The following is a 56,503-nucleotide window of genomic DNA, read 5'->3' as shown; positions in this document are numbered from 1 at the left end:
GGACCACCCTGCCGTCCGGGAAGAAGCACGGGTGCGGGGTGCGCCGCCATGGTGCTTGACCTGCTCCTCATCGGCCTGGCAGTCACGCTGTTCCCGCTGCCCATCATGGCCTTCGTCCTGGTGGTGTCCGCATCCCACGGGGTGCGCAGGGGCCTGGCGTTCATCCTCGCCTGGCTGGCGTGCCTCGTGGCCGTGATGGCCATCGTGCTCCTCGTCACCGACGGGCAGCCACCCCCGCCCCGCTCTCCGCCGTCCGTCGCGGCACTCGTGGCCACGCTGGTCATCGGTGTCGCCCTGGTGGTGTACAGCGGGCACAGGCGGCGCCGGAGCCGCCGTACGGCCACAGCTCCGGAGTCCTCCGCACAGGAGGGGGCCGCGGCTACCGGGCCATCCGAAACATCCCGGATGGACGACGTCACCGGATGGTCCGCGGCAGCCCTCGCCGTGCTGCTCCAGCCCTGGGGTATGGTCAGCGCCGCTGCCGCCACCGTCATCCAGGCCGACCTCTCCCACGGCGAGTCCTTTCTGGCCCTCACGGCCTTCTGCCTCCTGGCCACCTCCACCCTGCTGGCCATGGAGCTGTACATGGTGTTCGCCCCCGAGAAGGCCCAACTCGCCCTGCTGAGCCTGCGCGCATGGCTGGAACGCCACAAGGACCCGGCGATCGTGTTCATCTGCCTCCTCCTGGGACTGTGGCTCGTCGGCAGAAGCCTCTACCAACTCACCGGCTGATACCCCAGCACCGTGCGCTGTCGCCATGGTGTAAAGGTGCGGAGCCTTGCGGCGGATGCTGCAATGAGAAATTCAGGCTCGTTGCATTTCAGCGAACCGCACACGAAAACGCACCCTGGTGCGGCTCCGGACGGGTGAAGCCGGCACGGCATCACGGCCGCGTCCGGCCGCCGGTCTCCGCCGGCAGTCCGAGCGCACACACGGCGCGCTCCTCGTCGGGGAGCAGCCCAAGCATGTCGAGCAGCACCTCGCACTCCGCGGGGCTCTCGGCATGAGTGGCCACCGCGCGGCGAGCCGCTGCACGGTCGGCCGGAGCAGACGTGGACGCGGACAGCGCAGCCGGATCGTCGCACGCGAACGGATCTTTCATGAGGTGATGCGACCACGCCCATGACGTGACGGCATTCTGCCTTGCTCCACTCGCCACGGCGGCAAACGGTAAGGCGGAATCCAGCCGGGCGGCTTTGCGGCTCTGACGGACCTCTTCAGCCCCCCTCAACCCCGGCCGGTGAGTCAGACCGTGGTGGCTCCTGCGGTGATCAGGGCCGCGACCGCCGGTAGGCCAGCCTCGGCCAGAGCCCGGCGCTGGCGGTCGGCCGACGTGCCTTGCTGAAGGAGCCGATGAACGAGCGAGCTCACTTCGCGGTAGTCACCGCTCTCTTCGAGGGCGGGTCCGATGTGACGCAGGAGCGCGCACAGCACGTCCCCGCTGCTCCGCAGCCGGCCTTCCGGGCCCACCAGCGTGCTGCTCAGCCCGTGCCGGGCCGCATGCCAGGTCGCCGCTTGCAGGAGCTCCGGTCGGCATGGCGCCGGGGCGACGCCTGCCTTCTCCTCAGCGATCGCGGTGGCGGCGAGCCCGCGGACGACACCGGCGAGCATCACCGCGTCGTCCGCCTCCAGCTGCACGTCACAGCAGCGCAGCTCAATGGTCGGGTACCGCTCCGAGAGCCGGGCCTGCCAGTACAGTTGACCCCGATCGGGGATCACTCCCGATTCCAGCAGTCCATCGACCCGCGCCTCGTAGTCCGCGACCCCCGCGAAATGCGGTGGCGGGCCGCTCACCGGCCAGCGGCCGAAGATGATCGTGCGCCAGCTGGCGAAGCCGGTGTCCCGTCCGTCCCACAGGGGCCCGTTCGCGGACATCGCCAGCAGGGTCGGAAGCCAGACGCGCAGCCGGTTCAGGACAGCCACTCCGGTCTCCCGGTCGGGAATCCCGACATGGACGTGCATCCCGCAGATCAGCTGCTCATCGACCAGCAAGCGGGCCTCTTCCCGCATCTTCAGATACCTCGCCGTGCTGGTGACGGGTACGGGTGAGACGTCCCTGACCGGCGCGGTGGCAGAGATCGCGATGCGGCAGCCGTTCGCCTGGGCGGCAGAGGCGACCGCGTGACGCAGCCGTAGGAGATGACCCCCTACTTCTTCCAGGGCCGTGCACACGGGGGTGGCGACTTCGATCTGCGCCTGGAGCAGTTCGTCCTGGACCTCTCGCTCGTCAGCGATCGGTGTCAGGCGGGCCGTGGCACGCACCTCGTGCACGAGCGGAGTGGGAAGGAGCGTTTCTGGGTCGACCAGCAAGTACTCTTCCTCGACCCCAACAGTGATCATGCTGGGTGGCTACCCCGAACCCACCGTGATCACCCAGGTGAAGGACCATTTCGGCGCAATGGCCGCGCGCCACTGTGCTCAGGGGCAGCTTGAATCCGGGTCGTCGTGAACGAGCGCGCAGATCATCTGCTCGCCGCGCCGGTGGTCTGGATAGGTGGCGAGCAGTTCGGCCTTGAAGTCGTTCCACTGGCGGGTGATCTCGGCGGTGGCTCCGGAAACGGCGCGGCTGAAGTTGTCGCCGGTTTTCGAGCGGCGGGATACGGCGGTGTCCTTGTTCAGGCCGCGGTCGTGAGGGATACGGCCGGCGCAGTCGTCGGCCTTGACGCCGGTGGAATCGAAGTCGGAGTAGCAGCCGGTCGTGAGGTCCATGGGTATGCGGGTGCGTGCGTCCCGGGTCCAGTCGGTGTCCTTCATGGTGCTGTAGCGGCGGATGTCGAGGAAGGGGGCGACATCGGTACGTGCCAGTCCGGGAGGGTCGGAGAGGCCGACCGGACCGGGGGCGGTCCGGTCGGACCAGTTCGAGTGCGAGTAGAAGTCCTGGATCTGGTGCCAGCCGCGGCCGAGTTGTTCCAGAACGTCGCACTTGGCACGGTCGGGAGTCTCTTTCCACGTGCAGTGGGAGGACAGGTCGCTTTGGTCGGCCCGGACCTTGCCGTCTACGTCGACGAGGCCGTCGGCCGCCCGGATCGCGTTCCGGAAGCGGGCGACGGAGGTACGGATGCAGGCGAGGAGCTCGGTGGTGGCCTCGTCCCGGCTGCGGGGATAGTGCTGGGCGTAGCGGGGGGCGAGGTAGTCGGCGTTGTCGCAGTGCAGCGGGCCGATGAGGAAGTATCCGCCGTGGTCATTGGCATTGATCGCCCCGTCGCGGGCATCAGCCATCTCATGCAGCGTGGCCGGCTCCCAGGGCAGGGCCGCCCGTGTGATGTCCTCGTGGTTGCCACCGGTGAATGCAAGCGCAGGGCCAGAGGGCACGGCGGCCAGGGTGATCACAAAGACAGCCACAGCGGTCGTTCGCGCCAGGCTGGGCAGCGGGCGGTATGACACGCGGCGCTCCGGTCGTACGAGTGGTGGGGGAGCCGAGGCTTCTCGGCGCCCCGGCAGTAGCTGCGCTTCCGCGGAGAGGGACGTCTATCGGCAAGCCTAACCAAGGAACGGTGCAGACGCCGGAGAAGCCGCCGTGGGGGGCGGGACACTCGGTTCTGCGCGCGGCTGGGCGGGTCGGCTATTCGAGGGCGGACAGGGCGCCGGCGACGGCGAATCCGAGGACGGTCAGCAGGCCGGTCGCCTTGCCGCCGCGCTCGTACGCTTCGGGCATCATCGAATTGGCGAGCATCGTCGGCACCGACCCGGCGGCGAAGCCCTCCGCGTAGCGTCCGTCTGCCTGGGGCAGCAGCTGCAGAATGCCGTATCCGGCCGCGGCGCTCGCTGCGGCCACCGCTACCAAGGCCCACCAGGCCCGGTAGGCCTGACGAGGTGATTGCCCCGCAGCGAGCATGCCCGAGGTCGCACCGAGGCTTTCGGGCATGTTGGAGATGAAGACGGCGGCCAGGAAGGCGATGCTGACGTGCCCGCCGGCTGCGACGCCCATGCCCAGGACAATCGATTCCGGAATTCCGTCGAGCAGCGCACCGATGACGATCGATCGGTCCGCCGAACCCTTGGAGGATGCCGAAGCAGCCCGGTCGACGAAGAAGAACACCAGAGCTCCGCCGGCCAGCGCGAGTTCTGGTTCCGTCGGGCTGCACGAACTGGGACACACGCTGTGGGCTTCCGGTACTACGCCTTGGCCGGGTACAGCGCAGAGATCTCGGACGCACCGGACTGGTCGAGGGGGCCGAACGCGACCAAGCAGCACATCCCCTCCACCCAGTCGCGCACCTCCGGCGCGGCCTTGAAGGCGTCCAGCTGCTCACGCATCGATCGTCGGCCCAGGCCCTCCGGGTCCGAACTCACCGTTTCCAGGAACGGCTCCGGGAACAGGGTCATGCCCGGGGCGCAGAACTGGTCGAACGCCTCCAGTGCCCGCTCGACATCGTCGTCGGACAAGTCCACGACGCGGCCGTCGGAGACGACCGCCTGCCGCAGCCCCTCCAGCACCGGGAATGTCTCGGTCTCGACCGCGTACCGGTCGACCTCGGACCACACGTGCGGCTGCAGAGGGTGGACCCACGTACCGCCGAACTCCATCGGATGCCCGTCGTGGTCCTTGGTGTAGGTCCGGCCGCCCAGCCGCATGGGGCTGATCGGCGCGAACCGGCCGTTCACCGGGTCGTGCTCGGTGCGGATGAAGGCGTCGTGTGCTGGAGCAGTGCTTCAGTCCGGGGCAAGGTCCTGACGGTGGCCAGGAAGGTCGGCAATTGGTCAGCACGACTCCTGAGAGACCTTGGGGAAGCTGACCGAACATGCGAATGGTTGTAATCTGCGGAGACCGCCCTTGACCTGCGATGAGCAGGCAGGGAGCAGACCAATCGGGAGATTCTCCATGTTTCGGACAATGTTCAAGTCCAAGATCCACCGCGCCACCGTCACCCAGGCCGACCTGCACTACGTGGGCTCCGTGACCATAGATGCGGACCTCCTCGACGCGGCTGATCTGCTGCCCGGGGAGCTCGTGCACATCGTGGACATCACCAACGGGGCGCGGTTGGAGACGTACGTCATCGAGGGGGAGCGCGGTTCCGGAGTCATCGGGATCAACGGCGCCGCCGCGCATCTCGTGCACCCGGGGGACCTCGTCATCCTGATCAGCTACGCGCAGGTCGAGGACGCCGAGGCCAGGACGCTGAAGCCCCGTGTCGTACACGTCGACGCGGACAACCGGATCATCGAGCTGGGCGCGGACCCGTCCGCCCCGGTGCCGGGAACGGACCAGGAGCGCAGCCCCCACGCGGTGGCTGTCTGAGGGGAGTACGGGGCCATGTCGCAGACCGGGACGATCGAGTTCAAGGACGAGCGGGAAGCCGGGCGGCTGCTCGCCGTCGAGGGCGGGCAGGTCGTCGGGCTGATCGCGTACTTCGTGCTCGCGGAGGCGCCGAGCGCACTGGTGGCGGTGCACACCATCGTCGAGCCCGGTCACGAGGGCCGGGGCATCGCCGGGGACCTGGTGCACGCCTTCTACGGCATCGCCGCCTCCCAGGGCGTGCCGGTGGTGCCGCTGTGCCCGTACGCGGCGAGCTGGGCCGCCCGGCACCCCGATCAGGCCCCCGAGGCCCCGGCGGAGGTCGTCGCCGCGGCCAAGACCCAGCTGGACGCGAGCCCCGACCTCTGGTGACGGGCCCAGTCCCGGCGCACCTCCCACCCGTGCACGCCCCGGTCCCGGCCACCCTGCGGGCGCGGGGCCGCACGGGCGAGTTGCCCGCTGCCCGCGCCGTTTTCCGCAGGCGTAGGCGGCCCGATGGGGGGAAGGTGGCCCATATGGTGCGATACGCAGACGAAGACCAGACGCAGCCGCCGGTGCCGGAGCCGTCGCCCGTGCCGCAGCCGCCGAGTCCGACGCCGCCGTTCCCGGACCCCGAGCCCATTCCGCGGCCCGTGCCGCCCGTCCCCGGGCCGGTGCCCGAGCCCGATCCGGTGCCGCCGCCGCCGGGGCCCGCGCCGATCCCGCAGCCCGGACCCCTCAGCTGAGCGGCTGCACCGGCCCGTGCGTACCTCCGGAGCGGACACCGCTCCGGAGGGGGCGGAACGAGGCCTCGCGGCCCCGGAGAATCCCCGTCGGCACTGACTGAGGCCGCCGGGGGCCACTCCACGCCGCGCGGGGCGGCCTCTTGGCGCGCCCGCGACGTCGCGAAGGCCGCAGTGACGAGGATCGCGCCCGCCGGTCCTCCTGCGCCCCGTATCCGTGCGTCCGCCCCCGGCGTCCGCCCCCGTCCCGTCGGACCCCGTAGGCCGCCCGCAGCTCGTCAGGGCCTGACACCGCCACCGCGATCCCGGCCACCGGCACGGGCACGCCCCGGCCGAGTGGGAGCCGCGCCCTGCCGCATGCCCCGGTGTGCGGGTCGCCGGTGGCCGCGCCCGCACCGGTGCCGCGAGAGTTCCTGCACACCGATGTGCACCGACGCCCTGTCAACTTCCGGCGGCATGCGCCCCGTTGCGCCTCTTGTCATGCACCCAACGCGACGTTAGGTTGTGCGCTTCCTGATGTCTTCGATGGGGGCTCCCATGGGTGTACGGGGTCGGCACCGCCGGTACCAGCCGAGCAGCATCAACCGCGCATCACTCGCCGTCACCGCCGGTGGCGCCGGGATCGCGCTCCCCCTGATCGGCACCGGCGCCGCCCAGGCCGCCTCCCTGGACACCTGGGACAAGGTGGCCGGGTGCGAGTCCACCCACAACTGGCACATCAACACCGGCAACGGCTACTACGGCGGGCTCCAGTTCAGCCAGAGCACGTGGCGCGCCTTCGGCGGCACCGCCTACGCCCCCCGCGCCGACCTGGCGACCAAGGACCAGCAGATCGCGGTCGCCGAGAAGGTGCTCAAGGGGCAGGGCCCGCAGGCCTGGCCGGTGTGCGGGAAGCAGGCGGGGCTCAGCCGCAGCGCGCCGGCGCCCGCCGCGACCCCGCAGGTCCCCACCCAGCAGGCCAAGGCCCCCGCCACCGCACCGCAGGCCGCCGCACCCCGACCGACCGGCACGCCGGTGCTGCCGAACCCGTACGTCGTCGCCCCCGGCGACTCCCTCTCGGCCATCGCCACCAGCCGGCACGTCGAGGGCGGCTGGCAAGCGCTGTACGAGACGAACCGGGCGACCGTGGGCAGCGACCCGAACCTGATCTTCCCCGGCCAGCGGCTCACCCTGCGCGTCACCACCGCCCCGGCCCCGCCGCCGCCCGCCCAGAACCCCGAGAAGCCCCCGCGCACCGCCGAGCCCGTCAAACCCGTTCAGCCCGCGGCGGAGAAGCCCGCCGAGAAGCCCGCCGCAAAGCCTGCGGAAAAACCCGCCGAGAAGCCGGCCGCACAGCCCGCCTCGGGCGGGTTCGTCGCTCCCGTCGACGCAGCCCTCGGCACCCGCTACCGCGTCTCGGGGTCCTCCTGGTCCAGCGGCTACCACACGGGCGTCGACTTCCCCGTGGCGACCGGGACCTCAGTGAAGGCCGTCGGCCCGGGCGAAGTCGTCTCCGCCGGATGGGCCGGAGCGTACGGATACCAGGTCGTCATCCGGCACCACGACGGCCGGTACTCGCAGTACGCCCACCTCTCGGCGCTCGGGGTCAAGGCCGGAGCGCAGGTCTCGGGCGGCCAGCGGATCGGCCGCTCGGGCTCGACCGGGAACACCACGGGACCGCATCTGCACTTCGAGATGCGGACGGGACCCGGTTACGGCTCCGACATCGACCCGCTGAAGTACCTCCGCGGCCACGGAGTCAGCATCTGACCCCCGCACGTGCGACGGCACGGCCGTGAGCAGGACCAGGCCGGCCGCCGCCAGCGCGGCGCTCGCCAGGGCCGAGGCCGTGCCCACGGCCCCGTACCGGAAGCCCTCGCCGAAGAGCGTGATGCCGACCGCCGCCGCCACCACCGGGTTGACCACCGTCACGGTGGCCAGCGGCGCGGTCAGCCCCGCGCCCCGATAGGCGGCCTGCGAGAGCAGCAGCCCGGCCGAAGCCAGCACCGCGATCGCCGCCAGGGCGGGCCACAGGGAGCCCGCGGACCCGGCGGCGCCGAGCGCACCGGTGACGCCCTCGGCGACCGACTTGGTGAACACCGAGGCCATGCCGAACGCCGTACCGGCCGCCGCGGCCAGCAGCACGCTGCGCAGCACCGCCCGGTGCATCCGGTGCGCCGCCAGGGACAGGACGGCCACGCCGGCCCCCGTCGCCAGCAGCAGCAGTACCTGCTCGCCGCCGGCCAGCGGCTGGCCCCCGTCCCGGTTCCCGCCGGTCAGGGCCAGCAGGCCCGCCAGGCCCACCGTGGCCATGAGGGCGCCCCGCCAGGCCGCCGCACCCGCCCGCCGGCGGACGAAGACGGCGGCCATCGGCAGCGCGAAGACGATGGTGAGCGCACCCAGCGGCTGGACCAGGCTCAGCGGCCCGTAGGCGAGCGCCACCACGTGCAGCAGGGCGCCGAGGCCGTTCAGTGCGACCGCGACCCACCAGCCGGGTCGGCGCAGCGCCGCGTACGTGCGGTCCGGGGTGCCGGCCGCGACCCGCTCCTGGACGATCGCGCCGCCCGCGTACGCCACAGCGGAGACCAGGCACAGCAGGACCGACAGCACAAGGGCACTCATAGATTCCACAATGCCTTGCCCGAGCGGCCTATTCCTCCCCCTCAAGGAGGTATCCGATCATCCTCAAGGCATACTCCGAACGGAGTAGAGGATCACTCCGCGTCCTCCCTGCGGACTGTTTCCGGTGACCCCGCGGTAGCCCTGCGTGAGAGACGGCGGAACGGGTTTGGTCCCGGGCGCGTCGGATCCGTACAGTTGCCGTTTTGGGGACATCCGCAGCAGGCGGACGCGGACGAGTGATCAAGGAACGGCAGCGGCCATGACGGTGACCGAAGACAGCCAGGACTACGGGCAGGCCCACGGGCCGGGCATCGACCCCGAGCGCCTGGCCCTCTGCCTGAGCGTGCTCGGCGAGCTGGACGAGCTCGACGTCGACCACCCCGACGCCATCACCGTACGCCGTGCCACCGCGGGCCTCTACCGCACGGTCAAGCAGCGCCGCCGCCAGGAGCGCCGCGCCGCCAAGACCGCCAACGACAAGGCCGTCACCGAGGCGACCGCGACCGGCTCCGCCGAGCGCATCGACGACGAGACCGAGGGCATCCTGCCCTCCTCGGTCACGGAGGCCGGCCGGATCGCCGGGATACTCCAGCGCCCGCGTTCCTGCTACGTCTGCAAGACGCGGTACGTCGAGGTCGACTACTTCTACCACCAGCTCTGCCCGAACTGCGCCGCCGAGAACCGAGGCAAGCGCGAGGCCCGTGCCGACCTCTCCGGCAAGCGCGCGCTGCTCACCGGCGGCCGGGCCAAGATCGGCATGTACATCGCGCTGCGGCTGCTGCGCGACGGTGCGCACACCACCGTCACCACCCGCTTCCCCAAGGACGCCATCCGCCGCTTCAAGGCGATGGACGACTCGGCGGACTGGCTGCACCGCCTGGAGGTCGTCGGCATCGACCTGCGCGACCCGGCCCAGGCCGTGGCGCTCGCCGACCAGGTGGCCGCGGCCGGGCCGCTGGACATCCTGATCAACAACGCGACGCAGACCGTGCGCCGCCTGCCCTCCGCGTACGCGGCGCTGGTCGAAGGGGAGGGCGCCCCGCTCCCCGCCGGTGAGCTCCCCGCCCACCACGTCATCGGCGCCTTCAATTCCGGCGCGGTCGACGGTCTGGCGGCGCTGCCCGTCGGCGTGAGCGGCCTCGAAGCGCAGAAGGTCGCCGACCTCGCCCTGGTCGCGGGCAACGCCAGCATCGCCCGGCACCTCGACGGCACCGCCATCGACGCCGGCGGCCTGCTCCCGGACGTCGTCGAAACCAACACCTGGGTGCAGACCATCGACCAGATCTCCCCGGTGGAGCTGCTCGAAACCCAGCTGTGCAACTACACGTCGCCGTTCATCCTGATCAGCAAGCTCCGGCCGGCCATGGCCGAGGCCGCCCGCCGGGCGTCCAGTGGGCGTGCGTACGTCGTCAACGTCTCCGCGATGGAAGGCGTGTTCAGCCGCGGCTACAAGGGCGCGGGGCACCCGAACACCAATGCCGCCAAGGCCGCGATGAACATGGTGACGCGGACCAGCGGCCGGGAGATGTTCGAGACCGACCGCATCCTCATGACCTCGGTCGACACCGGCTGGATCACCGACGAGCGCCCGCACTTCGACAAGCTGCGCCTGGCCGAGGAGGGCTTCCACGCCCCGCTCGACCTGGTCGACGGCGCGGCCCGGGTCTACGACCCCGTCGTGCGCGGCGAGGCAGGCGAGGACCTCTACGGCGTGTTCCTCAAGGACTACGCCCCCGCCAACTGGTAAACCCCGCAAACCCCGAGCCTGCGCGCCCCGGCCTCCGTACAGGAGCCGGGGCGCGGCCCGTTCACCGTGCGCGCGGGTGCGCCTCCGCCGCGACCGGCTCCGGCGCAGGGTCGGCGCCGCTTCCCCCTCCGGACCGGCCGCGAAGGCACCTGGGCGTCACTGCCGCTCCCTCCGTCGCCCTGCTCGTGCCGGACTCCTGCCGCATTCGTGCCGTGGAGCAGACCATCTGCTGTGGAGCCTCGGCCCACGACTTGCTGAACGGAGGAAGAAATCGAGTGGTCGGGGTGGATTTTGCCGTTCCATCGAGCGGGGGTGCGCTCATATGTGTACTCTGAGGGGCAGCAAGAAGGCCCCAACCGGGCCACGCTCCACCACGGCGCCACCGCGTCCGGAAACCCTTTATCCCTTGTGCCCGGCACGCGGTTCGCCCGCCGGGTTGCGCAACACAAAGGAGTGCGCGGTGACAGACACGACGACGAAGCCCGACGAGACCCTGACGGAGCGTCCGGGGCGGCGCAACAGCCCCCGCACCGACAAGCTCGGCAACCTCGAAGTCTGGGCCCGGTCCGCCCCCATCCGGCTGGCGGGTTACGAGGACGACCTGGCGGAATCGCACATCCTGCCCGGCATCGACTGAGCGTTCCCGGCATCGACTCGGCGTCCCGGCGCCCCCGAGCCGACACGGCGACGGGGGCGCTGCGCTGTACGGGGGAGCCCCCGCACGGCTCGGACCGCGGCGGCACGCCGCCGAGTTCCCGCATCGCGTACGCCGTCAGCGTCATCGCTCAGGGCGATCACCACTTCCCCGGCCCCCCAGGTCCGGGCACGCTGATCCGCATGAAACTACTGATGCTCGGCGGTACCGAATTCGTCGGACGCGCGATCACCGATGACGCCCTGGACCGCGGCTGGGAGGTCACGGTCTTCCACCGCGGGCACCACGCGGCCCCGCCCGGAACCTCCGCCGTGCACGGAGACCGCACGGTGCCCGGCAGCCTGGCTGCCCTGGCCGAGGGGAAGTGGGACCTCGTCGTCGACACCTGGTCCGGCGCCCCGACCGCGGTCCGCGACAGCGCCCGCCTGCTGAGCGGCCGGGCCGGGCGGTACGCCTACATCTCCAGCCGGTCGGTCTACGCCTACCCGGCCCCCGCCGGCATGGGCGAGGACGGGCCGCTGGTCGAGGGCTCGCCCGACGCCGAGTCCCTCGCCTACGCCGAGGACAAGCGCGGCGGTGAACTCGCCGCCCTGGACGCCTTCGGAGACCGCGCCCTGCTCGTGCGCGCCGGGCTGATCCTGGGCCCGTACGAGAACGTCGGCCGACTGCCCTGGTGGCTGAACCGGGCCGCCCGCGGCGGCCCCATGGTCGCCCCCGGGCCGCGGGACCTGCCGCTCCAGTACATCGACGTACGCGACCTCGCCCGCTGGACCCTGGACGCCGCCGTGGCCGGGCACGGCGGCCCGTACAACCTGGTCTCCCCGGTCGGACACGCCACGATGGGCAGCTTCCTGGAGGCCTGCGTCGCGGCCACCGGCGGCGCGGCCGAGCTGCGCTGGACCGACCCGGCCCTGATCGCCGAGGCCGGCATCGAGCCCTGGACCGAACTGCCGGTGTGGCTGCCCGAGGGGGAACTCCACGACTACATGTTCCGCGGCGACGTGGCCAAGGCCCTGGCCGCCGGCCTCACGTGCCGCCCGGTGGAGGAGACCGTGGCCGACACCTGGGCCTGGCTCCGCTCGCTCGGCGGCGTCGCCCCGCAACGCCCCGACCGGCCGCGCAAGGGCATCACGGAGGAGCAGGAGGCGGCGCTACTCGGGCTCTGACCACTCGGGCTCCGACCGGGCCGCGTGCGCGAGACGGGTCGGCGCCAGGTACTCGCGCAGCAGCCTGCGGTGCCACCACGCCCCCGTCTCGCGCAACTCCCGCCAGGTGGTGAACCGGTAGCGGTAGAGCCGGGCCCGGACGTAGACGGGCGGGGCGTCCGGGAAGGGGTTGTGCCGGATCAGACGCAGCGTGTCCCGGTCCCCGGTCAGCAGCCTCTCCACGAACGGCCCGAACCAGTCCCGGGCGTACGCGGGGGAGAGCGCGGCGAACCACATCAGCCAGTCCAGCCGGAGGTGGTACGGGGCGAACTGGCGCGGCAACCTGCGCACATCGCCCGGTTTCCCCTTGAACCCGTACTCCCGCCACTCCCCGTCCTCGCGCGGCAGCGGGTCCGCGGTGCCCTCGACGACCACCTCGTCGCGGATCCGGCCCACCGTGCCGAAGGCGCCGTAGGTGTTGACCAGGTGGAGGGAGTCGAAGGAGCGGTTCATGACCTGGCGCCGCGAGATCATGTTCCGCACCGGATGCCGGCTGAGCCACAGCACCAGCACCGTCACGGCGCACACCAGGACCATGAACCAGACGGGCGCGCCGCGCGAGGCCGCGGCGGGGGGCGGCCCCGCGAGCCCGGTGAAGTCGATCGCCGACAGGACGGGCGTGATCGTCACCCAGTTCAGCCAGGCGAAATTGCCGGACAGCACCAGCCACAGCTGCGTGGCCACGATGACCCCGGCCGCGTACGAGGCGACCGGTTGCGGGGTGAACAGCAGCACCGGCACCACCAGTTGTGTCACGTGGTTGGCGGCGCACTCCACCCGGTGCAGCGGCCTCGGCAGATGGTGGAAGAACCAGCTCAGCGGCCCCGGCATCGGCTGCGTCTCGTGGTGGTAGTACAGGCAGGTCAGCTTGCGCCAGCAGGCGTCTCCGCGCATCTTGATCAGCCCGGCGCCGAACTCCACCCGGAAGACCACCCAGCGCAGCAGCCACAGCACCAGAACCGGCGGCCCGACCCGCCCATTGCCCAGGAAGACGGCGAGGAAGCCGATCTCCAGCAGCAGCGACTCCCAACCGAAGGAGTACCAGGTCTGCCCCACGTTCACGATCGACAGGTACAGCAGCCACAACAGCGCCCACAGGCCCATCGCCGCAGCCAGGGGCATTTCGTCCCCCGCGCCCGCCGCCAGGGCCGCCGCCCCGGACGCCCCCGTCCAGGCGCAGCAGGCGAAGAGCCGGTCCGAGTAGCGCAGTTGAAAGAGGCTCGGAGCCGCCTTGAACGGCACGTACCGTACGTAGCGCGGCACCGGCAGCATGCCGTGCGCCCCGATCAGCGCCCGGAACTGGAGGGCCGCCGCGAGGAAGGCGAAGAGGTAGACGCCTGCCAGGGCCCGCTGGAAGACCAGCCGGCCCAGCCAGTAACCGGGCGCCGTGAACCAGTCCATCGCCTCCAGTATCCGGCCGATCAGGCCGCCGCGGCCAGCCTGCGCAGGGTGCGGCTCAGCAGGCGGGCGTAACCCCGCTGGAGGACGGGCATCAGCGGGCCCGCCAGGCGGGTGTACCAGGCGACCGGGCGGCTGAACGCGGTCACCTCGAACCACACCGTGTCGTCGGCGTCGCGGATGACCATGAAGGACTCCTCGCCGCTCTCCGGGTGCCCGGTCAGCGTCCCGTACGCGAAACCGGTGCGCCCGGGCTCGTACGCGGTCCGGACCACCTGGCAGGGGGCGCTGATCCGCAGCGGGCCGAAGCCGATGCCGACCACCACCCGGGTGCCCGGCCGCACGGCGCCGTGATCGGCGCGGACGAGCATCCCCGAGGCGCGGTGGGCGCGGAAGGTGGTGACGGCGGCCCCGGCGGCCTCGAAGACGGCGCGGCCCGAGCCGATCCGGGTCCGGTGGTGCAGGTGGTTGTATCCGGCGGGCAGCGGCCGGTGCTCCGTCGCGTTCCGCTCCGCGTAGTTGAAAGCCGGGTGGGCGTACCGGGGATCGACGGCGGCCCGGCCGGTGCTGATGAGTCGGGTCACGGGGTGCTCTCCTCCATGTGTCGCGGGCTGTGCTGCGCCCCGGTCAGCCGGCGCCAGGCCAGCACCGAGCACAGGGCGAAGCCGAGCGCGTTGCCGAGACCGTGGGTCGCGGCCATCCAGGTCAAGGTGGGGTGTACGAGCCCGGTGGCCTCGCCGAGCGCCCACCACAGGGCGAGCAGCATGGTGGCCACCAGGACCACGGCCGAGGTCCCGAGCAGCGCCCGCGCCGTCCGGTCGCGGCCGGTGGGCCGGATCTCCCGCCAGGTCAGCAGCGCCACGGCCCACATGCCGGCGGTCAGCACCACCGCGCCCGCCAGTTCGGCCCAGTCGTCGACGAAGTAGCCGAGGAGCACCAGCAGCGTTCCGCCGGGGACGCTGTACGCCGCCCCGCGCGCCAGGGCACCGGCCCCGGGCTCCGTCGTGCGGCATACGAGTCCCGCGACGAGGGCGGCCGTGAAACCGGCGAAGTGGAAGTGGGGCACGGTCAGGGCCAGGATGTCGAGGTCGAAGCCGAACAGCCGGCAGCCGGCGCGTTCGGCGACCAGGGCGATCCCGGCGACCGAGGGCGAGACGAGCGCGGTGAGCACCGCGACCTCGGACGGTGCGAGCCGGCGGGTACCCCCGGACGGAGTCCCGGAGAGGGCCCGCAGCAGCCGCTGCGCCGCCCGGGCTGCGAGGACCAGCGTGGCCGCCGCGTAGAGCGCGGCGAGCGCAGTGGCGCCGGCGCCGCGCGGCAGCCAGAGGCACAGGGCCCCGGGGGCTGCCAGGAGGGGCCAGATCCGGGCGGTCCCGAGCAGCCCGACCGGGTCGATCAGGCGCAGACCCAGGGGCACGACGCAGAGCATGCCCAGGGTGACGATGAGGTTCACCAACACCGCCACCGCGGACTCCCCTCCTCAAGCGGGCCAACGCTTTGAACGCGTTCAACCGTCGATGGCGACCCTACGGGGTCCCTTGAACATGTTCAAGACCGAGGGTGGGTTCTGGCGGCGCTCCGGTTGCGGCCCTCTCCCGGATGCGGCAGACAAGAGGGAACACCCTGGGCGAAAAGGGAGATATCCGTGCACGCACCGACACCCCGTCAGGCGCCGCGTCGTCACACGCCGGTCCGCGCCGCCCTCTTCGCTCTCGTCGGCCTGTGCGCCGCGGCATGCGGCGGCGCCGAGGAGCAGCAGGGCGGCACGGCCGGGCCCGAGAGCCAGGACGTCCAGCTCCAGCCCGTGGCGGCCGCCGGCCTCGACCCCTTCACCCCCTCCTCCGCCCCCGGCGAGTCCGCCCCGCTCCAGGCGCCGCTGCCCAACCGGACCGGCAAGGGCATCCGCACCGTGAGCGCGGCCACCCCCGGTCTGTACGGCGGCACCGAGCGGTACGGCAGCTGCGATGTGGAACAGCAGGTCAGTGCCCTGACGAAGGACGACAAGAAGACCCGCGCCTTCGCCGAGGCGGCAGCCGTCGATTCGGCGAAGGTCCCCGACTTCCTGCGCGGCCTCACCCCCGTGGTGCTGCGCGCCGACACCCGGGTCACCAGCCACGGCTTCCGGGACGGCCGAGCCCACCCCTTCCAGTCCGTGCTCCAGGCGGGGACCGCCGTGCTCGTCGACGCCCACGGCATGCCCCGGGTCCGGTGCGCCGGCGGGAATCCGCTGCTCGCGCCGCGGGCCCCCAAGGGCACACCGGTACTCAAGGGCGAGCAGTGGGCCGCCTACCAGCCCTCACAGGTCATCGTGATCGAACCGACCCCCGCCGAACTGCGCAGCCTGATCATCGTCAACATCGCCGACAACAGCTGGCTGGAGCGCACCACCGGCGACGACGGCGCCCAGGACCGCCTCCCGCAGCCGGTTCCCCCGTACGACCCGTCCGACGGAATCCCGGACGTCCCCCTCACCCCGCCGAACGCCCCGCCGAACGCCCCGCCGAACGGCATGCCGAGCGGGCCGCCTTCGGACGGCTCCCGCGTACCGGCGCCGCCGCAGCAGCCGGCGCAGCCCCCGGCGCCGGCGCAGTCCGCCCCCTCGGCAGTGCCGCCGGGAGGCCCGTCCGAGGCGGCGCCGCAGGCCGACCCGGGTGTCCCGCCCGCGCCCGACGGCGCGGCCCCGCAGCCGGACTCCCCCCGGGACCGGTTGTCCCCTCCGGACCCGCTGTCCCCTCGGGATCAGCTGTCCCCCCGGGATCCGCTGTCCCCTGCGGATCCGCTGTCCCCGCAGGACCCGCTGTCGTCCCCCCAGGACCCGCTGTCCCCCCAGGACCCGAACGTGCCGGACGACCCGTTCGGCCCGCGCGACCAGGACGAGCTCGCTCCCCTCCCGGACCAGCAGCAGCCCCCGGACCCCGGTTCCGACCTGGAGAGCGCCTGACCGGCCCGTGTGTCATGGTGGACCGGTGCCGACCACCGTATCGCTGCCGGACGACTGGCCCGCACACCCGGACCGGTCGCTCTCGCTCAACCGCATGGGAAGTTTCGACTGGGACCTGGTCACCGGTCTCATGCACATGGACGCGGCGGCCCTGGACGTGTTCGACACGGCCCCCGAGGACTACGACGGCCGGCCCGAATCCCTCTCCCCGCGCGTCCCGCCGTCCGAGGCGACCCGGCTGGACGCGCTCGTCGCCGGCGCCCTCAAGAGCGGCGTGGACAGCTACGGCGCGTACTTCCGCATCCGCTGCCGCGACGGCAGCCTGCGCTGGACGCACACCCAGGGCCGCGTCATGCGCGAGCGGGACGGCCGCCCGTTCCGGATCATCGGAATCGTCAGGGACGCCACCGAGGAGCTCAGCCACTCGGCGGAGCGCCTCGGCCTGGACGAGGAGCGCCGCCGCCAGACCTCCGTCGTCGAGAGCACCACCGCAGCCCTCGCCCACGCCAGGACCGTGCAGGACGTCATCGACGCCCTCGGCGACGCCCACGGCCTGGAGCGGCTCGGCACCATGGGCATGGTGATGGGCCTGGTCGAGGCGGGCCGGATCCACCTCGTGGCTGAGGGGCCGGTGGGCAGTTTCGTCCCCGGCACCCGCTACACCCGCATCGACGAGCAGTACCCCATGAGCGAGGTCGTCCGCTCGCTCCAGCCGCGGTTCCTCGACTCCGCGCAGGAGTTCGCCCACGACTACCCGGGGCTCTGGGTCAAGATCTCGTCCATGGACATCTCGGCGGCCGCGTACTTGCCGCTGATCGCCCAGGCCCGCCCCATAGGCGCGCTCGGGCTGCTCTACAAGGACAAGGACGGCTTCACCCAGGACGAGCGCAACCTCCTCGTCGCGCTCGGCAGCAGCATCGCGCAGAGCCTGCAGCGCGCGATGCTCCTGGAGCAGGAGCACGATCTGGCGGAGGGCCTCCAGCAGGCGATGCTGCCGCGCCGGATCCCCTCGGTACCCGGCGCCGACATCGCGGTCCGCTACCGCTCCGCCCGGATGGGCCGGGACATCGGCGGAGACTGGTACGACGTCATCCCGCTGCCCGGCGGCCGGGTCGGGGCGATCATCGGCGACGTCCAGGGCCACGACACGCACGCGGCGGCGGTCATGGGCCAGCTGCGGATCGTGCTGCGCGCCTACGCCGCCGAGGGGCACTCACCGGGCACGGTCATGGCCCGGGCGTCCTCGTTCCTCCACGAGCTCGACACCGACCGCTTCGCGACGTGCACGTACGCGGAGGCCGACCTCACGACGGGAGTCCTGCAACTGGTGCGGGCCGGGCACATCGACCCGCTCGTGCGCACCCCGGACGGCGGCTGCCGGAGGCTGGCGGTGGAGGGCGGGATGCCGCTGGGGCTGTCGACGGAGTTCGGCCGCCTGGACTATCCGGTGACCACGGTGGAACTGGACCCCGGGGAAACGCTTCTGCTGTGCACGGACGGCCTGGTGGAACAGCCCGGCGCGGACCTCGACGACGGGGTGCAGCTCCTCACCGCGCTGATCCGCAGCGGGCCCTCGGACCTCCAGCAGCTGGCGGACCGGCTGTGCGGGGTGATCGACGAGCGCGGTGGCGACGACGACATGGCCCTGCTCCTGCTGCGCCGCCAGGTCAAGGACACCCCGCAGGGCGGCGGCCGCCTCCAGCAGCACGTGGCCCCGGGAGACCCCGAGGCGCTGGTCGCGGCCCGCCACATGATCGGGGCGGCGGTGCGGGCGTGGGGCGCGCGGGAGAGTGCCGACGAGATCGAACTCGTCGCGGACGAGCTGATCGTGAACGCCCTGATGCACACGGACGGCCCGGCCATCGTGACCCTGCGGGTCCTGGCCGGAGCGCAGCGCAGGCTCAGGGTGGAGGTCGAGGACCGCTCCAGTGCCCTGCCCCGGCGGCGCGAGGCGGGGAGCGCAGGGGTGTCGGGGCGGGGGCTGATGCTGGTCGACCGCTTGGCGGAGGTCTGGGGAGTCGAGCCGCGCGGCAGCGGCAAGTGCGTGTGGTGCGAGTTCTCCCTGCCCTGACCCGCCCGCTGCCCTGACCCGCCCGGCGCTGTGCTGGCCCGCTCGCCGCTGCCCTGACCGGCTCGCCGCTGGGCTGACCCGCCCGGCGCTGCCGTGACCAGCTCGGCGCTGCGCCGGCGCGCTACGGGCTGCGCTGGCGCAGGGCCGGAAGCGTTGGCAGGCTGGTGGCATGCCCGAGCTGCCCGAGGTCGAGGCCCTCCGGGAGTTCCTCGACGCGCATCTGGCCGGGCGGGTGGTGGAGCGCGTCCTCCCGCTCGCCGTCAGCGTGCTCAAGACGTACGACCCCCCGCTCAGCGCCCTCGAAGGGCAGACCGCCGGGACCACCACCCGCTACGGCAAGTTCCTGGCGATGCGGATCGGGGAGCTCCACCTCGTCACCCACCTCGCCCGGGCCGGCTGGCTGCGCTGGCAGGACGACCTGCCCGACCGGCCGCCCCGCCCCGGCAAGGGGCCGCTCGCCCTGCGCGTGGCGCTGGAGGGCGGCGGCGGCTTCGACCTGACCGAGGCGGGCACCCAGAAGCGGCTCGCGGTGTACGTGGTCCACGACCCGCAGGGGGTGCCGGGCATCGCCCGCCTGGGGCCGGACCCGCTGGCCGAGGACTTCGACCGGGACGCGTTCGCCGCGCTGCTGGCGGGCGAGCGCCGGCAGATCAAGGGCGTCCTGCGCGACCAGGGTGTCATCGCCGGGATCGGCAACGCCTACAGCGACGAGATCCTGCACGCGGCCAAGGTCTCGCCCTTCAAACTGGCCGCCTCCTTCGACGACGAGCAGGTCACCCACCTCTACGAGGCAGTCCGGGAGACGCTGCGCGAGGCGGTCTCCCGCGCGCACGGCGTGGCCGCAGGGAGCCTCAAGGTCGAGAAGAAGAGCGGGCTGCGCGTGCACGGGAGGGAGGGGGAGGCGTGCCCGGTGTGCGGGGACACCATCCGATCGGTCTCCTTCGCGGACTCCTCGCTGCAGTACTGTCCGACCTGCCAGACCGGCGGCAAGCCGCTCGCCGACCGCAGGCTCTCCCGCCTCCTGAAATGAGCCCCGCCTCCTCCCTCGACCGGGTCTCCCCGCGGCCTCCTCACCGGACCCGCGGCTGCGTACACTTCCGCACCATGTCCGAGCCGCAGTCGCCGCAGTCGCCGCAGCAGCCGGGGTCACAGCCGCCCCGGCGCGAGGTCGTCACGGGCGTGCCCCGCGGCACCCGCCGCCGTCCGCCCGCGCACACCCCGGCGCGCTCGGAGATCTCCGAGCAGACGACCCTCGGTGCCACCTACGTACGCGCCCTCATGCGCAGCCAACTCCGCGCGGGTCTGGGCGCGCTGGCCGCCCTCGCCCTGCTGGTCGGGACCCTGCCCCTGCTGTTCGCGCTGCCGCGCTCGGCGTCGGGGCCGCTGGAGTGGGTGGCCCTCGGGCTGGTGGTGTACCCGGTGATGTGGCTCATCGGCCGCTGGTACGTGACCCGCGCCGAGCACAACGAGGCCGATTTCACCGGCCTGGTGATGGACCCGGCCGAGGCGCCGGTGCCGGGCCCGCGCAAGCAGTAGCCCGCGGGGCCGCGGCTCGCGGGGGACCGCGTCCCGCAGGGGCGGACCGCTCCTCAGAACAGGTGCATCGCCAGGTGGCCCAGCGGCAGCCCCAGCTGCCACGCGGGCGTCCACACCCGCGCGTTCTCGTCGAGGCCCGGCGGGGCGTCGGCGGGGTCGTGTCCGCCGGGGTCGAGGTTGGTGGCGAACAGCTCGGTGTGGTCCAGCCAGCGCCAGGCGGCCCGGGCCATTTCGAGGTCGGGGTCCTCACCGCGCCCGCGTTCCCGGGCCTCCTCGCCCAGCGCGAGGAAGCGGGTGTGGACCCAGTCGCGCCACGGATGCCCGTACGCCGTCAGCGACAGCCACTCGTCGAGCTGCGAGACCACCCGGATCCCGGAGAGCTCGCCGGCCGCGTCGGAGAGGTAGATGGTCAGGGCCAGCGTGTCGCGCCCGGCGCGGAACTCCAGGGTGCTGACCGGGATCAGCCGGCCCGTGCGCAGCAGTTCGTCGGCGATGTACTCCGCGTAGAGCCATGCCATGGGCACCGCGAGCCCGCCGTCACTGGTGCCGTTCATACCCTCGGGCTGCACCGTTTCCACCTTCTCCCGCGCGTCAGCTTCCCGTCGTCAGCCATGAGCCTTCACCGAGCCGCTCGCGGAACGGGGGAGGTTTACCCAACTTGAACGCACTGAGGCCGATTTCGATGCGCTTCTTGTCCGATCCGCGGGCATTCGGGTCGTTCCCTGAGTGCCGCTCCCGTCCCGCTCAGGCGCCGAGCCCGTACCCGTATCCCTGGAGGCCCTTCCTCAGGGCCCGCAGGGCGTAGTACGTACGGGACTTGACCGTGCCGGCCGGAATCCCGAGCTCCGCCGCCGCCTCGGCCACCGAGCGGTCCTGGAAGTAGACCTGCACCAGCACCTCGCGGTGCTCCGGCCCCAGGGACCCCACGGCTCTGCGGACGTCGATGGCCGTGACCGAGCCGGCCACCGCGTCCTCCGGGGCGGGCGCCTGCTCCAGTCCCTCGGGGTCGACCTCCTGCGGCCGGGACAGCCGCGCCCGGCGGGCGTCGATCGCGAGCCGCCGCGCCACCGTGAACAGCCAGGGGCGCATGGACTCGTGGTCGCTCTCCAGGACCTCGGGGTGCTGCCAGGCCCGGACCAGGGTCTCCTGGACGAGGTCCTCGGCACGCTGGCGGTCTCCGGCGGTGAGGCCGAGGAGGAATCCGAACAGGGCCCGCCCGTGGTCGCGCTGGAGCTCCGCCAGCGTCTCCGGGTCCGTGCGCAGCAGGGTGGGGGAGAGGGGCACGAGTGGCTCCTTCCTGGGTCCGTTCGGGTCCGACGGATCCACCCTCACCTGCACGGAGCGCCCCGGGAACCGTCCTGTGCCGCCGTTGCGCCCAAGCACCCGGGTCGTCCGGTGGGCGGCCGCGCCCGGCGACGAACGGTTGAACGGCGCGGCGAACGGCCGTCCGGGTGAGTCGTCCTCCCGCTGCGGAGCCGCTCCTTGACATGCGGGCACTCCTATCGACGGCAGATGATCCGATGGTCGTATTGATTCCGTGAAGGGGAGCCGACCACATGTCCAAGCACACCCGCCACACCCTCGCGCTGATATCCGCGGCCCTGCTGGCGGCCACCGCCGCAGGCTGCTCCGACGGCAGACAGTCCGCGTCCGCCACCCGCCTGGGCAACGCGCAGGCCCCGCCGCCGTCCCGGGCCGACCGCTCCGGCACCGCGCCTCCCGACGGCGCCGCCAAGGGGTTCACCCTGGTCGCGAGCGGCGACGTACTGCCCCACGACTCGATCATCAAGCGGGCGGCGGCCGACGCGCACGGCGGCGGATACGACTTCAAGCCGATGTTCTCCGGGGTCAAACCGCTGGTCTCGGCCGCCGACCTGGCGATATGCCACATGGAGACCGTCTACGGCGAGGACGGCGGCCCGTTCACCGGCTACCCCGCCTTCCAGTCCCCGCCCGCGGTCGCCGAGGGCCTCAAGGACGCCGGGTACGACGGTTGCTCCACGGCCTCGAACCACACCCTGGACGGGGGGAGCGCGGGGATCAAGCGCACCCTGGACACCTTCGACAGGGTCGGCCTCAAACACGCCGGTTCGGCCCGTACGGCCGCCGAGGCGGCCACCCCGGCCCTCTACACGGCGGGCTCCGCGAAGGTCGCGCACCTCGCGTACACCTACGACACGAACGGCTACCCGATGCCCGAGGGCCAGCCGTGGGCCGTCAACCTGATGGAGCAGGACAAGATCCTCGCGGATGCGCGGGCCGCCCGGAAGGCCGGCGCGGACGTGGTCGTGGTCAGCCTGCACTGGGGCACCGAATGGCAGACCGAGCCGGACTCCACCCAGCTCTCCCTGGGCAAGGCGCTCACGGCCTCGCAGAGCGGCGGACGCCCCGACATCGACCTGGTCCTCGGCACCCACGCACACATACCGCAGGCGTACGAGCAGCTGAACGGCACCTGGATCGTCTACGGCATGGGCGACCAGGTCGCCGGCGAGATGTTCAACTACTCCGGCGCGCGGGACATGCGCGGCAACTACGGTTCGATCGGCCGCTTCACCTTCGCCCCGCCCGCCGCCGCGGGCGGCCGCTGGCAGGTCACCAAGGCCGAGTTCGTCCCGCAGATGATGGACCTGTCCGCGGGCAAGGTCGTCAACCTGCCGGCCGCACTCGCCGCGCATCCCGGCCGCAAGGACTACGAGAGCGCCCAGGACACCGTCTCGGAGGCCGTCCTCAGCCGCGGCGCCGCCAAGAACGGCCTCACCATGGCCGAGTAGGCCCCGCGCTCCGCGCCCCCGCGTCCGGGCTCGACGCGCGGACCGCCGCCGCCCTCCCTACAGTGCGAACCATGAGTGCCACCGTGGAGGAGACCCGGGGCACCCGGAACCGCTTCCTGAACCGGGTGCCCGACGGATTCGCCGCGTTCTTCGGAACGCTCGGGCTGGTGTGCGCCGTGCTCGCGCTCTCCCCGACGCTGCGGCACCTGCTGAGGCACTTCGTCCGCTTCCTCGACGAGTTCGTCGTGCCCGTCAGCGAGAACCTCGCCTACGCCGTCTTCCTCTTCCTGCTCGCCGCGGCGCTCGGCACCCGCAAGAAGGTCGCCTGGTGGATCGTCGTCACCTATCTGGCCCTGCTGATCCTGGTCGACCTCCTGATCGTGGCCGACGGGTACTACTGGGTCGGCGGACCCTCCATGGTCATCGCCATCGCGGCCCTCGTGCTCCTGATCGCGGCCCGCAAGGAGTTCTACGCCGCCTCCCGGCCCGGCGCCTTCTGGCGGGCGCTGCTCGTCCTGGGCCTCGGCCTGCTCACCGCCGTGCTCCTCGGCTGGGGCCTGGTCGCGCTGTTCCCCGGGACCCTGCCCAGGGGGCAGTGGCTCGACTGGGCCGCGAAGCAGGTCTTCGGCGGTCTCTTCTCGGCCCGCCGGTTCGACGGCCACCCGCCCCGGCCGCTGTACTTCCTGCTCGGCCTCTTCGGCGCCCTCGCCCTGCTGAACGCCGCCGCCACCCTCTTCCGCTCCCAGCGGCTGACCGCCGCCCTGCACGGGGACGAGGAGCCCCGCATCCGCGCCCTGCTCGCCGCATACGGGCGCAGCGACTCCCTCGGCTACTTCGCCACCCGCCGCGACAAGGCCGTCGTCTTCGCCCCCAACGGCAGGGCGGGCGTCACCTACCGCGTCGAAGCCGGTGTCTGCCTCGCCAGCGGGGACCCGGTCGGCGACCCGGCCGCCTGGACCCCGGCCATCAACGCATGGCTGACCATGGCCCGCCGCCACGGCTGGCAGCCCGCCGTGATGGGGGCCTCCGAGGACGGCGCGACAGCGTACGCGCGCTCCGGGCTCAGCGCCCTCCAGCTCGGCGACGAGGCCATCCTGCACGTGGCGCGCTTCGACCTCGACGGCCGCGACATGCGGGTGACCCGCCAAGCCGTCAACCGGGTCCGCCGCACCGGCGCCACCACCCTCATACGCCGCCACTCCGCCCTCACCGACGAGGAGATGCAGCGCATCGTCGACCGCGCCGACCGCTGGCGGGACACCGAGACCGAACGCGGCTTCTCCATGGCCCTGGACCGGCTCGGCGACCCTGCCGACGGGGACTGCCTGCTCGTCGAGGCCTTCGACGCCGACGGCGAACTGATAGCCCTGCTGTCCTTCGTCCCCTGGGGCAAGGACGGCATCTCCCTGGACCTGATGCGCCGCGACCGCACGGCCCCCAACGGGGTCATGGAGTTCATGGTGGCCCAGTTGTGCGCCGCCGCTCCCGGCCTCGGCGTCCACCGGATCTCCCTGAACTTCGCCGTCTTCCGCTCCGCCTTCGAGGAGGGCGGCCGGATCGGCGCCGGACCGGTCCTCAGGCTGTGGCGGGGGCTCCTGCTGTTCTTCTCGCGCTGGTGGCAGTTGGAGGCGCTGTACCGCTCGAACGTCAAGTACGGGCCCGAGTGGTACCCGCGGTTCCTCTGCTACCAGGACGCCGGCTCGCTCGCCCGGGTCAGCCTCGCCTCCGGCATCGCGGAGGGCTTCGTCTCCGTACCGAGCCTGCGCAAGCTGTGGGGCAAGGGCCACGCCAGGGGACTCACCCCCCCGGCCACCACCGAGGGGCTGCCCTCGATCGACTCCCTCGACCTGGACCTCGCCGGGGAGAAGGGCGCCGCGGCGGCGCGGACCGAGCGGCTGCCCGAGCAGGTCCGGGTGCGCCACGCCAAGCTGGAGCGGATCCGGGCCGCCGGCACCGACCCGTACCCCGTCGGGATCCCGCAGCGCACCCACACCGCGGAGCAGTTGAAGGACGCCCACCCGGCCGTCCCCGGCCACCCGCCCGGCGCCCGCACGGGCGAACGGGTCACCCTCGCCGGACGCGTGATGGTCGTACGCGACCTCGGCGGGGTGGTCTTCGCCGTCCTGCGCGACTGGTCCGGGGACATCCAGCTGCTGCTGACCCGCGAGGAGGCCGGCGCGGACGTCCTGGACGCCTTCACCTCGCAGGTCGACTTCGGCGACCACGTCGTCGCCACCGGCCTGGTCGGTGCCAGCAAGTCCGGCGAACTGTCCGTGGTGGTCGACTCCTGGCAGCTCACCGGCAAATGCCTGCGCCCGCTGCCCGACAAGCGCAAGGGTCTTGCCGACCCCGAGGCGCGGGTACGGCGCCGCTACCTCGACCTCGTGGCGAGCCCGGAGGCCCGGGACGTCGTACGGGCCCGGTCCGCCGCCGTGCAGGCGCTGCGCCAGGGACTGCTGGACCGCGGCTACCTGGAGGTCGAGACGCCGATGCTCCAGCAGATCCACGGCGGGGCGAACGCCCGCCCCTTCCGCACCCACATCAACGCCTACGACCTCGACCTGTACCTGCGCATCGCCCCCGAGCTGTACCTCAAACGGCTGTGCGTCGGCGGCCTGGAGAAGGTCTTCGAGATGGGCCGCACCTTCCGCAACGAGGGCGTCTCCTACAAGCACAACCCCGAGTTCACCATGCTGGAGGCCTACCAGGCCTTCGCCGACTACGACGTCATGCTCGACCTCACGCGCGAGCTGATCCAGGGCGCCGCGACCGCAGCCTTCGGTTCGCCGGTCGCCCACAAGGCCGGCGCCGACGGGAAGCTCGTCGTCCACGACATCTCCGGCCCCTGGCCGGTCAAGACGATGTACGGGGCGATCAGCGAGGCGCTCGGCGAGGAAGTCGGCGCGGACACCCCCGAGCACGTGCTCCGCGGGCTCTGCGACCGGGCGAAGGTGCCGCACGCCCCCGAGGACACCCGGGGCGACGTGGCACTGGAGATGTACGAGCGGCTGGTGGAGGAGCGGACCGAGCTGCCCACCTTCTACAAGGACTTCCCGACCGACGTCTCCCCGCTGACCCGGCAGCACCGGGTGGACCCGCGCCTCGCCGAGCGCTGGGACCTGGTGGCCTTCGGCACGGAGCTGGGCACCGCCTACTCGGAGCTGACCGATCCCGTCGAACAGCGGCGCCGACTCACCGCCCAGTCGCTGCTCGCGGCCGGCGGAGACGCGGAGGCCATGGAACTCGACGAAGACTTCCTGGACGCGCTGGAGTACGCCATGCCGCCGACCGGCGGTCTGGGCATCGGCGTCGACCGGCTCGTCATGTTCCTCACCGGCCTGACGATCCGGGAGACACTGCCGTTCCCGCTGGTGCGGCGCGGCTGAACGGGTGAGGGGGAGGAGGCGCGTCCGCGCCTCTCGACATCCGCGCCGATGTCGTTGATACGTAGTAATAATGAAAAATGACGAGCCGACAGTAGGGCGACGCGCGCTCCTGCGTACCGCCGTCTTCCTCGGAGTCGCCGCCGCCTCCGGACTGCTCACCGGCGGTGAGGGCGGCAGCCCCGAACCCGGCGCCACGGTCGGCGGCCCGGGCAACGGGCCCGCCGCAGGCCTGCCCGGACCCGGCGGAGCCGCCGGACCCGGCGGGGTCCGCTCCCTGCGTGCCCAGGCCCCCGGCCGGACGGCGTACCGCCTGGACCCCATGACCGCCGAGGCCCCGCTGCGCCCCCAGGCCGCGAAGCCCGCGGTGCGCACCCGGCCCTTCCTGCACCTGCCGCCCGGCACCGGCCCGGCGAACGCCATGGTGCTCACCTTCGACGACGGACCCGACCCCCGCTACACACCGGCCATCCTCGACACCCTCTCGCGCCACGGCGTCCGCGCGATGTTCTTCGTCTGCGGGGAGATGGCCACCGACAACCGGGACCTGCTGCGCCGGATGAACGCCGAAGGTCACGTCATCGGCAACCACACCTGGACCCACCCGCTCATCCCCAACCTCAGCCGGCCCGCCCTCGCCTCCGAGATCACCCGCACGAGCGACGTCGTCCACGAGACAGTGGGAGAGGCCCCGCTGTGGTTCCGGGCGCCGTACGGGGCATGGAACCGGGCGGCGTTCGAGATCGGGGCCGAACTGGGCATGGAGCCGCTCGCCTGGACCGTGGACAGCCTGGACTGGACGGAGCCGGGCACCACCGCGATCGTCTCCCGCGTGCTCAAGGGAGCGGCGCCCGGCGTGATCGTGCTGAACCACGACGCGGGCGGCAACCGCTCGCAGAGCGTGCGCGCGCTCGACGCGTACCTGCCCCAGCTGCTCGCCCGCGGTTTCCGGACGACGCTGCCCCCGCTGCCGCCCCGCTGAGGAGCCGTGTCCCCGGCGGTTCCGGTGGAGGGCGGGCCGGGGCCGGCTCCGGGCCGGCCCCGTCAGCGGGCCGCGGACGGCCTCAGCGCGCCTGCACCATGCGGGCGAACACCACGACGTTGCCGTCGTAGCCGCGGGCCTTCGAGTAGCCGCCGCCGCAGGTGATCACCCGGAGCTCGGGCTGCCCGGTGTCCCCGTACACCCGGGAACCGGGGAAGGTGTTCTTGGAGAACACCTCCACCCCGTACACCTCGAAGACCGCCGTGCGCCCGTCGTAGCGCTCCACCTCGATGTGGTTGCCCTTGCGCAGCGAGCCCAGGCCGTAGAAGACCGCCGGACCCCGCGCGTTGTCGACGTGGCCCACGATCACCGCCGAGCCGCGCTGGCCCGGCGAAATTCCGTTGAGGTACCAGCCGGCCAGGTTCGGGTCCTGGGGCGGCGGGGCGTCGATGAAGCCCTGCGCGTCCAGACCCACCGCCATCACCGGCGCGTCCACCTTGATCTCCGGGATCTTGATGCGCTGGACCGACGAGTGTTCCAGCACCTCCACCGGAGCCTGTGGCTGGGCGGCCGCCGACGCGTCCGACGGCTGCTGCTCGGAGGGAGCCCCGACCGCGGCCGCCGCGGCCGGCTGGGGCGGCCCCTCGTCGACCTCCGCGCCGTTGCGCATCATGGCGAGGCCGGTGAGCATGACCAGCGCGAGCACGCCCCAGGGGGATCGTCTCCTGCGTGGCTGCTCACCCTCGTCCTCGGTCATGGCTCTCCCTTCCCGACGCGGGGGTCCCGACCCGCGTTCTTGTCCCACCCCGGTACGCCCTTCTTCACGCACGTTAAGGGCGTGCGCGCAAGACGGCGATCGGTGAAGGGCGAACGGGTGGTGGGGCCGGAAGGGGTGCGGCCATCCAGGTAATCGTCACATGAATGCCTGACGGGTCGTGACCTGCGGATCCGTCAGCTCGGGCGTCCACGCCTCGGCGTGTCGCTCAACCTTGCGGCCCAAAGGCGGACATGCGCTGGTTGCGAGCCGCCCTGAGGGTTCGACATGGGAGGCGTTCTCGTCGATCTTCCCGGGCGACCGCTCCGGGGCGCTCCCGCTGGAGGTTCCACATGCGTGTTCTGCGCGCTCTCACCGTGACGGTGGCGGCCTGCGCCGCCATCGGCCTCAGTATCCCGTTCGCCTCCGCGAACCCGGCGGGCGGCCCGCCGTCGGGCGGCGGCAACGGAAACGGGCCCAGCAATGTCACGGTCAATCCGTACTCCGTGCACCAGGGCTCGACGATGCAGGTCAGCGCGGCGGGCTGCAACCACGGCGGCACGGTCTGGTCGAACGGCAACTTTCCCCAGACGAACCTCTCGGCCGGGTCCATCGGGTTCGCGACCGTCCGGATCTTCAATCACGCCTCGCCCGGCAACCACACGCTGTCGGTCAAGTGCCACGACAACAGCCTGGTCGCCACGCACCGCTTCACCATCCTCGCGGGCAACGGCGCGCAGGGCGGTCTCGGCGGCTCGTTCGGCCCGTCCACCGCCGAGACCGCGATCGGGGCGGGACTCGTCGCCTCCGCCGCCCTGGGAGCGGGCGTCCACGTGGTGCGCCGGCGCCGCCCGGTCCGCAGCCGGGCCTGACGACTGGCCGACCTCCCCGGTCGCCAGCCCGGAAACCGCCGGTCGCCCCGAAGTCCTGGCCAGGAATCGGGGCGACCGGCGGTCGGTGATCGGGTGGTCGGCGGTCGTTCGAACCGCATCGGACCGCACGGGCTCAGTGGCTGCGCCGGGAGTGGCGGCGGCGGAGCGTGTACGCCGTGCCTCCCGCGGCGGCGAGGAAGAGGGCCGTACCCGCACCCAGCTCCCAGGGATCCATCCCGGCGACGCTGCCGCCCAGTCCGCCGCGCACGCCCAGCGAGGCGGCACTGCTCCTGGTGGCGGTGGAGGTGGAACTGGTGGTCGGCACGGTGCTCCCGCCGGCGATCGTGAGATCGGTGGAACCGGTCTCGCCGTTGCAGGTGAAGGAGACGGAGTAGACGGCTCCGCGCCGCGCGTCGCGGTCCACGGTGACCCGCGTGCTCTGGCCGCGTTGGATGCTCACGGTGTCGAAGACCCCGGAGGAGACGGTGGTGTAGGCGGAATCGCAGCCGCTGACCGTGAGCAGCACCTGGCCGCCCGGGGCCACGGTCGACGGGGTGATGGCAAAGCCGAAAGACGTGACGGGCTGGGCCTCGGCCGCAAGGGCGGCAGGCGTGCCCGCCGTACCGAGCGCGAGTACGGCGCCCGTGGCGCCGGCGCTCAGCAGGGCTATGGCGGAGGTACGTATCGCACCCATGGTTGATTCTCCGGATCCCCGAGGAGCAGGCCGCGGAAGGGTTTCCGCACGTGGGGGCGCGTGCGCCTCGATGTCCGCCACGCTAGGGGCGGACGCCGCGACCCGCGATCAGGAACGGGCGAACGGGTCACGGCGCTGGGCCGAACCGGGGAAGACGGCCCCGATACCGGTTTGGCGGGCCGCCCGCTTCAATCGCCCCGCCCCAAGTGCGGGAACTGCGCGAAGAAGGGCTCGGCGCTGGCCGAGATGCCGCGCCCGAAGGGTGCATCGAAGTCCCAGATCAGGAACAGCAGGAACGCGATCAGCGCGCTGAACAGGCCGGCCAGCAGCATTTCCCGGAACGAGCGCCGGATCTGCAAGGTGAAGATCAGGCCCACCGTCACCAGGGCTCCGGTCACCAGCCCGAACCAGACCACCCCTGGCATCGTCGCCCCGGCGCTCTGGCCGCGGGCGTTGCGGGCGTCGTCGACCAGAGCCACCTGGTCCACCAGCGGCTGGTAGGCCTGCCCCTCGTGGTCCGTCTGCGGCTCGTAGTCCGTCACGTCCCGGCGGATGCGGTCGAGCAGTTCCCCGCTGCGGTCCGTGAGCCGGGCGTGGTCGGCCATCTCCTTCCACTCGGTGTCCACCACGTGCGTGACGTACGCGTCCACGTCGGCCCGGATCTTCTTGCGGACCTCGGGCGGGTAGACCTCGGAGCGGACGCTGATCTCGTGCAGGGCCTGGGCCTCCTGGCGGACGTACTCCTGGGCGGCACCGCGGCCCTCCCAGACGCCGGCGATCGCCAGGCCCAGCACGATCGCGTAGATCACCCCGATCATCATGGTCATGTACTCGATGACGTCCGGAGTTTCGTTCGGGTCGTCGTCGTCGCGGATCCGGCGGTGGTTGAAGAAGGCGATGGACAGCACGACGGCGCAGGCCGCGGCCATCGCGAGGGTCAGGACGAGCCATTCCGACAAGATGACTCCCAATCGTTCTCGTACGGGCGGGCTAGCGCGGGCGCAGCGCGACGATCGCGAGCACCGCGGGGGCCGCGGTCATCAGGGTGAAGGTCACCGGTGAGATGTGGTGCTCCGCCGGTTTGCGGGCCGCCGCGTGGTACACGGGCCGGGCCACCGGCTTCTTCGGGGGCGGCGGGGTCACCGCGGGCGTGGGTGCCGGGGCCGGGCGCGGGGGCGCCGGGGCGGGCGCCGGCGGTTTCGGCGGGGCGGGCGCGGGCGGCTCGGGCTTCGGCGCCGGTTTCGCCGCCGGTGGTGGCGGTGGTGGCGGTGTGGGCCGGGGGGCGGGCGGCGGCGTCGGCTTCGGCGGGGGCGGCGGGGTGGGCGTCGGGCGGGGCGTCGGGGTGGGCGTCGGGGTGGGGGTCGGCTTCGGCGGGCACGGCGGGGGAGGCGGCGGCGGGCAGTGGTGGCCGCCGTGGCCGCCCCCGTCGTGATGGCCGCCGCGGCCCCGCCCGTCGCCGTGGCCGTCACCGCGGCCGTGTCCTCCGCCGTGATGTCCGCCACCCCGGCCGTCGCCTGACCCGCCGGCGGCGGCGACCGCGACCAGGCTGCCGACGCCCGCGGAACCGCCGGTTTCGATCGTCGCGTAGGCGCAGCTATCGGCCACGGCCGGGGCGGCGGACCACGCCGCCCACACCAGGACCGGGACGACCAGTAGGCGCCTGGTACGGGCACTGTTCACCCCGGGAGCATGGGCTCGCCCGCGCCCGCGCACGCGGCGGTCGGCCGTGGTTCGCCTGAACGGGTGGCGTGTGGACCGTAGAGGTTTGAGCCATAAACGGAAGCCGTCCTATCGCCCATTCGATCATTCCCGAACATGATCCGTCAGCCCCGGTCAACCGGTACGTACGGGGCTCTGGAGGCCTTGGGTCTGTGATGAAGAACGGATCACCAATTTCCGCTTTTGCTCGCTCCGTTGGCCAATGATCAGTACATTCGGCTCGGACAGGCGTCCGACCCCGGAAAGACGCGCAGGACTACGGCTTGGAGACCGCGATGGAGCGCCCCGCCTGGGCCCCGCCAGGTATCGACATATCGGTGCCGAGCGTGTCCCGCATCTATGACTACTACCTGGGCGGCTCCCACAACTTCGAGGTCGACCGACAGGCCGCCCGCCGCGCCATGGAGTTCATGCCGGGCCTGCCCAAGGTCATGCAGGCGAACCGGGCCTTCATGCGCCGCGCCGTCCGCTACGCCGTCGCGCAGGGCGTCACCCAGTTCCTGGACATCGGCTCCGGCATCCCGACCTTCGGCAACGTCCACGAGATCGCCCAGGCGGCCAGCCCCGAAGCACGCGTCGTGTACGTCGACCACGACCCGGTGGCCGTCGCCCACAGCCAGGCCGTCCTGGCGGGCAACGACCACGCCGGCGTCGTCGCCGCCGACCTGCGCAAGCCCAGGGACATCCTGGCCGCCCCCGAGGCGACCCGGCTCCTGGACCTGGAGCGGCCGGTCGCCCTGCTGCTCGTCGCCGTCCTGCACTTCCTGGAGGACGCGGACGACCCGTACGCCGCCGTCGCCGAGCTGCGCGACGCGCTGGCCCCCGGCAGCCTGCTGGTCCTGACGCACGCCTCGTACGAGGGCATCCCGCTCTCCGAGGAGGTCGCGGCCGGCACCGTGGGCGTCTACCGGGACATCCGCAACCCGCTGGTGATGCGCAGCCGCGAGCAGATCGCCCGCTTCTTCGACGGTTTCGAGCTGATCGAGCCGGGCGTCGTGTCGATGCCGAACTGGCGCCCGGACGGCAGCGAGGAACCGCAGGACGGTGAGGCGCCGGAGGACCCGTACGCGTTCTCCGGCTTCGGCGGAGTGGGACGCAAGGCGTGAGATCCCCGGCCGCGGTGCCTGCCGGCACACCGACCCCGAAGAACGCGGTGCCCGCGCAGGGCGGACGGACCCCCGCGCCGCCCACCGGCCCGTCGGCGACGCCGACGGGCCCCGGCGCGCTGCAGAGCGGTCTGGAGGACCGGATCGCCCGGTTCGCGACGATCTGGGGACGCGCGATCTTCCCCGTCACGGCGACCTCGCTGACCCGGGTCGAGTTCGAGCAGCACCTCGTGCCGCTCACCCGGACGCTCGTCGAGGCCCTGCACGCCCGGCCCTTCGACGCGAGCGCCGCCCAGCGCGTGGGGGCCGAACTCGTCGCCGTGCACTGCACCGACCCGGAGGCGCTGGCCGGCACGCTCGGCGTGATCGAGTCCTACCTCGTGCTCTACTGCGGGCCCGACGGCTCCGGCGCGGACGGTGCAGAGGAGTACCGGGCCCGGTGCGCGCGGCTCCAGCACGGCATCGCGGCGGGCTTCGCCCGCGCCCTGCGCGAGCGCACCCTCAAGGAGCAGGAGGCCATCGCCCGCTCCGCGCTGACCGCCCGCATCGACGCCCAGCAGGCCCTGCACGCCAGCGAGGAGCGCTTCCGGGCCGTCTTCGAAGGCGCGGCGATCGGCATCGGCATCGCCGACCTGGAGGGCAACGTCCTGGAGGTCAACGAGGCGCTGCTGCGGATGTTCGGCGGCATGGACGGGCACGTCCGGGGCCGCAACGTCAGCGAGTGGGGACACCCCGACGACACCCCGCACGTCTGGCGCATGTACGGCGAGCTCGTGCGCGGGGAGCGCGAGAGCTACCGCGTCGAGAAGCCGTACTACCGGCACGACGGGACCGTGCTGTGGACCAACCTGACGGTGTCGCTGCTGCGCGACGCCGACGGCGTACCGCAGTACCAGCTGGCCCTGATGGAGGACACCACCGAGCGCCGGCTGTTGAACCTGCGCCTGCGCTACGAGGCGACCCACGACGCACTGACCGGCCTGCCGAACCGGACGCTCTTCTTCGAGCGCCTGGAGAAGGCCCTCGGCGGCTCCGGCCTGCCCGGCGCAGCCGGCCGCTTCGGCCTGTGCTACCTGGACCTGGACGGCTTCAAGGCGGTCAACGACAGCCTCGGCCACTCCGCCGGCGACCGCCTGCTGGTCGAGGTCGCCGACCGGCTGCAGAGCTGCGCGACCGGCCCCGGCGAGGTGGTCGCCCGGCTCGGCGGCGACGAGTTCGTGGCGCTGACCACCGGCTCCGACACCGAGGAGAAGGTGACCGAACTCGCCGTGCGCATCCTGTCCGCCCTGTCCGCGCCGATCCGGATCGAGGGCCGCGAACTGTCGGTGCGCGGCAGCATCGGCATCGTCGAGGGCCCGGCCGGTGAGCGCACCGCGGCGGAGGTGCTGCGCAGCGCCGACATCACCATGTACCGGGCCAAGGCGGCCGGCGGCAACCGCTTCGAGTTCGCCGACGCCGAGGCCGACGCCCGTGCCATCACCCGCCACGGCCTGACCAACGCCCTCCCGGCGGCTCTGGAACGCGGCGAGTTCTTCATCGAGTACCAGCCGCTGGTCCACATGCACGACGGCAGCATCCACGGCGCCGAGGCACTGGTGCGCTGGTCGCACCCGCAGTACGGGGTCCTCGGCCCGGACCGCTTCATCCCGCTCGCCGAGCGGACCGGGCTGATCGTGCCGCTCGGCCGCTGGGTCCTGGAGGAGTCGGTCCGCCAGGCCCGCACCTGGCAGCGCGAGCACGGCGGCTCCTCCCTGCGGATCAACGTCAACCTCTCGCCGACCCAGCTGCACCACCCCGGCCTGGTCGCCGACACGGTGGCGGTCCTGGAGAACTCCGGCCTCGCCCCGGGCGCGCTGTGCCTGGAGGTCACCGAGTCGGCCCTGATCGGCGCCGACGACGAACTCCTGGAACCGCTGCGCCGACTCGCCGCCCTGGGTGTGGACATCGCCCTCGACGACTTCGGCACGGGCTATTCGAACCTGGCGAACCTGCGACGCCTGCCCGTCAGCGTGCTGAAACTGGACCGCTCCTTCACCAAGGGGATGCAGCAGCAGCCCGCCAACCCCGTCGACGTCAAGATCGTCGAGGGCATCGTTGCCCTGGCGCACAGCCTCGAACTCGCCGTCACCGTCGAGGGCGTGGAGACCGGCGCCCAGGCTGCACAGCTGCGCGACCTCGGCTGCGACACCGCCCAGGGCTGGTACTACGCCCGCCCGGGAGCCCCCGACCGCATCCACACGCTCTCCCTCTCGGACGCCGTACCCACTCCTTCCTGACGTCCTTCCAGCCGACCCGCCCCGCCGCACGGCCGGATCCGATCGGGGCCCGACCGGGAGCCCGGGGCGGCCCGGCGGCGGGCGCCCGTCAGTCCAGCCCGGCCTCCGTCCCCACGCCCGGCGTCCGGACGGCCGCCACGACCCGCTCGTACCGCCGCGCCGTGTCGGCCAGTACCTCGGCGGCCACCGGCAGCCGCTCCGCCTGGTATGCGTCGAGCCCTTCCTCCCCGGCGCCCCCGGCGAGGGCGGCGGCCAGCGTCCGGCCCAGCGCCGCCGCGTCCTGGATGCCGGTGTTCATGCCCAGCCCGCCGGCTATCGGGTGGACGTGCGCGGCGTCCCCCGCGAGGAAGACCCGGCCCTCGCGTATCCGGGTGGCCATGCGGACGTTGACCCGCCAGGCGGAGAGCCAGGTGGGATCCGCCAGCCGGATGCCCGGCATCCGGGCATACCGGTCGAAGAGCCGTTGGAAGCTCTCCAGCGAAGGCGGCAGCAGCTCGCCCCGCTCGCCCTGCTCGGGCGACGCCTGGAGCTGGAAGGTGTCCGTCCCCGGCATCGGGCAGAGCAGTATCCCGCCGCCTTCCGACGTGAACCACTGGTGCCAGAAGTCCCGGCTGAGCCCGGGAGCCCTGACATCTCCGAGGACCATGGCGGGCTCCTCCTCCCCGCTCCCCTCGAAGGGAATGCCGAGGAGCTTCCGCGTGGTGCTGTGGCCGCCGTCGCACCCGGCGAGATAGCCGGCTCCGATCACACTGCCGTCCGCCAGCTCCGCGCGAATCCCCGCCGCGTCCTGGGTGATTCCGGTCAGCTCGGCCCCGTACTCGACCCGTACGCCCAGGGCGGCGAGCCGCTCGCGCAGCGCCTCCTCGATCTGCCACTGCCCTATCAGCAGGGCGTCGGCCACGGGAGTGTCGGTGACGTGTGCTCCGTCGAAGTATTTGCGCAGGACCACGCCGCTGTTGCCGATGGCCGTCAGGGGACCGGCCACGCCGAGCTCTTCGAAGACCTCAAGGCTGCCGGGCCGGAGCCCCTTGCCCCGGGACTCGCGGTGCGGGGCGGCCCGCCGGTCGATGACGCGCACGGCCGCCCCCCGCAGGGCGAGGGTGCACGCCAGGGTCAGTCCCGTGGGGCCGGAGCCCGCGATCAGTACGTCGGTCATCGGATGTCCTCTCCTCGTCGATGTCTCAAGGAAAGCGGTTGCGGAGAGAAAAAGCAACCCGGTTAAGAAAATGACCCGGTCACTCGTTCGTGGTACGCTTGCGGCCATGGAGAACGTGACCGGTCTGCGCGAGAACAAGAAGCTCCGCACGCGCCGCCAGCTGGCGGCCACCGCGCTGGAGCTCTTCCTGGAGCGGGGCTTCGATGCGGTGTCCGTCGCGGACGTCGCGGCGGCGGCCGAGGTCTCCAAACCCACCCTCTTCCGCTACTTCCCGAGCAAGGAGGACCTGGTCCTCGACCGCTTCGCCGACCACCAGGACGAGGTGGCGCGCATCGTCCGCCAACGCGCCGCCGGACAGACGCCCCTGGGCGCCGTGCGCGCGCACTTCCTGACGGCGCTGGTCGAGCGGGATCCGATCACCGGGCTCTGCGACCATCCGGACGTCATCGCGTTCGTGCGGCTGGTGTACTCCACGGCGAGCCTGGAAACACGGCTCGCCCACTACACCGCCCGGGAGGTGGAGCTGCTCGCGGCGGTGCTCGAAGAGGAGTCGGTGGAGCCTCTCGCGGCCCGCCTCGCGGCCATGCACCTGGTGGCGGTCCGTCACGAGCTGGGCCGGGAGAACTGGCGCCGCATCGAAGCCGGCCTGACCGCCGACGAAGCCCACCCGGCCGCCGTCGCCGACGCGGACCGAGCCTTCGGAATGCTCGCCGACGGCCTCGACCACGCCCTACCGGCACGCAAGGCCTGACGACACCCGCCGACGGCCCCGGCCGGGCCGGGTGGGTGTCCCGGCTGGGTCGGTGGGTCGGCTGCGCGGCTGGGCCCGGGGCGGACCCGCGGTCCGGGCGGACTGGGTAGGCCGGCTCTCCCGGTAGGCCATGTGGGCCGAGCGGCCAGATGCCCCGGATGACCGCCCGAGCCGCCCGGACCAGGCGCACGTGCCGGACGACGTGGTCCGGGTGTGGGTAGCGGATCCGGCGCACGGGCCGGGCAGCGTGCCCCCACGGCCCAGCCGACGCAGGCGTGCCAGGCGTATCTGCCAGACAGTGTGCTCCGGGGCCCCCGTGGCGGACCAGGGCGCGCGGACGGGCAGTTGGCCGGCGGACCCTGCGGACCGGCCTGCCAGCGTGGCTCTGGCGACCGCCCGGACAGGGCGCGCCTGCGGACCGGTCGGGCGGCGTGCCCCCCGGTGGCGGTGGCGGACCTACCGCACCGGCCGGACCGGTCGGATGGTGCGGCTCAGGCGACAGGGCCCACGGTCGGACGGCGTGGCCGGATTGATCGGGGTGTCTGAGGCGGCGCAGGCGCACCGGGGCCGGGCAGCGTGGCCTTGCGGACCCTCCGGATGGGCTGGGAAGTGCGCGCCAGCCGGACCAGGCGCGCCGAGGCGGCCGACGTAACCCGCGGACCGGTCGGGCAACGTGGCCAAAGCCCCCAACTGCCCAGGCGACCCATGTGCCCAGGCGCACCAGGGAGATTGCCGGGCAGGACCGGCCCGACAGGGTGCACCGGCCATTCTGGCCGGGCACCGCGGGCGAAGCTGCCCCGTGACCCCGGCGGCCAGGCGCACCAGGGGGATCGGCCGGGCAGTGTGGTGCTGGCGATCCTGGCCCGACAGGGGGCACCGGCCACTGGCCGGGCACCGAGGCCGAAGCTGCCCCGCGGTCCAGGCGGCCAGGCGCGCCGGGGGATCGGCCGGGCGGTGTGGCTCTGGCGGACCCGGCCCGGGAGGGTGCACCGTCGGACTGGCCGGGCAGCGCGGCCGAGGCGGCCGAAGCTCGCTCGCGGCCCAGGCGGCCCAGGCGGCCCAGGCGGCCCAGGCGGCCCAGGCGGCGATGCGGCCAAGCCGCCCAGCCGCCCAGCCGCCCCGGCGGCCCCCGCGGCGCGCGCCCGCGCCGCTGTGCGTCAGTCCAGGAGCATGCGGCGCAGTTCGCGGGCCGCGCGGGGAGGGGCTACGTCCGTGCGGTGGGCCAGGGCGATCGTGCGGCGCAAGGGGGAGCCCGCCAGGGGCGTCGCGCGCAGGCCCGGCCCCGCGTGTTCGACGACCATCGCCGGGACCACCGCCACCCCCAGCCCCGCCCGGACGAAGCCCAGGACGGCGTCCATCTCCCCGCCCTCCACCGTGAACACCGGCTCGAAACCCTCCGCCCGGCAGGCGGCCATCGTCAGGTCCCGCAGGTCGTAGCCGTGGCGGAACATCACCATCGGCTCATCCCGCAGCGCCGACACGGTGAGCGGCCCGCCGCCCGCCGGGGGCGGCAGCTGCGCCGAGGACACCACCACCAGGTCCTCCGTCAGCAGCTCCACCGTGGTCAGCGCCGGAGCCGAGGGCGGCAGCGGGAGGGCGATCAACGCCAGGTCCAGGGCCCCGCGCGCGAGCTCCCGTACGAGGTCCAGCGAACCGCTCTCCTCGATCAGCAGCTCGATCCCCGGATGCGCGGTGTGGAAGGCCCGCAGCACATCGGGCAGCAGGCCCGTGCACACGCTCGGCGTGGCCCCCAGCCGGATCCGCCCGCGCCGCAGCTGCGCCAGCTCCTGCACCTCCAGCCGCGCGGTGTCCGCGTCCGCCAGGATCCGCCGGGCCAGGGGCAGCAGCGCCTCACCCGCATCCGTGAGCGTGATGTTCCCCCGCGCCCGGCTGAACAGCTCGGCCCCCAGCTCCCGTTCGAGCGCCTTGATCTGCTGGGAGAGCGAGGGCTGGGCCACGTGCACCCGCTCCGCTGCCCGGGTGAAGTGGCGGGTCTCGGCGACCGCCACGAAATAGAGGAGCTGCTGGAACTGCATCTCCCCAGCATACGCCGCTGAATAGGGAAACCCTATCGAGATCAGCACCATCATGTCTTGGACCTCTCGGCGCCCTGGTCCTTACCGTCGACAACATGGCTCTGGCAACCCGGACGGGCCGACGGCCGTCCACCCCGCGCATGCTCTGGGACTCCACCGTCGGCAAGAAGGCCGTCATGGCGGTCTCCGGGTTGATCATGCTCGGGTACCTGGTCGTCCACATGATGGGCAACCTCAAGATCTTCTTCGGGCCCGAGGAGTTCAACGCGTACGCGCACTGGCTCCGGCACATGGGTGAACCGTTCCTGCACAGCCACTGGGGCCTGTGGGCGGCCCGCGTCGTCCTGCTGGCCTCCGTGCTCGCCCACGGCGTGTCCGCGTACCAGCTCAGCCGGCGGGACATCAAGGCGCGGCCCGTGAAGTACGCCCACAAGCGCCGCCGCGCCGGCTACGCCACCCGCACCATGCGCTGGGGCGGCATCATCCTCGCGCTGTTCATCGTCTGGCACCTGCTCGATCTCACCACGCTCACCGTCAACGAGCGCGCATGGGCCGGCCACCCGTACCAGAACGTCCTCGCCACCTTCTCCACCTGGTACGGCAACACGATCTACCTCATCGCCATGGCCGCCCTCGGCCTGCACGTCCGGCACGGCTTCTGGAGCGCCGCCCAGACCCTCGGCGCGGGCAACGCCCGCCGCGACCGGGCCCTGAAGTTCCTCGCCAACGCCCTGGCCCTCGTCCTCTTCGCGGGCTTCGTCTCCGTGCCCGTCGCCGTCATGACCGGAGTGGTGAGCTGACCATGAGCAACGACTACGCCCGCTACACCACCGGCGAACCCCTCGCCGACACCAAGGCCCCCGCCGGCCCCATCGCCGAGCGCTGGGACCGCCGCCGCTTCGAGGCCAAGCTGGTCAACCCGGCCAACCGCCGCAAGCACACCGTGATCGTCGTCGGCACCGGCCTGGCGGGCGGTGCCGCCGGCGCGACCCTCGCCGAGCAGGGCTACCACGTGGTCCAGTTCTGCTACAGCGACTCACCGCGCCGTGCCCACTCCATCGCCGCCCAGGGCGGCATCAACGCCGCCAAGAACTACCGCAACGACGGAGACTCCGTCCACCGCCTCTTCTACGACACCGTCAAGGGCGGCGACTTCCGGGCCCGCGAGTCCAACGTCCACCGCCTCGCCCAGATCTCCGTCGAGATCATCGACCAGTGCGTGGCCCAGGGTGTCCCCTTCGCCCGCGAGTACGGCGGCCTCCTCGACACCCGCTCCTTCGGCGGCGTCCAGGTCTCCCGCACCTTCTACGCCCGCGGCCAGACGGGCCAGCAGCTCCTGCTCGGCGCCTACCAGGCGCTCTCGCGGCAGATCGCCGCCGGCAACGTGGAGATGCACGCCCGCACGGAGATGCTCGACCTGATCACCGTCGACGGAGTCGCCCGCGGCATCGTCGCCCGCGACCTGATCACCGGCAGGATCAGCACGTACTACGCCGACGCGGTGGTCCTGGCGACCGGCGGCTACGGCAACGTCTTCTACCTCTCCACCAACGCCATGAACTCCAACGCGACCGCCATCTGGCGGGCGCACCGGCGCGGCGCCTACTTCGCCAACCCCTGCTTCACCCAGATCCACCCCACTTGCATCCCGCGCACCGGCGACCACCAGTCCAAGCTCACCCTGATGAGCGAGTCCCTGCGCAACGACGGTCGCATCTGGGTCCCCAAGGCCAAGGGCGACACCCGCCCCGCCGCCGAGATCCCCGAGGAGGAGCGCGACTACTACCTGGAGCGGATCTACCCCTCCTTCGGCAACCTCGTGCCCCGCGACATCGCCTCCCGCGCCGCCAAGAACGTCTGCGACGAGGGCCGCGGCGTCGGCCCCGGCGGCCAGGGCGTGTACCTCGACTTCGCCGACGCCATCCGCCGCATGGGCCGGGACAAGGTCGCCGAGAAGTACGGCAACCTCTTCGAGATGTACGAGCGGATCACCGCGGAGGACCCGTACGAGGTCCCCATGCGGATCTACCCCGCCGTGCACTACACGATGGGCGGCCTGTGGGTCGACTACGACCTCCAGACCACCATCCCGGGCCTCTTCGCGATCGGCGAGGCCAACTTCTCCGACCACGGAGCCAACCGCCTCGGCGCCTCCGCCCTCATGCAGGGCCTCGGCGACGGCTACTTCGTGCTCCCCTCCACCATCAACGACTACCTGGCCCGCCACCCGCACCGGGACGAGGTCGACGACAGCCACCCCGAGGCCGCGGCCGCCGTCCGCGAGACCCGCGACTGCCTCGCGAAGCTGCTCGCCGTCGACGGCGACCGCACCCCCGACTCCTTCCACCGCGAGATCGGTGAGCTCATGTGGGAGTACTGCGGCATGTCCCGCACCGACGCCGGCCTGCGCAAGGCCCTCGACCGGATCCCGCAGATCCGCGAGGAGTTCTGGCGGCGGATCAAGGTGCCGGGCAGCGGCGAGGCGTTCAACCAGTCCCTGGAGAAGGCCAACCGCGTCGTCGACTACCTGGAACTCGCCGAGCTGATGTGCCTCGACGCCCTCCACCGCGCCGAGTCCTGCGGCGGCCACTTCCGCGAGGAGTCCCAGACCCCGGACGGCGAGGCCGCCCGCCGCGACGAGGAGTTCGGCTACGCCGCCGCCTGGGAGTACCAGGGCACCGGCGCCGCCCCCGTCCTGCACAAGGAAGACCTCGTCTTCGAGTACGTCCACCCCACCCAGCGGAGCTACGCATGAAGCTCACCCTGCGCGTCTGGCGCCAGCAGAACGCCGACGCCCCCGGCGCCATGACCTCCTACGAGGTCGACGGCATCTCGAAGGACATGTCCTTCCTGGAGATGCTCGACACCCTCAACGAGGACCTCCTCCTGCGCGGCGAGGACCCCGTCGCCTTCGACCACGACTGCCGCGAGGGCATCTGCGGCGCCTGCAGCCTGGTGATCAACGGCGACGCCCACGGCCCGGAGCGCACCACCACCTGCCAGCTCCACATGCGTTCCTTCGCCGACGGCGACACCATCGACGTCGAGCCGTGGCGCGCCTCCGCCTTCCCGGTGGTCAAGGACCTCGTCGTGGACCGCAGCGCCTTCGACCGGATCATCCAGGCCGGCGGTTACATCACCGCTCCGACCGGCTCGGCCCCCGAGGCGCACGCCACCGCCGTGCCCAAGGCGGACGCCGACCACGCCTTCGAACACGCCGAGTGCATCGGCTGCGGGGCATGCGTGGCCGCCTGCCCCAACGGTTCCGCGATGCTCTTCACCTCCGCCAAGATCAACCACCTGAACGTGCTGCCGCAGGGCTCGCCCGAGCGGGAGACCCGCGTGCTCGACATGGTGGCCACGATGGACGGCGAGGGCTTCGGCGGCTGCACCCTGACCGGCGAATGCGCCACGGCCTGCCCGAAGGGCATCCCGCTGCCGTCCATCGCCGCCATGAACAAGGAGTGGCTGCGCGCGGTCCGCAAGCACGGGGCCGGAAGCTGAGAAGTGCCTGTGAGAGTCGAACGGCGGCTCCCGGGCCCTTGCGTGAAAAATGAACCAAAGGAAAGGTGGGGGGTGAACGAGGCATCCGCCCCTGCCCGCCGGACACCACCCTCCCTTCGCACCAGGTGAGGTCCGCAACCTCGGGTGCCGCACGCCGGCGCCGTCACGCGAGGTCGTCCATGCAGGGCATGTCCCGTCTTCCCCTCCCCTTCGGCCTGCGCCGAATCGTACAGACGCTGCGCAAGCCGGGCGGTGTGCCGGGGCAACCGGGCGCCGCCCGGCGCGAGCGCATCGAGGCCGCCCCGCGGGGCCAAGGCGGGCCGCACGGGGAGGGCGGGCCGGCGGCGACCCGCCGCTCGCGCGAGGACGAGCTGCTGGAGCGGCTGCCCGGCCTGGTCCGCCACCGGGGCCGGATCGCGCGGGTACGCGACGACATGCTGCCCGCCGATGCCAGGGACGCCAACCTGCTGGCGGTGGCCGAGGCCCTCGAAGCCGCCGCCGTCCCCTACGGGCTGGTGCCCGACGGCGGTCTCACCCACCGGGTGGCGATCGCCCCGGAGGACCGCGCGGCCGCACTGAAGGCCTGCGCCGTCGCCTTCGCCGGCCTCCCGGTCTACGCCCGCCTCCTCGGAGGCGGAGACGGAGGCGGAGGCGGACTTGGGGACGCGGACGGGGACGGAGACGGGGACGGTCGCGGAGCCGGCGGCGGTGACCTGGGGGAGGTGCTCGCCGAGACCCTTCCCGACGCGGTCGAAGCCGCCGAGGCCGAGGCCGCGTACGCCCGCGGCGCGGAAGCCGCCCCGCCTAGGGTCAAGGGCCTGCGGCTCCACCAGCCCGTCACCACCTCCGGCCGTACCCTGAATTACGGCCCCGACACCGGGTGCGAACTGGAGTTCTGGGAAGCCCCAGGATCCGGCACCGGCGCCATGGCCGGCCTGCGCGAAACCCCGTACGGCTGGTGGGTGCCCTCCCTCGAAGCCACCGCCACCACCCGCGTCGGCGACCGCGACCTGCCCGTCGTCGACGCCTTCGCGGGCCGCTTCCCCGACGACATCGACTTCCCCGTCGACGCCGTGATCACCTGGGTGGACGCCGCGGACCCCGCCTGGCGCCGCCGCCGCGACCGGGCCGCGTCCGCCGGATCCGCCACCGGGGCCGTCGTCGACCACGCCGACAACCGCTACCGGGACCGGGGCGAGCTCCGCTACTGCCTGCGCTCCATCGCCGCCCACGCCCCGTGGATCCGGCACGTCTTCCTCGTCACCGACGACCAGACCCCGCCGTGGCTCGTCACCGGCCACCCCCGGCTCACCGTCGTGGACCACCACGAGCTGTTCGCCGACCCCGCCGCCCTCCCGGTCTTCAACTCCCACGCCATCGAGAGCCAGCTGCACCGCATCCCCGGCCTCGCCGAGCACTTCCTGTACTTCAACGACGACATCTTCCTCGGTCGCCCCCAGCGCCCGCAGCAGTACTTCCTCGCCTCGGGCCTGCCCAAGGTGTTCCACGACTGGCGGGCCGTGGCCCCCAGCGCCCCCTGCGCCGAAGACGACGTCTTCACCGCCTCCCAGAAGGCCACCCGGCAGGCCGTGGAACAGGCCGTCGGCCGCACCTACCCGCACATCCTGGCCCACACCCCCTACGCCCTCAGCCGCTCCCTCTTCGCCCACGTCGAGGAACGACTGCCCGGCCGGCTCGGCGCCACCAGCCGCTCCGTCTTCCGCAGCGCCGCCGACCTCGCCCCGGTCACGCTCGCCGCCCACCTGGCCCTCGCCGACGGCCGGGCCGTGGAGGGCGAACTCCGCCACGCCTACGTCAGCACCAGCCGGGCCGACGCCCTCGAACGGCTCCGGGACCTGGCCGCCGAACGCCGGGCCGACGCCTTCTGCCTCGCCGACGACGACGCCGGGGCCGACCTCAGCCCCCAAGAGCAGCAACGCGCCCTCGCCGCCTTCCTGGAGGCCTACTTCCCGGTGCCCTCCCCCTACGAGCACCCCGATCCGACCGGCTGACCGGCTGACCGGTTGACGAGGCCGATCCGGACCAGGCCGAGCCGCCCGCCCTCGTCGCGCCGCCCCCCTCGCCGCGTCGGCCCATCCATCCGCCCCGGCCGCCCCGGTGATCGGCCGACCGGGCGCTCGTGCGACCGTACGCCGCGCCGCGCCCCGGCCGGATCCGGCCCATGGGAGACAGTGGGCCCCATGCCACACGCCCCCGCCGGGTCCGGGCCACGCCGCCGAACCGTACTGGCCGCCGCCGCCCTCGCCCCGCTCGCCGCGGCCGGCTGCTCGGCGCAGGGCCACCCCACCCCCGCCCCCGGCCCGTCCGGCACGCCGAAGGACGCCCTGCTCCTGCTCATCCGACATGCGGAGAAGCCGTACGCCGGAGACACCGGCGAGGACGCGCAGGGCAACGAGGACCCCGGATCCCTCGCGGGCCGCGGCCGGCGGCGGGCCGGGGAACTCCACCGCCTCTTCCTGCCGCCGGGCGGCTCCTCACTGCCGCGCCCCGCCGTCGTCTTCGCGGCCGGCGGACCGGCCGGGGCCCCCGGCCGCTGCCGGCAGACGGTGCAGGCGCTGGCCACCTCCCTGAAGACCCCTGTGCGCGCCGAGTTCGCGGTCGGCGCCGAAACGGCCCTGGCGCGCGCCGCGCTGGCCGCCGCGATGCCCGTCCTCGTCTGCTGGGAGCACACCGGCATGCCCCGGCTGATCCGGGCCATCGGAGCCGACCAGGTGCTCGGCGTCCCCGCCGCCTGGCCCGACCGCTACGACCTGGTGTGGATCTTCACCCGCAGACACGGCCGGTGGAGCTTCCGCGAACTCTCCCAGCACCTGCTCCCCGGGGACGCGTAGCCGGGCCGGCGGCCGTACCCACGACACGCCGTACCCGCGGCAGAAGGGTGCAGCACATGCACGGTGTCGAGGACCCGCACGGTGGCGAGCCGGCGGGATCGGCCGACCGGCGGGACCTGCGCGGCACGCTGCTGTGGTGGGGACCGCGGATGCTGTTCGTCGCGGGTGCCGTGTTCCTCGTCGTGGAGTCGAGCCGTGGAGTGCCGCTTCCGGAGCTGTACCTGGCAATGGGTTTCTTCGGCCTGTGCAGTGCCGTCTTCGTAGGACGACAGCTGGGGTTCGGGCACGAGCGGGGCCCCGGCGAGCGGGCTCCGCGCTGGCTGGTCCGGGCGGCCGCCCTGCTGAGCACGGCGGGAGCGGCCGTCCTCGTCGTCCACGTGGTGGGGGCGCAGGGGGACGCCCTGCCGCTCGTGGGGTCGGTTCTGCTGCTGCTCGGCCTGGGCTGGTTCGTCGAAGCGTGGCGGGGAGCCGGACCGGGCCGCCCGAGCAGGACCCTGCTGCCGTGGGGCACGGCCCTGATGGTGCTGACCGCGCTGACGGCGGCCCTCGCAGGCCTCCTGCTGCCCCGGGCGAAGGGCGGTCTCTACGTCGCCCTGCTCATCGCCCTCGGCGTGGCCCTCTTCGTGTTCCTCCCGCTGGGCCTCAACCTCCTGTCCGAGTGGGGCGTACGCCGACTGCGCAGCCGGCGGTCCGCCGCGGGGCCCGGAGCCGGAATCGGCGCCGTCGGGGTCCTCGGCCTCGTCGTGATCGTCGCGGTCGCCCTGGCCTGCGTATGGCTCGTGCGCCGGGACTGGGTGCTGGCCGCGGTCCTCGTCGCGGCGGCGCTGCTCCTGCTGCCGGCCATCGTCTCCCACACGCACGCCGACGTCGCCCTCGTACTCGCGGCGCTCTGCCTCCTCGCGGCGGCACCCCCGGAGCATCCGGCGCCGCCCGACGCCGCCGGAGGGCAGCGGGTCCTCGTGGCACTCGGCGACTCCTACATGTCGGGTGAGGGAGCGAGCAGCTACTTCCGGGGGACCGACGACGGCGGCCGCAACGAATGCCGGCGCTCACCCTCCGCCTACGCCGTGGGACTCGCCACCGGCCGGCGGTTCGACCGCATGGTGTTCCTCGCCTGCTCCGGCGCGCGGACCTACAACCTCAACCCGGCCTCGGCTCCCGGCCCCTCCCGTGCCCAACCGGGCGAGCCGGGCACCCAGATCGACCAACTGCGACGGCAGGCACCCGCGTTCCACCCGGCCCTCGTCATCGTCACGGTGGGCGGCAACGACGCCGGCTTCGCCATCCTCGGAGAGGCGTGCCTGGCACCCGGCGACTGCCGGACCCAGAAGCCCGCGTTCGTGAACAACCTGCCGAGAGTCCGCCGGGACCTCATCGCGACCTACCGGTCACTGCGCAAGGTCCTGCCCGCCGACGTGCCCGTCGTGGCCGTGCCCTACCCGCAGCCGATCGCCCCGGCCGGCAGCTGCACCGGAGTGGCCCTGGTGAAGGGCGAGCGGGACTTCATCCGCACCTTCGTCGAGCAGCTCGACACCACCATGCGCGAGGCCGCCGACCGGGCGGGCGTCACCTACATGGCCGAGATGAAGGACAGCCTCGCGACGCACCGGCTCCAGCTGTGCGAGCGGAGGAAACGAGCCGCCGGAATCAACTTCGTGGACATCGAGACGGTCAACGGGCTGGCAGCACAGCGCTTCAGCCCCGCCAAGTGGCTCCACAACAGCCTGCACCCGAACGAACGCGGCCACGCCGCCATGCAGGACACCTTCACCACCTGGCTGGACTCCCACCCCCAGCTCCTGCCGCCCGCTCCGACGGGCCGCGAACAGGCCACGGGCGCCGTCGCCGCGGCGGAGCCCGAGCCCCTGTGCAGCATGACCTACCAAGCGGCGAACGCGCACTGCAGGGTCCTGATCCGGGCCTGGGAGCTGGAGCAGGTCCGCAGCCGGTGGCCGTGGCTGCTGCTCGTGCTGTGCGCGCTGGCCGTCCTGTGGGCCGCGAGCATCGCCGCCTTCAGCCTGCTCCCCGCAACCGGACGGTCCTACCCGGCTCCCCCCGCCAGCGCGCGGGCGAGGTAGGGGGCGGTGCGGCTCGCCGCGGAACGGGCCACCCGCTCGGGGGGACCCGAGGCGACGACCCGGCCGCCCTCGGCGCCGCCGCCCGGGCCCAGGTCCACGACCCAGTCCGCGCCGGCCACCACCTCCATGTCGTGCTCGACGACCACCACCGAGTGCCCGGCGTCCACCAGCCCGTGCAGCTGCCGCAGCAGCACCCGCACATCGGCCGGATGCAGCCCCGTCGTCGGCTCGTCCAGCAGGTACAGGGTGTGGTCGTGGCGCAGTCTCTGCAGCTCCGTCGCGAGCTTGATCCGCTGCGCCTCGCCGCCCGACAGCTCCGTCGCGGGCTGCCCGAGCCGCAGGTAGCCCAGCCCGATGTCCTCCAGCGCCCTCAGACTGCGCACCGCCGCCGGGACCTCCGCGAAGAAGGGGAGGGCGGACTCCACCGTCAGCGACAGCACCTCCGCGATGTTCAGCCCCTCGTACCGGACCTCAAGCGTCTCCGGGTTGTACCGGGCGCCCCCGCAGTCCGGGCACGGCGCGTACGTACTCGGCAGGAACAGCAGCTCCACCGAGACGAAGCCCTCGCCCTGACAGGTCTCGCACCGGCCGCCCGCCACGTTGAAGGAGAACCGGCCGGCCTTCCAGCCGCGCGCCCGCGCCTGCGGGGCCGCCGTGAACAGCCTGCGCACCACGTCGAACAGCCCGGTGTAGGTGGCCAGGTTGGACCGCGGCGTCCGGCCGATCGGCTTCTGGTCCACCTCCACCAGCCGCCGCACCGGGAACCGTGCGTCCGCGAGCCGCTCCCCGACCTCCCGGGCGAGCACCCGGCCCACCAGCGTCGACTTGCCGGACCCGGACACCCCCGTCACCGCGGTGAACACGCCGAGCGGGAACTCCGCGTCCACGTCCCGCAGGTTGTGCAGGTCGGCGCCGCTGATCCGGACGGACCCCGTCGGCTGCCGGACCCGCCTCGGACCGGCCGCTTCGGGGACGGCGAACAGGTGCCTCGCCGTCGCCGACTCCCGTACGCCGCCCAGCGCGTCCGGCGGCCCGCTGTGGAGCACCTGCCCGCCGTGCTCCCCGGCCAGCGGTCCCACGTCCACCAGCCAGTCCGCGTGCCGTACGACGTCCAGGTCGTGCTCCACCACGAACACCGTGTTCCCGGCCGCCTTGAGCCGGTCCAGTACCGTCAGCAGGGCCTCCGTGTCGGCCGGATGCAGCCCCGCCGACGGCTCGTCCAGCACGTACACCACCCCGAACAGCCCGGACCGCAGCTGCGTCGCCAGCCGCAACCGCTGCAGCTCGCCCGCCGACAGGGTCGGTGCGCCGCGGTCCAGGCTCAGGTAGCCGAGCCCCAGCTCCACGACGGGCCCGATCCGCGCGCGCAGGTCCTCGGCCAGGACCCGGGCCGCCTCACCGGCCGGAGCCGTCTCGGCCAGAAGGGTGTCCAGCGCCGTCAGCGGCAGCGCCGCCAGCTCCGCGATGGTGCGCCCGGCGAAGGTCACGGCCAGCGCCTCCGGCCGCAGCCGCCGGCCCCCGCACGCCGGGCAGGGGGAATCAGTGAGGAACCGCTCGGCACGGGCCCGCAGGGCGGCGCTCTTGCTGTCCGAGAACGTCCGCATGACGTAGCGGTGGGCGCTCATGTACGTGCCCTGGTACGGACGTTGGATCCGGTCGGCGTCCCGCACCGGATGCACGGTGACCACCGGCTGCTCCTCGGTGAACAGGATCCACTCGCGGTCCTTCGGCGCGAGCTCCTGCCACGGCGCGTCCACGTCGTGGCCGAGCGCCTCCAGGATGTCCCGAAGGTTCTTGCCCTGCCAGGCACCCGGCCAGGCGGCGATGGCGCCTTGGCGGATCGACAGCCGGGGGTCGGGGACGAGGAGTTCCTCGCTGGTGCGGTGGATCCGGCCGAGCCCGTGGCAGGAGGGGCAGGCACCGGCGGCGGTGTTGGGGGAGAAGGCGTCGGAGTCGAGCCGCTCGGCCCCCGGGGGATAGGTTCCGGCCCGGGAGTACAGCATCCGCAGGGAGTTGGACAGCAGCGTCACCGTGCCGACCGAGGACCGCGAACCGGGGGAGGAGCGGCGCTGTTCCAGCGAGACCGCGGGTGGCAGACCCGTGACGGAGTCCACCTTCGGGGCGCCGATCTGGTGGATGAGGCGCCGGGCGTACGGGGCCACCGACTCGAAGTACCGGCGCTGGGCCTCCGCGTACAGCGTGCCGAAGGCCAGTGAGCTCTTGCCGGATCCGGAGACCCCGCTGAACACGGTCAGGGCGTCGCGCGGGATGTCCACGTCGACGCCCCGCAGGTTGTTCTCCCGGGCGCCGCGCACGCGGACGAAGGGGTCGAGGGCGGCGGTCGCGGCCGGGGCCGAGGCCGGTGGCTCGGTGGAGTAGTGCATTCGCCCCAGTTTACGTGCGCGGACGGCGGCAGCCGCGCCCGTCGGCACGGACCGGCGGTCCACCCTGCCGCCCCGCCGGCATGAACCGGCGGCCGCCGGGCAGCCGCACCGCGGGGAGGAAGGAGTCGGCCATGGGCGAGCCGCTGATCGAACGCCTCCTGGACCGGTACGGCGAGACGCACGCGCAGGAGGCCGGCATCCGGCTGCGCGACGCGCCCGCGCCGCTCTACCAGCTGCTGGTCCTGTGCCTGCTCTGCTCGACCCGGATCCGGGCCGACATCGCCGTCGCCGCCGCCCGCGAACTGTACGCGGCAGGCCTGCGCACCCCGCGCGAGATGGCCCGGGCCTCCTGGCAGGAGCGGGTGGACGCCCTCGGGCGGGCCCACTACCGACGGTACGACGAAAGCACCTCCACGGCCCTCGGGGAGGGCGCAGAACTGCTGGGGGAACGGTACGGCGGCGACCTGCGGCGGCTGCGCATGGAGGCGGACGGGGACCCGCGCCGGGTGCGTGAGCTGCTGCAGGAGTTCCCGCGGATCGGCCCGGTCGGCGCCGACATCTTCTGCCGCGAGGCACAGGGGCTGTGGCCCGAGCTGCGCCCGGCCTTCGACCGGCGCGCCAGGGACGCCGCGGGCCTGCTCGGCCTGCCCCGCACGGCCGGGGGACTCGCCGACCTCGTCGAGGGCGCCGAGCTGCCGAGGCTCGCAGCGGCCCTCGTACGCGCGAAGTCGGCCGGGAAGGACGAGCTCCAGCAGCTGCGCCAGGGCAGCTGACCCGAGCGGGGCCGTGCCCTCAGGGCGTACCGGGCAGGCCGCAGAGGCGGGCCAGGCGGGTGAGGGAGTCCAGGAGGGCGGTCCTGTCGTACGTGGAGGTGGTGACCAGCAGTTCGTCCGCGCCGGTCAGCTCCGCGACCCCGGCCAGTTCCGCCGCGACCTGCTCCTCGGTGCCGTGGATGTGCCCGCCGAGGGCGCCCTCGTACAGCTCCCGCTCCTTGGGGGTCATCTCCAGGGCCTCCACCTCCTGCGCCGGGCGCAGCGGCGGGAAGCTGCCCCGGGTGCGGGAGTACGCGAGCGCCCACGCCTCCGGCACCAGGATCCGCCGGGCCTCCTCCGCGGTGGCGGCGACCGCGACCGTCCCGGAGACGACGACGTACGGCTCCGCGCCCCGGGACGAGGGCCGGAACTCCTTGCGGTACCGCTCGACGATGTCCGCCACCCGGTCCCGGGTCCGCAGATCGCCCACCACCAGCGGCAGCCCGGTCCTGGCCGCGATGCCCGCCCCCTCCCCGGTGGCCAGCACGTACGCCGGGATCCGCAGCCCCTCCGCCGGGCGGGCGTGCACCTGGGGGTGCGCCTGCTGGGTGCCGTCCACCCAGCCGAGCAGCTCGGTCAGCTGCTCCTCGAAGCGGTCGGCGTCCTCGGTGTCCCGGCCCAGCGCCCGCCGGATCCCGCCGGTGAAGCCGACGGAGCGGCCCAGGCCCATGTCGATCCGGCCGGGGAAGAGGGATTCGAGGACCCCGAACTGCTCCGCCACCACCAGCGGCTGATGGTTGGGCAGCATCACCCCGCCCGTGCCGACCCGGATCCGGGACGTGGCACCGGCGACGGCGGCGGCCAGCACGGTCGGTGCCGAGCCCGCCACCCCGGGGACGCTGTGATGCTCCGACACCCAGAAGCGGTGGTACCCGAGCCGTTCCGCGGCGCGGGCCAGCTCCACCGTGTCGCGCAGCGCCTGCGGGGCGGGCAGGCCCTCGCGGGTCCGGGACCGGTCGAGGACGGAGACGGTGCGGATTTCGTGGATCACACCGTGCTCAACGCTCTGGGGCGTCGAGGATTCCCGGAGATCCGGAGTAACTACGCTGACCCGTATGAGTGACACCACCCCCCGTCGGCCGCTGGCCGTGTTCGACATCGACAACACCCTGGCCGACACCGACCACCGCCAGTACTTCCTGGAGCGCCGCCCCCGGGACTGGGACGGCTTCTTCGGTGCGGCGCCGGCCGACCCGCCGCTGGCGCGCGGAGTGGCGCTCGCGCTGGAGCGTGCGGCCCACTGCGAGGTGGTCTACCTGACCGGCCGCCCGGAGCGGTGCCGGGCCGACACGGTGGAGTGGCTGGCACGGCACGGGCTGCCCGAGGGACGGGTGTGGATGCGCGGCAACCAGGACCGGCGGCCGGCCCGGACGACCAAGCTGGAGGTGCTGCAGCGGATCGCCCGGGGCCGGGAGGTGCAGGTGTTCGTGGACGACGACGAGCTGGTCTGCCAGGCGGCGCGCGCCGCCGGCTTCCGGGTGGTCCTGGCGAACTGGGCGGCCGATGCGCCCGAGCTCAAGGCCGCTCAGGAGGGTGAGGGCCGTACCTGAGGGGCCGGAGGGAGAAGGGCCCGAAGGCCCTCACTCCGCGTCATCGAGGCGGAAGCCCACCTTGAGCCCCACCTGGTAGTGGGCGATCTCCCCGTTCTCGATGTGCCCGCGTACCTGCGTGACCTCGAACCAGTCCAGGTTGCGCAGGGTCTGGCCCGCCCGGGCGATCCCGTTGCGGACGGCCTGGTCGATGCCGTCCTGCGACGTGCCGACGATTTCGGTCACCCGATAGGTGTGATTGGACATGGGGCTCTCCCGAGAGTGGTGGATCTGCCGTGTTCCACGGTGCCCCAGTACCTCCCCCTCCGCGAACTTTAGGTGAACAGTCCCGGGGCAAATACCCTTGACCGGCCCATTGGTCTATGCCAATTTCAAGCCATCTGAGATCGCTCCCCAGAAGGTGACTCCGTGAAGATGCGCTACCTCGCCGTGTCCACCGCCCTCGTGGCCGCGACCGCCCTCACCGGCTGCGGCCGGTCGGCCGAACCGGCGGGAGGCACGCAGAAGGTGACGCTCTGGCTGATGAAGGGCAGCGCCTCGCAGGACTTCATCACGAAGTTCACCAGCTCCTTCGAGAAGGAGCACCCCGGCACCGACCTGGACGTGAGGATCCAGGAATGGACGGGCATCGGCGACAAGGTCGACGCCGTACTCGCCGGGAAGGCCAAGGAGAGCGCCGACGTCATCGAGGTCGGCAACACCCAGGTCGCCCGGTACATCGCGAACGGCGGACTGTCCGAGCTCACCCTGGAGTGCCTGCGCGACTGGGGCAGTACGGACTGGCTGAGGGGCCTCGCCGACCCCGGCAGCATCGACGGGGCCCAGTACGGCATCCCCTGGTACGCCGCCAACCGCGTGGTGATCTACAACAAGGACCTCTTCGCGAACGCCGGGATCAAGACCCCGCCGAAGAACCGCCAGGAGTGGATCCAGGCCACCCAGAAACTCGACAAGGGCGAACAGCAGGGCATCTACCTCGCCGGACAGAACTGGTACGTCCTGTCCGGATTCGTCTGGGACGAGGGCGGCGACCTCGCCGTCGAGACCAGCGGGCAGTGGGTCGGCACCCTCGACGACGAGAAGGCCCTGGCCGGCATGGAGTTCTACAAGCAGCTCCAGGCCCTCGGCGACGGACCCAAGGACGCCGACGAGGAGACGCCCCCGCAGTCCGACGTGTTCGCCGGCGGCCGGGTCGCCCAGATCATCGCCCCGCCCGGCCAGGCCGCGGCCATCGAGGCCGCCAACCCCGCCCTCAAGGGCAAGCTCGGGTTCTTCCCGATCCCCGGCAAGACCTCCGACCGGCCCGGCGCCGTCTTCACCGGCGGCTCCGACCTGATCATCCCGGCCCGCACGGCCCGGCGGGACCGGGCCGTCGAGGTGATCACGGCCCTGGTCAGCGAGAAGTGGCAGGCCGAACTCGCCCGCACCATGAGCTACGTACCGAACAAGACCACCCTCGCCCACCTCGTCGACGGCAACGAGGGCTCCGCCGCCATGGCCCCGGGCGCCGCACAGGGCCGGGCCACCCCGAAGTCCGCGCGCTGGGCCGAGGTCGAGGCCAAGAACCCGATCAAGCCGTACATGACGGCCGTCCTCACCGGTCAGGACCCCCGGCAAGCCGCCAGGGCCGCCTCGGAGACGATCAGCAGGGTCCTCGGCTCCGACCGCTGAGTTCAGCGTCCGCACATCCAAGGGCCGCTGAGCGGTCATGTCGAATCCAGCCGGTCACGGAAGAAGTAGAGGAGCCGGGCCATCGCACCGCAGGCCCGGCTCTTCGAGCCCGGACCCGGAGCAGCCATGACCATCGCCCCCCTGTCCCCGTCCGTCCTTCCGCCGATCGCCACCCCCACCGCAACCGCCGGCGCCACCACCCCCACCGCCGCCACCCCGCCCTCCGCCGCACCGACCGCCCTCGGCGCGCCCGCCGCCCCGACCGCACCCCGCTACGCCGTACGCCTCGCCCGCAACGAGGACGAGGTGCGCGCCGCCCAGCGACTGCGCCACCAGGTCTTCGCCGGAGAACTGGGCGCCCGCCTCGACGGCCCCGAGCCGGGCCTCGACGCCGACGCCTTCGACGCCTACTGCGACCACCTCCTCGTCATCGACGAGGAGACCGAGCAGGTCGTCGGCACCTACCGGCTGCTGCCCCCCGAGCGCGCCGCCGTCGCGGGACGCCTCTACTCCGAGGGCGAGTTCGACCTCTCCGCCCTGGACCCGATCCGCCCCGACCTGGTCGAGGTCGGCCGCTCCTGCGTCCACCCCGACCACCGCAACGGCGCCGTCATCGCCCTGATCTGGGCCGGCCTCGCCCGCTACATGGACCGCTCCGGGCACAACTGGCTCGCCGGCTGCTGCTCGATACCGCTGGCCGACGGCGGAGTCCTGGCCGCCGCCACCCGCGCCCACGTCCTGACCCGCAACCTCGCCCCCGAGGAGTACCGCGTCACCCCGCACCTCCCCTGGAACCCCGAGGGCATCCCTGTCCCCGACCGCACGGAACTGCCCCCGCTGCTGCGCGGCTACCTGCGGCTGGGCGCCTGGGTCTGCGGAGAGGCCGCCCTCGACGCCGAGTTCGGCTGTGCCGACCTGTACGTGCTGCTCTCCCTGCGGCGCACCAACCCCCGCTACCTCAAGCACTTCCTCTCGCTCGTCCCGGCCGCATGAGCGTCTGGCTGCCCACCTCGCCCTGTACGCCCGCGGCGTGCTCCGGCCACGCGGGGCGCACCACGAACGTCCCGCACGCGCTGCTCCGGCTCGGCGCCGCCATCGCCCTGGTCCTGCTCGGGATCCTGGGCGCCCCGCCCGTCCGGCTGCTGCCGGCCGGTCCGCGCCACACGGTGATACGGGCCTGGTCGGCCGCACTGGTACGGGCCTTCGGCATACGGATCACCGTCCAGGGCAGCCCGGGCCCGGACGGCGGACGCCTCGTCGTCGCCAACCACATCTCCTGGCTGGACATCCCGGTCCTCGCCGCGGTCCTGCCCTGCCGCATGCTCGCCAAGGACGACATCCGGGCCTGGCCCGTCCTCGGCCGCCTCGCCGCCCAGGCCGGCACGCTGTTCATCGGGCGCGACCGGATCCGCGCCCTGCCCGCCACCGTCGAGACGCTCACCCGCGCCCTGCTCGACGGCGACCGGGTCACCGTCTTCCCCGAGGGCAGCACCTGGTGCGGCCGGGCCCGCGGAACCTTCCGACGGGCCGCCTTCCAGAGCGCGCTGGACGCCCGCGTCCCCGTACAGCCGGTACGGCTCGCCTACCGGCTGGCGGACGGGAGCACCGCCGGGGCCGCCTCCTTCGTCGGGGACGACCCGCTGACCGCCTCCCTGTGGCGGATCGCCCGCGCCCGCGGCGTACGCGCCGAGGTGCGGCTGCTGCCGCGGATCCCGCCGGGCCGCCACCCGGACCGGCGGGAACTCGCGGCCGCGGCTCAGGCGGCCGTCTCCGCCTCCGCCTCCGACTCCCTCCCCGAATCCGCCGCCGGCTCCGCACCGTCGGCCACCGACAGCGACAGGGCGAAACGGCCCGCCGCATCCGTCCACCAGTGGGTCAACTCCAGCCCGGCGGCGGACAGCTCCCTGCGGACGCCCTCCTGACGGAACTTCGCGGACACCTCCGTCAGGATCTCCTCACCCGCCGCGAACGGCACCAGCAGATCCAGCGCCCGGACCTTCACCACCAGCTCGGACCGGGCCCGCAGACGCATCTCGATCCACTCCTGCTCACGGTTCCACACCGCGACGTGCGCGAAGTCCTCGGTGTGGAAATCCGCACCCAGCTCGCGGTCGATGACCGAGAGGACGTTCTTGTTGAACTCGGCCGTCACCCCCTGCGCATCGTCGTACGCCGCGACCAGCACGTCCTCGTCCTTGACCAGGTCCGTGCCCATCAGCAGGGCGTCACCGGGCGACAGCATCGCCCGGACCGACGCCAGGAACACGGCCCGCTCCGGCGGCAGGAGATTGCCGACCGTACCCCCGAGGAACACCACCAGCCGCGGCCCGGGGCTCTGCGGCAGGTGCAGCGGCTTGGTGAAATCCGCCAGCAGCGCATGCACCCGCAGCCCCGGATGCTCCTCCAGCAGCGCCTGCGCCGCGCCCGACAGGGCGCTCTCGCTCACGTCCACCGGAATGTAGGTGTCCAGTGCGGGCATCGCCTCGATCAGGTGCCGGGTCTTCTCGGAGGACCCGGAGCCCAGTTCCACCAAGGTGCGCGCGCCGCTCACCACGGCGATCTCCTGGGCCCGCGCCAACAGGATCTCCCGCTCCGCCCGCGTCGGGTAGTACTCGGGCAACCGGGTGATCTCCTCGAAGAGTTCACTGCCGCGGGCATCGTAGAACCACTTGGGCGGCAGCACCTTGGGGGAGTGCGTCAGCCCGTGCAGTACGTCGGCGCGCAGCGCCCTGTCCGCGGCGTGCTCGTCGAGCGTACGGGTCAACTGGAAGTCACTCACTGGAAGCTCTCCTTGAGCGGGGTCAGGTCGACCCGTGTGCGGTCGGCGGTCAGCAGGGTCCGGTCGGGCACCTCGCACCAGCGGGAATCGTCGTCGTAAGGCTCCGACGCCACGACCGTGCGCCGGGCGGCGGTGTCGACCAGGTACCAGAGCGAATCGCCCCAGGCCGTGGCCGCGATGTCCGTGCCGTCGGTCAGCAGCAGGTTCAGCCGGGAGCCGGGCGAGGCCTCGGCGAGCTCCCGCACCGGCTCGGCG

General features: G+C 72.8%; 50 protein-coding genes and 2 pseudogenes (1 of these 52 running past the window's edge). 30 read left to right on the top strand and 22 right to left on the bottom strand.

Going from position 1 to position 56,503, the window contains the following annotated elements; all coding sequences use genetic code 11:
- Positions 1-48 precede the first annotated feature (48 nt).
- Entirely contained in the window at positions 49-732 is a 684-nt protein-coding gene (locus AC0666_RS29070) for a GAP family protein (RefSeq protein ID WP_478708649.1), read from the top strand.
- A 151-nt stretch (positions 733-883) separates the two neighbouring features.
- Here the strand turns inward: AC0666_RS29070 and AC0666_RS29065 are convergent, their stop codons facing one another.
- The 5 genes from AC0666_RS29065 to AC0666_RS29045 form a co-directional block, all read right to left on the bottom strand.
- The gene (locus AC0666_RS29065; protein ID WP_468969363.1) at positions 884-1,102 is read right to left on the bottom strand and encodes a hypothetical protein; all 219 of its coding nucleotides are present in this window, start codon (positions 1,100-1,102) and stop codon (positions 884-886) included.
- A 143-nt stretch (positions 1,103-1,245) separates the two neighbouring features.
- Positions 1,246-2,340 (bottom strand): carboxylate-amine ligase, encoded by a 1,095-nt coding sequence (locus AC0666_RS29060; protein ID WP_468969366.1) that lies wholly within the window; start codon positions 2,338-2,340, stop codon positions 1,246-1,248.
- Positions 2,341-2,418: 78 nt separating this feature from the next.
- Positions 2,419-3,219: a hypothetical protein gene (locus tag AC0666_RS29055; protein WP_478708648.1), complete on the bottom strand. Its 801-nt coding sequence runs from the start codon at positions 3,217-3,219 to the stop codon at positions 2,419-2,421.
- A 343-nt stretch (positions 3,220-3,562) separates the two neighbouring features.
- Positions 3,563-4,039: a ZIP family metal transporter gene (locus AC0666_RS29050; RefSeq protein WP_478708647.1), complete on the bottom strand. Its 477-nt coding sequence runs from the start codon at positions 4,037-4,039 to the stop codon at positions 3,563-3,565.
- Between the two features lie 77 nt (positions 4,040-4,116).
- Complete coding sequence (locus AC0666_RS29045) at positions 4,117-4,605, bottom strand: FAD-dependent oxidoreductase (RefSeq protein ID WP_478708646.1); 489 nt, start codon at positions 4,603-4,605, stop codon at positions 4,117-4,119.
- A gap of 217 nt (positions 4,606-4,822) precedes the next feature.
- On the opposite strand from AC0666_RS29045, the gene panD reads away from it, so the two are divergent.
- The 3 genes from panD (at position 4,823) to AC0666_RS29030 (ending at position 7,710) form a co-directional block, all read left to right on the top strand.
- Complete coding sequence (gene panD / locus AC0666_RS29040) at positions 4,823-5,242, top strand: aspartate 1-decarboxylase (RefSeq protein WP_468969376.1); 420 nt, start codon at positions 4,823-4,825, stop codon at positions 5,240-5,242.
- A gap of 15 nt (positions 5,243-5,257) precedes the next feature.
- Complete coding sequence (locus AC0666_RS29035) at positions 5,258-5,611, top strand: GNAT family N-acetyltransferase (protein WP_478708645.1); 354 nt, start codon at positions 5,258-5,260, stop codon at positions 5,609-5,611.
- An 887-nt stretch (positions 5,612-6,498) separates the two neighbouring features.
- Positions 6,499-7,710, top strand: a complete 1,212-nt coding sequence (locus AC0666_RS29030; protein WP_469156012.1) for a transglycosylase family protein — start codon at positions 6,499-6,501, stop codon at positions 7,708-7,710.
- On the opposite strand, the pseudogene AC0666_RS29025 reads toward AC0666_RS29030, so the two are convergent.
- Positions 7,702-8,562 (bottom strand): annotated as a pseudogene (locus AC0666_RS29025) (DMT family transporter); the annotation flags it as partial. The gene AC0666_RS29030 and the pseudogene AC0666_RS29025 sit on opposite strands and share 9 nt — an antisense overlap.
- 259 nt (positions 8,563-8,821) lie before the next feature.
- Here AC0666_RS29025 and AC0666_RS29020 point away from each other — a divergent pair.
- The 3 genes from AC0666_RS29020 (at position 8,822) to AC0666_RS29010 (ending at position 12,130) form a co-directional block, all read left to right on the top strand.
- Complete coding sequence (locus tag AC0666_RS29020; RefSeq protein WP_478708644.1) at positions 8,822-10,309, top strand: SDR family NAD(P)-dependent oxidoreductase; 1,488 nt, start codon at positions 8,822-8,824, stop codon at positions 10,307-10,309.
- Between the two features lie 460 nt (positions 10,310-10,769).
- A complete protein-coding gene (locus AC0666_RS29015; RefSeq protein ID WP_361721330.1) occupies positions 10,770-10,946 on the top strand; it encodes a hypothetical protein in 177 nt (58 codons plus the stop codon).
- A gap of 200 nt (positions 10,947-11,146) precedes the next feature.
- Positions 11,147-12,130 carry an NAD-dependent epimerase/dehydratase family protein gene (locus AC0666_RS29010; RefSeq protein ID WP_468969385.1) on the top strand — a complete coding sequence of 328 codons (984 nt, stop codon included), beginning with the start codon at positions 11,147-11,149 and terminating at the stop codon, positions 12,128-12,130.
- Here the strand turns inward: AC0666_RS29010 and AC0666_RS29005 are convergent.
- Genes AC0666_RS29005 through AC0666_RS28995 form a run of 3 tightly spaced genes read right to left on the bottom strand, consistent with a single transcriptional unit; the run spans position 12,116 to position 15,032 of the window.
- Complete coding sequence (locus AC0666_RS29005; RefSeq protein WP_478708643.1) at positions 12,116-13,570, bottom strand: lipase maturation factor family protein; 1,455 nt, start codon at positions 13,568-13,570, stop codon at positions 12,116-12,118. The two genes, AC0666_RS29010 and AC0666_RS29005, sit on opposite strands and share 15 nt — an antisense overlap.
- Before the next feature lie 20 nt (positions 13,571-13,590).
- Positions 13,591-14,139, bottom strand: a complete 549-nt coding sequence (locus AC0666_RS29000) for a DUF1990 family protein (protein ID WP_478708655.1) — start codon at positions 14,137-14,139, stop codon at positions 13,591-13,593.
- Positions 14,140-14,147: 8 nt separating this feature from the next.
- Positions 14,148-15,032 carry a YndJ family protein gene (locus tag AC0666_RS28995; protein WP_468969391.1) on the bottom strand — a complete coding sequence of 295 codons (885 nt, stop codon included), beginning with the start codon at positions 15,030-15,032 and terminating at the stop codon, positions 14,148-14,150.
- A gap of 180 nt (positions 15,033-15,212) precedes the next feature.
- Between AC0666_RS28995 and AC0666_RS28990 the strand changes: the two genes are divergently transcribed.
- From AC0666_RS28990 to AC0666_RS28975, 4 genes are all read left to right on the top strand, one after another.
- Complete coding sequence (locus AC0666_RS28990; RefSeq protein ID WP_478708642.1) at positions 15,213-16,508, top strand: DUF6777 domain-containing protein; 1,296 nt, start codon at positions 15,213-15,215, stop codon at positions 16,506-16,508.
- A gap of 7 nt (positions 16,509-16,515) precedes the next feature.
- Complete coding sequence (locus AC0666_RS28985; protein WP_478708641.1) at positions 16,516-18,579, top strand: SpoIIE family protein phosphatase; 2,064 nt, start codon at positions 16,516-16,518, stop codon at positions 18,577-18,579.
- 169 nt (positions 18,580-18,748) lie between these two features.
- Positions 18,749-19,609 (top strand): Fpg/Nei family DNA glycosylase, encoded by an 861-nt coding sequence (locus AC0666_RS28980; protein ID WP_478708640.1) that lies wholly within the window; start codon positions 18,749-18,751, stop codon positions 19,607-19,609.
- 74 nt (positions 19,610-19,683) lie between these two features.
- Entirely contained in the window at positions 19,684-20,115 is a 432-nt protein-coding gene (locus tag AC0666_RS28975) for a hypothetical protein (RefSeq protein WP_478708639.1), read from the top strand.
- Between the two features lie 53 nt (positions 20,116-20,168).
- Here the strand turns inward: AC0666_RS28975 and AC0666_RS28970 are convergent, their stop codons facing one another.
- Both AC0666_RS28970 and AC0666_RS28965 read right to left on the bottom strand, forming a co-directional pair.
- The gene (locus tag AC0666_RS28970; protein ID WP_468969616.1) at positions 20,169-20,669 is read right to left on the bottom strand and encodes a hypothetical protein; all 501 of its coding nucleotides are present in this window, start codon (positions 20,667-20,669) and stop codon (positions 20,169-20,171) included.
- A gap of 190 nt (positions 20,670-20,859) precedes the next feature.
- Positions 20,860-21,399: a sigma-70 family RNA polymerase sigma factor gene (locus AC0666_RS28965; RefSeq protein ID WP_361721303.1), complete on the bottom strand. Its 540-nt coding sequence runs from the start codon at positions 21,397-21,399 to the stop codon at positions 20,860-20,862.
- A 272-nt stretch (positions 21,400-21,671) separates the two neighbouring features.
- Between AC0666_RS28965 and AC0666_RS28960 the strand changes: the two genes are divergently transcribed.
- The 3 genes from AC0666_RS28960 (at position 21,672) to AC0666_RS28950 (ending at position 27,254) form a co-directional block, all read left to right on the top strand.
- Entirely contained in the window at positions 21,672-22,889 is a 1,218-nt protein-coding gene (locus tag AC0666_RS28960) for a CapA family protein (protein WP_468969405.1), read from the top strand.
- Positions 22,890-22,960: 71 nt separating this feature from the next.
- Positions 22,961-26,275, top strand: coding sequence for a bifunctional lysylphosphatidylglycerol synthetase/lysine--tRNA ligase LysX (gene lysX, locus AC0666_RS28955; RefSeq protein ID WP_478708638.1), 3,315 nt, complete (start codon positions 22,961-22,963; stop codon positions 26,273-26,275).
- A gap of 70 nt (positions 26,276-26,345) precedes the next feature.
- Positions 26,346-27,254, top strand: a complete 909-nt coding sequence (locus AC0666_RS28950; protein ID WP_478708637.1) for a polysaccharide deacetylase family protein — start codon at positions 26,346-26,348, stop codon at positions 27,252-27,254.
- A gap of 82 nt (positions 27,255-27,336) precedes the next feature.
- Here AC0666_RS28950 and AC0666_RS28945 read toward each other — a convergent pair whose 3' ends face one another.
- On the bottom strand, positions 27,337-28,011 hold the full coding sequence (locus AC0666_RS28945; RefSeq protein ID WP_361721291.1) for a class F sortase: 675 nt from the start codon (positions 28,009-28,011) through the stop codon (positions 27,337-27,339).
- A 350-nt stretch (positions 28,012-28,361) separates the two neighbouring features.
- Here AC0666_RS28945 and AC0666_RS28940 point away from each other — a divergent pair, with 350 nt between their 5' ends.
- Positions 28,362-28,880 (top strand): hypothetical protein, encoded by a 519-nt coding sequence (locus tag AC0666_RS28940; RefSeq protein ID WP_468580641.1) that lies wholly within the window; start codon positions 28,362-28,364, stop codon positions 28,878-28,880.
- Positions 28,881-29,013: 133 nt separating this feature from the next.
- On the opposite strand, the gene AC0666_RS28935 is transcribed toward AC0666_RS28940, so the two are convergent.
- From AC0666_RS28935 to AC0666_RS28925, 3 genes are all read right to left on the bottom strand, one after another.
- Positions 29,014-29,574 carry a hypothetical protein gene (locus AC0666_RS28935; RefSeq protein ID WP_468969413.1) on the bottom strand — a complete coding sequence of 187 codons (561 nt, stop codon included), beginning with the start codon at positions 29,572-29,574 and terminating at the stop codon, positions 29,014-29,016.
- Between the two features lie 188 nt (positions 29,575-29,762).
- The gene (locus tag AC0666_RS28930) at positions 29,763-30,533 is read right to left on the bottom strand and encodes a bestrophin-like domain (RefSeq protein WP_468969415.1); all 771 of its coding nucleotides are present in this window, start codon (positions 30,531-30,533) and stop codon (positions 29,763-29,765) included.
- Positions 30,534-30,564: 31 nt separating this feature from the next.
- On the bottom strand, positions 30,565-30,717 hold the full coding sequence (locus AC0666_RS28925; protein WP_361721279.1) for a hypothetical protein: 153 nt from the start codon (positions 30,715-30,717) through the stop codon (positions 30,565-30,567).
- A 7-nt stretch (positions 30,718-30,724) separates the two neighbouring features.
- Between AC0666_RS28925 and AC0666_RS28920 the strand changes: the two genes are divergently transcribed.
- From AC0666_RS28920 to AC0666_RS28910, 3 genes are all read left to right on the top strand, one after another.
- Entirely contained in the window at positions 30,725-31,006 is a 282-nt protein-coding gene (locus AC0666_RS28920; protein WP_468969420.1) for a hypothetical protein, read from the top strand.
- Positions 31,007-31,568: 562 nt separating this feature from the next.
- Positions 31,569-32,399, top strand: a complete 831-nt coding sequence (locus AC0666_RS28915) for an SAM-dependent methyltransferase (protein WP_468969618.1) — start codon at positions 31,569-31,571, stop codon at positions 32,397-32,399.
- A gap of 119 nt (positions 32,400-32,518) precedes the next feature.
- Positions 32,519-34,675 (top strand): putative bifunctional diguanylate cyclase/phosphodiesterase, encoded by a 2,157-nt coding sequence (locus AC0666_RS28910; protein ID WP_468581078.1) that lies wholly within the window; start codon positions 32,519-32,521, stop codon positions 34,673-34,675.
- 88 nt (positions 34,676-34,763) lie between these two features.
- Here AC0666_RS28910 and AC0666_RS28905 read toward each other — a convergent pair whose 3' ends face one another.
- Positions 34,764-35,831 (bottom strand): FAD-dependent monooxygenase, encoded by a 1,068-nt coding sequence (locus tag AC0666_RS28905; RefSeq protein ID WP_468969423.1) that lies wholly within the window; start codon positions 35,829-35,831, stop codon positions 34,764-34,766.
- A gap of 106 nt (positions 35,832-35,937) precedes the next feature.
- Between AC0666_RS28905 and AC0666_RS28900 the strand changes: the two genes are divergently transcribed.
- Positions 35,938-36,582, top strand: coding sequence for a TetR/AcrR family transcriptional regulator (locus AC0666_RS28900; protein ID WP_468969425.1), 645 nt, complete (start codon positions 35,938-35,940; stop codon positions 36,580-36,582).
- Between the two features lie 1,157 nt (positions 36,583-37,739).
- Here the strand turns inward: AC0666_RS28900 and AC0666_RS28895 are convergent.
- Complete coding sequence (locus AC0666_RS28895) at positions 37,740-38,618, bottom strand: LysR family transcriptional regulator (RefSeq protein WP_361721264.1); 879 nt, start codon at positions 38,616-38,618, stop codon at positions 37,740-37,742.
- Positions 38,619-38,713: 95 nt separating this feature from the next.
- Between AC0666_RS28895 and AC0666_RS28890 the strand changes: the two genes are divergently transcribed.
- The 6 genes from AC0666_RS28890 to AC0666_RS28865 all read left to right on the top strand — a co-directional run bounded on the left by AC0666_RS28890 (position 38,714) and on the right by AC0666_RS28865 (position 47,052).
- Positions 38,714-39,418, top strand: coding sequence for a succinate dehydrogenase cytochrome b subunit (locus AC0666_RS28890; RefSeq protein WP_361721261.1), 705 nt, complete (start codon positions 38,714-38,716; stop codon positions 39,416-39,418).
- Between the two features lie 2 nt (positions 39,419-39,420).
- Positions 39,421-41,373, top strand: a complete 1,953-nt coding sequence (locus AC0666_RS28885; protein ID WP_468580629.1) for a fumarate reductase/succinate dehydrogenase flavoprotein subunit — start codon at positions 39,421-39,423, stop codon at positions 41,371-41,373.
- Positions 41,370-42,122: a succinate dehydrogenase/fumarate reductase iron-sulfur subunit gene (locus AC0666_RS28880; RefSeq protein ID WP_478708636.1), complete on the top strand. Its 753-nt coding sequence runs from the start codon at positions 41,370-41,372 to the stop codon at positions 42,120-42,122. Before AC0666_RS28885 ends, AC0666_RS28880 begins: the two co-directional genes overlap by 4 nt.
- Before the next feature lie 188 nt (positions 42,123-42,310).
- Positions 42,311-44,134: a Stealth CR1 domain-containing protein gene (locus AC0666_RS28875; protein WP_478708635.1), complete on the top strand. Its 1,824-nt coding sequence runs from the start codon at positions 42,311-42,313 to the stop codon at positions 44,132-44,134.
- Between the two features lie 189 nt (positions 44,135-44,323).
- On the top strand, positions 44,324-44,974 hold the full coding sequence (locus AC0666_RS28870) for a hypothetical protein (RefSeq protein WP_468969435.1): 651 nt from the start codon (positions 44,324-44,326) through the stop codon (positions 44,972-44,974).
- A 56-nt stretch (positions 44,975-45,030) separates the two neighbouring features.
- Complete coding sequence (locus AC0666_RS28865; protein ID WP_478708634.1) at positions 45,031-47,052, top strand: SGNH/GDSL hydrolase family protein; 2,022 nt, start codon at positions 45,031-45,033, stop codon at positions 47,050-47,052.
- Here AC0666_RS28865 and AC0666_RS28860 read toward each other — a convergent pair.
- The gene (locus AC0666_RS28860; protein ID WP_468969441.1) at positions 47,016-49,436 is read right to left on the bottom strand and encodes an excinuclease ABC subunit UvrA; all 2,421 of its coding nucleotides are present in this window, start codon (positions 49,434-49,436) and stop codon (positions 47,016-47,018) included. The genes AC0666_RS28865 and AC0666_RS28860 overlap by 37 nt on opposite strands.
- Positions 49,437-49,567: 131 nt before the next feature.
- Between AC0666_RS28860 and AC0666_RS28855 the strand changes: the two genes are divergently transcribed.
- Positions 49,568-50,209 (top strand): endonuclease, encoded by a 642-nt coding sequence (locus tag AC0666_RS28855; protein WP_468969444.1) that lies wholly within the window; start codon positions 49,568-49,570, stop codon positions 50,207-50,209.
- 19 nt (positions 50,210-50,228) lie between these two features.
- Here the strand turns inward: AC0666_RS28855 and AC0666_RS28850 are convergent, their stop codons facing one another.
- On the bottom strand, positions 50,229-51,239 hold the full coding sequence (locus AC0666_RS28850; RefSeq protein WP_478708633.1) for an LLM class flavin-dependent oxidoreductase: 1,011 nt from the start codon (positions 51,237-51,239) through the stop codon (positions 50,229-50,231).
- A gap of 64 nt (positions 51,240-51,303) precedes the next feature.
- Here AC0666_RS28850 and AC0666_RS28845 point away from each other — a divergent pair, with 64 nt between their 5' ends.
- Positions 51,304-51,798 (top strand): phosphatase domain-containing protein, encoded by a 495-nt coding sequence (locus AC0666_RS28845; RefSeq protein ID WP_468969447.1) that lies wholly within the window; start codon positions 51,304-51,306, stop codon positions 51,796-51,798.
- A 30-nt stretch (positions 51,799-51,828) separates the two neighbouring features.
- Here AC0666_RS28845 and AC0666_RS28840 read toward each other — a convergent pair whose 3' ends face one another.
- Positions 51,829-52,044 carry a dodecin gene (locus AC0666_RS28840; RefSeq protein ID WP_468580619.1) on the bottom strand — a complete coding sequence of 72 codons (216 nt, stop codon included), beginning with the start codon at positions 52,042-52,044 and terminating at the stop codon, positions 51,829-51,831.
- Between the two features lie 162 nt (positions 52,045-52,206).
- Here AC0666_RS28840 and AC0666_RS28835 point away from each other — a divergent pair, with 162 nt between their 5' ends.
- The 3 genes and pseudogenes from AC0666_RS28835 to AC0666_RS28825 form a co-directional block, all read left to right on the top strand.
- Positions 52,207-53,469, top strand: coding sequence for an extracellular solute-binding protein (locus tag AC0666_RS28835; protein WP_468969450.1), 1,263 nt, complete (start codon positions 52,207-52,209; stop codon positions 53,467-53,469).
- A 126-nt stretch (positions 53,470-53,595) separates the two neighbouring features.
- On the top strand, positions 53,596-54,462 hold the full coding sequence (locus tag AC0666_RS28830; protein WP_478708632.1) for a GNAT family N-acetyltransferase: 867 nt from the start codon (positions 53,596-53,598) through the stop codon (positions 54,460-54,462).
- Positions 54,459-54,986 (top strand): annotated as a pseudogene (locus AC0666_RS28825) (lysophospholipid acyltransferase family protein); the annotation flags it as partial. The gene AC0666_RS28830 and the pseudogene AC0666_RS28825, both read left to right, overlap by 4 nt.
- 239 nt (positions 54,987-55,225) lie before the next feature.
- Here the strand turns inward: AC0666_RS28825 and egtD are convergent.
- Entirely contained in the window at positions 55,226-56,248 is a 1,023-nt protein-coding gene (egtD, locus tag AC0666_RS28820; RefSeq protein WP_468969456.1) for an L-histidine N(alpha)-methyltransferase, read from the bottom strand.
- On the bottom strand, positions 56,245-56,503 hold the 3' portion of the coding sequence (egtC, locus tag AC0666_RS28815) for an ergothioneine biosynthesis protein EgtC (protein WP_478708631.1). It continues 500 nt past the right edge of the window; the window shows 259 of its 759 coding nt (coding positions 501-759); its start codon lies beyond the right edge, outside the window; its stop codon occupies positions 56,245-56,247. Before egtC ends, egtD begins: the two co-directional genes overlap by 4 nt.

The organism is Streptomyces sp. NPDC043680 (genome assembly GCF_056436685.1).
Note: the sequence above shows the minus strand (reverse complement) of the source record. Positions and strands in the feature narration are given on the sequence as shown.

What these genes read in the sequence shown, in the direction of transcription:
- AC0666_RS28865 (WP_478708634.1), top strand. Translation starts at nt 45,031, where the DNA reads ATGCACGGTGTCGAGGACCCGCACGGTGGCGAGCCGGCGGGATCGGCC.
- AC0666_RS28900 (WP_468969425.1), top strand. Translation starts at nt 35,938, where the DNA reads ATGGAGAACGTGACCGGTCTGCGCGAGAACAAGAAGCTCCGCACGCGC.
- AC0666_RS28855 (WP_468969444.1), top strand. Translation starts at nt 49,568, where the DNA reads ATGGGCGAGCCGCTGATCGAACGCCTCCTGGACCGGTACGGCGAGACG.
- AC0666_RS28845 (WP_468969447.1), top strand. Translation starts at nt 51,304, where the DNA reads ATGAGTGACACCACCCCCCGTCGGCCGCTGGCCGTGTTCGACATCGAC.
- AC0666_RS28870 (WP_468969435.1), top strand. Translation starts at nt 44,324, where the DNA reads ATGCCACACGCCCCCGCCGGGTCCGGGCCACGCCGCCGAACCGTACTG.
- AC0666_RS28960 (WP_468969405.1), top strand. Translation starts at nt 21,672, where the DNA reads ATGTCCAAGCACACCCGCCACACCCTCGCGCTGATATCCGCGGCCCTG.
- AC0666_RS28860 (WP_468969441.1), bottom strand. Translation starts at nt 49,436, where the DNA reads ATGCACTACTCCACCGAGCCACCGGCCTCGGCCCCGGCCGCGACCGCC.
- AC0666_RS28880 (WP_478708636.1), top strand. Translation starts at nt 41,370, where the DNA reads ATGAAGCTCACCCTGCGCGTCTGGCGCCAGCAGAACGCCGACGCCCCC.
- AC0666_RS28950 (WP_478708637.1), top strand. Translation starts at nt 26,346, where the DNA reads ATGAAAAATGACGAGCCGACAGTAGGGCGACGCGCGCTCCTGCGTACC.
- AC0666_RS28905 (WP_468969423.1), bottom strand. Translation starts at nt 35,831, where the DNA reads ATGACCGACGTACTGATCGCGGGCTCCGGCCCCACGGGACTGACCCTG.
- AC0666_RS29065 (WP_468969363.1), bottom strand. Translation starts at nt 1,102, where the DNA reads ATGAAAGATCCGTTCGCGTGCGACGATCCGGCTGCGCTGTCCGCGTCC.
- AC0666_RS28915 (WP_468969618.1), top strand. Translation starts at nt 31,569, where the DNA reads ATGGAGCGCCCCGCCTGGGCCCCGCCAGGTATCGACATATCGGTGCCG.
- AC0666_RS28980 (WP_478708640.1), top strand. Translation starts at nt 18,749, where the DNA reads ATGCCCGAGCTGCCCGAGGTCGAGGCCCTCCGGGAGTTCCTCGACGCG.
- AC0666_RS29010 (WP_468969385.1), top strand. Translation starts at nt 11,147, where the DNA reads ATGAAACTACTGATGCTCGGCGGTACCGAATTCGTCGGACGCGCGATC.
- AC0666_RS28970 (WP_468969616.1), bottom strand. Translation starts at nt 20,669, where the DNA reads ATGAACGGCACCAGTGACGGCGGGCTCGCGGTGCCCATGGCATGGCTC.
- AC0666_RS29005 (WP_478708643.1), bottom strand. Translation starts at nt 13,570, where the DNA reads ATGGACTGGTTCACGGCGCCCGGTTACTGGCTGGGCCGGCTGGTCTTC.
- AC0666_RS28975 (WP_478708639.1), top strand. Translation starts at nt 19,684, where the DNA reads ATGTCCGAGCCGCAGTCGCCGCAGTCGCCGCAGCAGCCGGGGTCACAG.
- AC0666_RS28875 (WP_478708635.1), top strand. Translation starts at nt 42,311, where the DNA reads ATGTCCCGTCTTCCCCTCCCCTTCGGCCTGCGCCGAATCGTACAGACG.
- AC0666_RS29030 (WP_469156012.1), top strand. Translation starts at nt 6,499, where the DNA reads ATGGGTGTACGGGGTCGGCACCGCCGGTACCAGCCGAGCAGCATCAAC.
- AC0666_RS28830 (WP_478708632.1), top strand. Translation starts at nt 53,596, where the DNA reads ATGACCATCGCCCCCCTGTCCCCGTCCGTCCTTCCGCCGATCGCCACC.
- AC0666_RS29035 (WP_478708645.1), top strand. Translation starts at nt 5,258, where the DNA reads ATGTCGCAGACCGGGACGATCGAGTTCAAGGACGAGCGGGAAGCCGGG.
- AC0666_RS28940 (WP_468580641.1), top strand. Translation starts at nt 28,362, where the DNA reads ATGCGTGTTCTGCGCGCTCTCACCGTGACGGTGGCGGCCTGCGCCGCC.
- AC0666_RS28890 (WP_361721261.1), top strand. Translation starts at nt 38,714, where the DNA reads ATGGCTCTGGCAACCCGGACGGGCCGACGGCCGTCCACCCCGCGCATG.
- AC0666_RS28885 (WP_468580629.1), top strand. Translation starts at nt 39,421, where the DNA reads ATGAGCAACGACTACGCCCGCTACACCACCGGCGAACCCCTCGCCGAC.
- AC0666_RS29070 (WP_478708649.1), top strand. Translation starts at nt 49, where the DNA reads ATGGTGCTTGACCTGCTCCTCATCGGCCTGGCAGTCACGCTGTTCCCG.
- AC0666_RS28935 (WP_468969413.1), bottom strand. Translation starts at nt 29,574, where the DNA reads ATGGGTGCGATACGTACCTCCGCCATAGCCCTGCTGAGCGCCGGCGCC.
- AC0666_RS28840 (WP_468580619.1), bottom strand. Translation starts at nt 52,044, where the DNA reads ATGTCCAATCACACCTATCGGGTGACCGAAATCGTCGGCACGTCGCAG.
- lysX (WP_478708638.1), top strand. Translation starts at nt 22,961, where the DNA reads ATGAGTGCCACCGTGGAGGAGACCCGGGGCACCCGGAACCGCTTCCTG.
- AC0666_RS29055 (WP_478708648.1), bottom strand. Translation starts at nt 3,219, where the DNA reads ATGGCTGATGCCCGCGACGGGGCGATCAATGCCAATGACCACGGCGGA.
- AC0666_RS29020 (WP_478708644.1), top strand. Translation starts at nt 8,822, where the DNA reads ATGACGGTGACCGAAGACAGCCAGGACTACGGGCAGGCCCACGGGCCG.
- AC0666_RS28895 (WP_361721264.1), bottom strand. Translation starts at nt 38,618, where the DNA reads ATGCAGTTCCAGCAGCTCCTCTATTTCGTGGCGGTCGCCGAGACCCGC.
- AC0666_RS28945 (WP_361721291.1), bottom strand. Translation starts at nt 28,011, where the DNA reads ATGACCGAGGACGAGGGTGAGCAGCCACGCAGGAGACGATCCCCCTGG.
- panD (WP_468969376.1), top strand. Translation starts at nt 4,823, where the DNA reads ATGTTTCGGACAATGTTCAAGTCCAAGATCCACCGCGCCACCGTCACC.
- AC0666_RS29060 (WP_468969366.1), bottom strand. Translation starts at nt 2,340, where the DNA reads ATGATCACTGTTGGGGTCGAGGAAGAGTACTTGCTGGTCGACCCAGAA.